This window comes from Pseudomonas sp. SIMBA_068, from assembly GCF_046534705.1.
In the GTDB taxonomy this organism is placed as follows: domain Bacteria; phylum Pseudomonadota; class Gammaproteobacteria; order Pseudomonadales; family Pseudomonadaceae; genus Aquipseudomonas; species Aquipseudomonas putida.
The window spans coordinates 1-55907 of record NZ_JAWRYI010000017.1 but is presented as its reverse complement, the minus strand read 5'-3'; the positions used below and the strand labels follow the sequence as shown (position 1 = coordinate 55907).

The following is a 55907-nucleotide window of genomic DNA, read 5'->3' as shown; positions in this document are numbered from 1 at the left end:
GCGGGTCGCGCAGACGGGCCATGAGGTGCAGCAGGTCTTGGAGGGTGTAGGTCATCTAGGCAGGTCCTTCGGCGGTGGCTTCTTCGCGGGCTTGCCCGCTCCCACAGGATGGCTACAGGACCGAGCACCTGTAACGTACCTGTGGGAGCGGGTTTACCCGCGAAGCAGGCGCCCCGGTCTCAAGGGGTTCTATTACGCCGCGTCTCGATGATGTTCGGCAACTGCGAAATTCGTCCCAGCAGGCGCCCCAGCGCGTCCAGGCCCGGAATCTCGATGGTCAGCGACATCAGCGCCGTGTTGTCTTCCTTGTTCGAGCGGGTGTTCACCGCCAGCACGTTGATCTTCTCGTTCAGCAGCACCTGCGACACATCGCGCAGCAGCCCTGGGCGGTCGTAGGCGCGGATGACGATGTCGACCGGGTAGGTCTGCACCGGGATCGGCCCCCAGCTCACCTGGATCATGCGCTCCGGCTCCTTGCCCGCCAGTTGCAGCACCGAGGCGCAGTCCTGGCGGTGGATGCTCACGCCTCGGCCCTGGGTGATGTAACCGACAATGGCATCGCCCGGCAGTGGCTGGCAGCACCCGGCCATCTGCGTCAGCAGGTTGCCGACCCCCTGAATCTGGATGTCACCACGCTTGCCGGTACGCGGCCCGGTAGGTTTGCGTGGCACCAGCTCGATCTGCTCGATACGCTCGGGCTCCAGCAACTGCTGAGCGGCGTTGACCAGGTGGGCCAGGCGCAGGTCGCCCGCGCCGAGCGAGGCGAACATGTCCTCGGCGGTCTTGACGTTGGTCTTCTCGGCCAGCCGTTCGAAGTCCACCTGCGGCAAGCCCAGGCGGCTGAGCTCGCGCTCGAGCAAGGTCTTGCCGGCGGCGACGTTCTGGTCACGCGCCTGCAGTTTGAACCAGTGCACGATCTTGGCCCGCGCCCGCGAGGTGGTGACGTAGCCCAGGTTGGAGTTCAACCAGTCACGGCTGGGGTTGCCGTGCTTGCTGGTGATGATCTCCACCTGCTCACCGGTCTGCAGGCTGTAGTTCAGCGGCACGATACGGCCGTTGATCTTGGCCCCCCGGCAGTTGTGGCCGATCTCGGTGTGCACACGGTAGGCGAAGTCCAGCGGGGTCGCCCCTTTGGGCAGGTCGATGGCGTGGCCGTCAGGAGTGAACACGTAGACCCGGTCCGGCTCAATGTCGACCCGCAACTGCTCGACCAGGCCACCGATGTCGCCCAGCTCTTCGTGCCATTCCAGCACCTGGCGCAGCCAGGAGATCTTCTCTTCGTAATGGTTGGAGCTGGGCTTGACGTCGGTGCCCTTGTATCGCCAGTGGGCACAAACCCCCAGCTCGGCCTCTTCATGCATGCCGTGGGTGCGGATCTGCACTTCCAGCACCTTGCCCTCGGGGCCGATCACTGCGGTGTGCAGCGAGCGGTAGCCGTTTTCCTTGGGGTTGGCGATGTAGTCGTCGAACTCTTTGGGGATGTGCCGCCACAGCGTGTGCACGATACCCAGCGCGGTGTAGCAGTCGCGAATTTCCGGCACCAGCACGCGCACTGCACGCACGTCGTAGATCTGGCTGAATTCCAGGCCTTTGCGCTGCATCTTGCGCCAGATCGAATAGATATGTTTCGCCCGGCCGCTGATGTCGGCATTGACGCCCGTGGCCAGCAGCTCGTTCTGCAGCTGGTTCATCACGTCGCTGATGAAGCGTTCGCGGTCCAGCCGGCGCTCGTGCAGCAGTTTGGCGATCTGCTTGTACTGGTCGGGTTCGAGGTAGCGGAAGGACAGGTCTTCCAGCTCCCACTTGATGTGGCCGATACCCAGGCGGTGCGCCAGCGGCGCATAGATGTCGAATACCTCACGCGCGACACGCAGGCGTTTCTCGTCGTCGGCGGCCTTGACCGCACGGATCGCGCAGGTACGCTCGGCCAGCTTGATCAGTGCCACACGCACATCATCGACCATGGCCACAAGCATCTTGCGCAGGTTCTCGACCTGCGCCTGCGAGCCCAGCACCAGCGACTGCCGCGGGCTGAGGCTGGCGCTGATGGCGGCCATGCGCAACACGCCGTCGATCAGCTTGGACACCACCGGACCGAACCGCTGGCTGACCTCGGCCAGGGTCACCTTGCCCTCGCGTACCGAACGGTAGATGACCGCGGCCACCAGGGAATCCTGGTCCAGCTTGAGGTCAGCCAGGATTTCGGCAATTTCCAGGCCCGCCTGGAAGCTGGACGTACCGTCCGCCCAGGAATGCTTGGCCGGGTTGCCCTTTTTCTCGATCTCATGGGCAAACTCGCAGGCTTCTTTGAGCGCTGCGCGATCCAGTGCCGAATCGACGCTTACCACATGGTCCAACCATCCTTCGAGATTGATACTGCCGTCGGTGTTGACCGGCTGGTGCACTCTCACCTGTACCATCTTTGTTTTACCTTTCCATACAGCGCACCACGCGGGTGCGCTGGCGATCACCGTGTGGCTGCCATTCCATGGAAGCCACACCAAGGGGCCAGTCTGCTAGCCCGCTTCGAATAACGCCATGGCCTCGACATGCGCCGTTTGAGGAAACATGTCGAGAATCCCGGCCCTTTTTAACCGGTACCCCTGGCCGACCAGCACCTGCGCGTCTCGCGCCAGCGTGGCCGGGTTGCACGATACGTAAACCAGCCGTTTGGCCTGGAGGCGTGCGATGCCTTGCACCACCTCGAACGCACCGTCGCGCGGTGGATCCAAGAGTACCGCAGAAAAGCCCTCGGCGGCCCATCCGGTGCCTGCCAAAGGCTGCGATAAATCGGCCTGAAAAAACCGTGCGTTATGCACATTGTTGTTCCGGGCATTGGCCGCGGCCCGATCGACCATGGCCTGTACACCTTCGACTGCCACTACCTCGCGGGCCTTGCCGGCCAGCGGCAGGGCAAAGTTGCCCAGGCCGCAGAACAGGTCCAGCACCCGCTCGTCGGCCCCCGGTGCGAGCCAAGCCAGGGCCTGCTCGACCATCGCCGTGTTGACCTGGGCATTCACCTGCACGAAGTCACCCGGGCGCCAGGCCAGCTCAAGCTGCCACGGCGCCAGGGCAAAGCCCAGTTGCGCGGCAGGGTCCACCGGCGCCGGCTCATCTTCACCTTGCAGCCACAGCTGGGCATTGGCCTGGTCGCAGAACGCCTGCAGCTTTGCCAGGTCTTCTGCCGGCAGCGGCGCAACGTGGCGCACCAACACCGCCTCGGCGGTGCCACTGAACAGTTCCACGTGGCCCAGCGCCTGCGGTTTGCTCAACGAGCGCAGCACCGTCGGCAAGTGGCGCAGAATCGACTGCAAGGGCTGTACCAGCACTGCGCAATCGTCGATGGCAATGATGTCCTGGCTGGCTTCGGCACGGAAGCCCACCTCCAGCTGACGCGCCTTGACGTCCCAGCGCACGGCCACACGGGCCCTGCGCCGGTAGCCGAATTCCGGCCCGCTCAGGGGTGCGGCCCATTCCTCGGGTTGCACGCCGGCCACCCGCTGCAGTTGCTCGGCCAGGGTGCGCTGCTTGAGCGCCAGCTGCGCGTCATGCGGCAGATGCTGCAGGTTGCAGCCACCACAGCGCGCATAATGGCGGCACGGTGCCTCACGGCGCTCAGGGCTGGCCTGCAGCAGCCGCTCCATGCGGGCCTCGACCACTTTGCCACGGGCGTTGAGCACCCGCGCCTCCACGGCCTCACCGGCCAGGGCACCACTGACGAACCAGGTGCGCCCGTCGAGGAAGGCGATGCCACGGCCGTCACCGGCCAGGCGCTCGATGTCCAGGCGCTGCTTCTTGCCCACGGGGACCTGGGGAGTGCGGTTGCCGCCGGCCGGCTGGAAGCGCAGGCCACTGTTGCTTTTTTTCTTGGACATTTAGCTCGGATCAAACAGGCCGGTGGACAGGTAACGGTCGCCGCGGTCGCAGATGATGGCGACCATCACGGCATTTTCCACTTCGCGGGAGAGGCGCAGCATGGCTGCAACCGCACCACCTGAGGACACGCCGCAAAAAATGCCCTCTTCACGGGCAAGGCGGCGGGTGGTGTCTTCGGCTTCCTGCTGCGACATGTCGACCACGCGGTCGACGCGCGTGGCGTCGAAGATTTTCGGCAGGTATTCCTCGGGCCAGCGGCGAATGCCCGGAATGGCCGAGCCTTCCATAGGTTGCAGCCCGATGATCTGTACCGCCGGGTTCTGCTCCTTGAGGTATTGCGAGCAGCCCATGATGGTGCCGGTGGTACCCATGGAGCTGACGAAATGGGTAATGTTGCCCTGGGTCTGCTGCCAGATCTCAGGGCCGGTGCTGTTGTAGTGGGCAATCGGATTGTCGCCGTTGGCGAACTGGTCGAGCACCAGGCCACGGCCTTCGGCCTGCAGCTTCTCGGCCAGGTCGCGGGCGCCTTCCATGCCCTCCTCCTTGGTCACCAGGATCAGCTCGGCGCCATAGGCGGTCATGGCGGCCTTGCGCTCGGCGGTGGAGTTGTCGGGCATGATCAGGATCATCTTGTAGCCCTTGATCGCCGCCGCCATTGCCAGGGCGATACCGGTGTTGCCGGACGTGGCTTCGATCAGGGTGTCGCCGGGCTTGATCTGGCCACGCAATTCGGCGCGGGTGATCATCGACAGCGCCGGGCGATCCTTCACCGAGCCGGCAGGATTGTTCCCTTCAAGCTTGAGCAGGAGGGTGTTGCTGGTTTCACCAGCAATGCGCTGCAGGCGAACCAGGGGCGTATTGCCGACGCAATCGGCGATGGTTGGGTACTGCAAGGTCATGGCGTATTTCACAATCCGGACGGCAGGGGCGCCTATCATACCGGCAAACCCTTCGCGGCCATATCACGCAATCTGTGGTGCATATAGCTACAAGCTATATCGATGGTCTGCATCGCCCTCTTCGCGGGCACGCCCGCTCCCACAGGTACTCCACTGGCCTCAAGAGTAGTGGTGACCCTGTGGGAGCGGGTTTACCCGCGAAGGGGCCGCCACATGTAACGGCAATCGCATCCACAGCCGCAGCCCATGCTTGCCATTCTGCGCCCACAAGGTGCCGCCCTGGCGCTGGATGGCACTGCGGGCGATGCTCAAGCCCAGGCCAAAACCACCATCCCCCGGCCGAGAACCGTCCAGCCGCGAGAAGGGCGCGAAGATCCGCTCCAGGTCCTCTTCAGCCACACCGCCACCCTCGTCCTCCAGCCACAGCCACCAATAACTGCCTTCGCGTTGCCCACCCAGGCGCACCACACCCTCGGGCGGCGAGTGACGAATGGCATTGCGCAAGATGTTTTCCAGCGCCTGGGCCAGATGATTGAGGTTGCCCTGCACCCAGCAGTCGGCCGGTACTTCGCAGCGCAGGCGCTCGGGCGACCAGCCACTCTCGTAGCTGGCATTTTCGGCCAGCAGTTCCCAAAGCGCGTGGACTTCGATGGGTTCCAGGTTCATCGGCGCACGCTCGGCGTCCTGCCAGGCCAGCTGCAGGGTGTCCTCCACCAACTGCTGCATGCAGTCCACTTCACGGGTCAGGCGTTCGCGCAGGCGCGTCAGGTCGGTTTCGCCGTCACAGGCCACCCGTAACCGGCTCAATGGCGTGCGCATTTCGTGCGACAGGTCGCGCAGCAACTGCTGCTGCATGGCCACCGTGCCCTGCAGCCGCTCGGCCATCTGGTCGAAAGCGCGGGCCAGCTCGCCCAGTTCGTCATGCCGGGCAATGGTGCGCGAGTCGAGGCGCGCCGATAGCTGATCGGCGCGCCAGGCATTGGCCTGCTCACGCAGCTGGTTCAGCGGCACGATCAACATACGGTACAGGCCCACGCACAACAGCAAGGTGAACAGGCCAGGGATGATGCCGTTGGTGACGATGCGCCACAGCAACCGGTACTGGTCCGGGTTGAACCGCTGCGGCAGTTCGATCACCAGCATGCCCTGCTCCGGTGCCCCCGGGAACGGTATGCGTACCCACGGCTGGTCGACGCTGCGCCGGCTCATCGGCCAGTCGACACCGCGCAGACGCGTCAGTCGCTGCATGATCTGCGGATCGAGAGTAGCGCTGTCGAGCGGTCGCAGGTTGATATCGAGCACGCCAACCCAGCCCCGTTCGCGCTGGTGCATCGCCGTCACCCACTTGTCCAGCCCTTCCCGCCCACCACTGCGCCACGCCTGCTCAGCCTCACTGGCGTAGCCTCGCAGCGTCTGCCGCGCCGGTTCCGAGAGGAAGGCATTCTGGATTTCCATGTGCCGGCCCCACGTGTAACTGAGGCCGATCATCAGCAGGCAAAAGCCCACCAGCAGGATCGCCAGCTTCCAGAACAGCGAATGGCGGTCAAGCATGGCTCACTCTGCCTCGCCGGTGCTGAGTACGTACCCCTTGCCCCACACGGTACGGATCTGCCGCTCGTGATAGTCGATGCCCTTGAGCTTGCGGCGGATCTGGCTGACGTGCATGTCCAGGCTGCGGTCGTGCCGCGAATAGCCGCGCTGCAACACCTGCTGGTAAAGGAACGGCTTGCTCAGCACATCATCGAAGTTGCGGTTGAGGATGTCGAACAACCGGTACTCGCTGGGGGTCAGGCCTGCCAGGCGGCCATTCAGGCGTACATCGCACAGCCCCTCGTCGAACTGCAGCTCGCCGCAGGCAGCCTGCTCCTGCGGGGCTTGATGACGGCGTTCGAGGGCCACGCGGCGCAGGATTGCCTCGATGCGCACCTGCAGCTCGGCCATGCTGAAGGGCTTGGGCAGGTAATCGTCGGCCCCGCGCTGGAAGCCACTGATGCGGTCGGCCTCGGCCCCCAGCGCCGACATCAGGATCACCGGCGTAGCGCTGCGCTTGCGCAGCTGCGCCAGGGCGTCCAGGCCGTTCAGCCCGGGCAGCAGAATATCCATGAGCACCACATCGAAAATCTCGCGACCAGCCGTTTCCAGGCCTTCCAGCCCATTACGGCACCAGGTGACCTGGAAGCCGCCACGTTGCAGCTCTTCGTGCAGGTAGGCACCCAGGACCGGGTCATCCTCGATGGCGAGGATATTGGAGTTGTAAATAGCTACAGGATTCATTGGCAACTGCCATGCATTCTCAATTGCGCAATTATTGAGTATCCACTACCGGTCAGGCAACCGCCCTGCGACCAATGCCCCGGCAACAACGCAAAACAGCGACTAAAGAGGTGCAATAGCGCTGCAGGCGGAGTAACTTCCCGGCTTGGCCGTCATCGCTTGACGGCTTCCAGGCACATCACAGGAGGCGAGTGTGCTCGATCGCTTGGGAATCCGCAGCCGGGTTCTGCTACTGGCCCTGCTGCCTGCCGGCCTGATGGCCCTGGTGCTGGGCAGTTACTTCACCTGGCTGCAACAGAACGACCTGCGCACCCAGCTGTTGCAACGCGGCAAGATGATCGCCGAGCAACTGGCGCCATTGGCTGCGCCCGCCATGGCCCGGCTTGCGCCCGCACAGCTGGAGCGCATTGCCGCGCAAACCCTGGAGCAGGCCGACGTTCGCGCCGTTGCCTTCCTGGCCCCGGACCGCACGCGCCTGGCACACGCCGGCCCGAGCATGCTCAACCAGCCTCCCAGCGGCGGTACCGGCACGCAATTGCTGCAGCGCAGCGGCAATGACGCCACCCGCTATTTGATGCCCGTATTCGGCCACCACCGCGATCTCGCCACCGATGCCGTGCCGGCCGAAGCCGAGCGCCTGCTAGGCTGGGTCGAGATCGAGTTGTCGCACGACGGCACCCTGCTGCGCGGTTACCGCAACCTGTTCACAAGCCTGCTTCTGATCCTCGCCTGCCTGGTGCTCAGCGGCCTGCTGGCGCTGCGCATGAGCCGCACCATCAACGACCCCATCGAACGCATCAAGCACGCGGTCAACCAACTCAAGGACGGTCACCTCGAAGAACGCCTGCCAACCATGGGCAGCCATGAGCTGGACGAGCTCGCCCGCGGCATCAACCGCATGGCCGAAACCCTGCAGAACGCCCACGAAGAACTGCAGCACAGCATCGACCAGGCCACCGAAGACGTGCGCCAGAACCTGGAAACCATCGAAATCCAGAACATCGAGCTGGACATGGCGCGCAAGGAGGCCCTTGAGGCCAGCCGCATCAAGTCGGAATTCCTGGCCAACATGAGCCACGAGATCCGCACCCCGCTCAACGGCATCCTCGGCTTTACCCATCTGCTGCAGAAAAGCGAGCTGACGCCACGCCAGCTGGACTACCTGAACACCATCGAGAAGTCCGCCGACAACCTGTTGGGGATCATCAACGAGATCCTCGACTTCTCCAAGATCGAGGCCGGCAAGCTGGTACTCGACAGCATTCCGTTCAACTTGCGCGACCTGATCCAGGACACCCTGACCATCCTCGCCCCGGCCGCCCACGCCAAGCAGCTGGAATTGCTCAGCCTGATCTACCGCGACACCCCTGCTTCGCTGATCGGCGACCCGCTGCGGCTCAAGCAGATCCTCACCAACCTGGTCAGCAACGCCATCAAGTTTACCCGCGAAGGCACCATCGTCGTGCGCGCCATGCTCGAAGACGAGCACGAAGACAGCGCGCAGCTGCGCATCAGCGTGCAGGACACCGGTATCGGCCTGTCGCCGCAAGAGGTGCGTACGCTGTTCCAGGCTTTCAGCCAGGCCGACAACTCGCTGGCCCGCCAACCTGGCGGCACAGGGCTGGGGCTGGTGATATCCAAGCGCCTGATCGAACAGATGGGCGGCGAAATCGGCGTCGACAGCACCCCGGGCGAGGGCTCGCAGTTCTGGATCAGCCTTAACCTGCCCAAAGCCCACGACGACCTCGAGGAGCAGCCGATGCAGCCGCTGCTGGGCCGTCGCGCAGCCATCGTCGATGGCCACGAGCTGGCACGCCAGGCGCTGGAGCACCAACTGGAAGACTGCGGCCTCAGCGTTAGCCTGTTTGCTTCCTACGACCAGTTGCTGCAGGCGGTTCAGGCTGCCAGCCAGGCCGGCCTGCCGTTCGAGTTCGCCGTGCTCGGGGCCAACCTGGGCAACCTTTCGCCCGAGCAACTGGGCCACTACCACCAGCAACTCGAACGTTACCACTGCCAGTGCGTGGTGCTGTGCCCGACCACCGAGCAGGCGCTGTACCATCCGCACCTGCCCAACGGCCATGGCCAGTTGCTGTCAAAGCCCACCTGCACCCGCAAACTGCGCCGCCTGCTGATGGAACTGGTGCAACCGCGCCGCCCGCAGAGCGAGGCACAGAGCCTCAACGGCCAGCGCCAGCCGAAGGTCCTCTGCGTCGACGACAATGCCGCCAACCTGCTGCTGGTGCAGACCCTGCTCGAAGACCTGGGCGCCGAGGTGCTGGCCGTCGACAACGGCTATGCAGCGGTACAGGCCGTGCAGGATGAACCGTTCGACCTGGTGCTGATGGACGTGCAGATGCCCGGCATGGACGGCCGTGTCTGCACCGAGCAGATCCGCCTCTGGGAAAACACCCAAAGTGGCAACCCGTTGCCGATCGTCGCCCTTACCGCCCATGCCATGGCCAACGAAAAACGCGCCTTGCTGCACGCCGGCATGGACGACTACCTGACCAAGCCGATCAGCGAGCGGCAACTGGCCCAGGTGGTGATGAAGTGGACCGGCCTGAGCCTGGGCGTGCCGCAACAGGCGCAGGCCGAGCAAGCGACCAGCAGTGATGACCTGAAGGTGCTCGACCCCGAAGAAGGCCTGCGCCTGGCGGCGGGCAAGGCGGACCTGGCGGCCGACATGCTGAGCATGCTGCTGTCGTCGTTGGACGCGGACCGCGATGCCATACGCGCTGCTCGCGAGGCGGACGACCGCGACCGCCTGATAGAACAGGTACACCGCCTGAACGGTGCCTCGCGCTATTGCGGCGTGCCGCAGCTGCGCGCCGCGTGCCAGCGCAGCGAGACCTTGCTCAAGCAGGAACACCCACAGGCGCAGCAAGCGCTGGATGAGCTGGACGGCGCAATCAGCCGGCTGGCGGCGCAGGCCAGACTAAGTGCCTGAACGGATAGATTCGGCGCTCGATCTCACGGCCAGCGGCCAACGCAAGGCATGTACCACAAAGGAAACCCTCACCATGCGCACCCTGTTGTTCAGCAGCCAGCATTACGATCAGGAAAGCTTTACCCAGGCCGCCCGCGGCAGCGCGCTGGAGCTGCATTTCCAGCCTGCTCGCCTGACCCTCGACACCGCCGCCCTGGCCAGTGGCCATGAAGTTGTTTGCGCCTTCATCAATGACGAACTCGACGCCCCGGTGCTCCAGCGCCTGGCCGAAGGCGGCACACGCCTGATCGCCCTGCGTTCGGCCGGCTACAACCACGTCGACCTGGCCGCTGCCAAGCGCCTGGGCCTTGCCGTGGTACGCGTGCCGGCCTACTCGCCACACGCCGTGGCCGAACACGCCGTGGCACTGATCCTGGCCCTCAACCGGCGGCTGCACCGGGCCTACAACCGCACCCGCGAAGGCGACTTCACCCTGCACGGGCTGACCGGTTTCGACCTGCATGGCAAAACCGTCGGCGTGGTCGGCACCGGCCAGATCGGCGTTGCCTTCGCCCGCATCATGGCCGGCTTCGGCTGCCAACTGCTGGCCTACGACCCTTACCCCAACCCGGAGCTGCTGGCCCTCGGCGCGCGCTACCTGACGTTGCCTGAGCTGCTGCGCGAAGCCCGTATCATCAGCCTGCACTGCCCGCTGACCGAGCACACCCGGCACCTGATCAATGCACAAAGCCTGGCCCAACTGCAGCACGGCGCCATGCTGATCAACACTGGCCGTGGCGCACTGGTCGACACCCCGGCACTGATCGACGCGCTGAAAAGCGGCCAGCTTGGCTACCTGGGCCTGGACGTCTACGAAGAAGAAGCCCAGCTGTTCTTCGAGGACCGCTCCGACCTGCCGCTGCAAGACGATGTGCTGGCCCGCCTGCTGACTTTCCCCAACGTGATCATCACTGCCCACCAGGCCTTCCTTACCCGCGAGGCGCTGGACGCCATTGCCGCGACCACGCTCGACAACATCAACTGCTGGGCGGCAGGCAATCCACAGAATCTGGTAATGGGTTAGTGCTAGGATACGCGGCATTTCTGGAGGACCCATGGTCGAGCACGATTTCCGCTACACCCTTTTCAACCCGCAACACACCCTGATCGAGTGCCGTGCACTGGTGCCGGGCCGCTATCAAGTCACCGGCAACGGTGGTTCGATGCATAAAGGCGACACCCTGCTGGTGACCCTCAAGGGCAGCAAGGATTTGTCCATGCGATTGACCGTGGACAGCGTGCGCCACCTGATCAACCCGCGCGGCCAGTGGGTCGCCGTGGCCAGCGGACCGGTGTTCAACGAACTGGAAATTCTCACCTGGCAGGTCGAGTGCGACAGCTGCGACGCCGTGCTGGATTTTGAATTTGCCGTGGACGCCAAGCTGGGCAAGAAAGCCCGTCAGCCCGCCGCCAGCGCACGCATTGCCGAACTGGGTTGGGCCAGCCGTGGCGAAAAACACCTGTGCCCGCGTTGCCAGGAGAGCGCCGAGTGAAGAATCCGCTGACCGGCGTGCTGATTGCAACCGGCTTGCTCGGCTGCGCCGCAGAACCTTCAAAGCTGCAGCAGGAGCGCAGCTACGTGCTGGAGTGGATTGGCGAGCGCCCGCTGATCGACTACAGCCACCTGACCCTGACCTTGGCCAGCGACGGCCGCGCCTACGGCAATGGCGGCTGCAACCACTGGTTTGCGCCGTATACGCTGGAGGGCGAGCGCCTGAGCTTCGGCAAGGTCGGCAAGACCCGCAAGCTGTGCGCACCGGCGTTGATGGAGCAGGAAAAGCGCTTTTTGCAGGCGCTGGAAACGGTAGAGCGCTGGGATGTGTCGCCGGTGGAGCAGATGCGCTTCTGGCCGGCCGAGGGCAAGCCGCTGCGGTTCTGGCCAGAGGAAGGCTGACATCATGGGGGCTGCTTTGCAGCCCTTCGCGGCACAAGGCCGCTCCTACAAGGGCGCGCGATTCCCTGTAGGAGCGGCCTTGTGCCGCGATGGGCCGCTAAAGCGGCCCCAACTGCATCAGGCGCCTTTCAGGGCCTTGATCCTGGCCTGCAGCCCTTCCAGGGTCTGCTCGCCCAGCAGCTGTTCGCGCACCTTGCCCTTGTCATCGATGATGTAGGTGACCGGCAGCGCCTCGCTACGCGGCAAGTCATAGCGCTCGGCCGGGTCCTGGGCCAGCACGGTAAAACCGATGCCCAAGGTTTCAGAGGCCTGTTTCAGGTCCTGCCCCTGCAAGCCATCGAAGTTCACCCCCACCACCTTGATGCCATCGGCCGCCCACTGCTTGGCCGCCGTGTTCAGCTCCGGGATTTCGGTACGGCACGGCCCGCACCATTCGGCCCAATAGTTGAGCACCAGCCAGTGCCCTTCTATCTGTTCGGCCTTAACCGTATTACCGTGCTGGTCCACGCCATAATCGGCACCGCAACCACCGAGCAACAGGCTCGCGGTGATGGCCAGTACTGCTGCCAGACGCCTTGCCATGGGTCAATCCTTCTCGAGTTTTAAAGCAAATGGGTCAGTCGCTGCGGTTAGAATAGCCGCCACACCCAGCTGGATGCGACCCGACATGACTGACCTGACGCTCTATCATAACCCGCGCTGCTCGAAATCCCGCGGCGCGCTGGAACTGCTCGAAGCCCGTGGCCTCGCCCCGACCATCGTGCGTTATCTGGAAACCCCGCCCGACGCCGCCACCCTCAAGGCCCTGCTCGCCAAGCTGGGCATCGCCCCGCGCGAGCTGTTGCGTACCGGCGAGGACGAATACAAAACGCTGAACCTCGCCGACCCGGCGCTGACCGACGCACAACTGATCGAGGCCATGGCCCAGCACCCTAAACTGATCGAACGGCCGATTCTAGTCGCTGATGACAAGGCCGTGGTCGGCCGCCCGCCGGAAAAAGTGCTGGAGATCCTGCCGTGAGCGCGCCCTACATCCTGGTGCTGTACTACAGCCGCCATGGCTCGACCAGCGAAATGGCCCGGCACATCGCCCGCGGCATCGAACTGGCCGGTATGGAGGCGCGCCTGCGCACAGTGCCTGCTATCTCTACCGAATGTGAAGCGGTGGCACCGGACATTCCGGCCAGTGGTGCGCTGTACGCCACCCTGGACGACCTTCGCCACTGCGCAGGCCTGGTACTGGGCAGCCCGACCCGCTTCGGCAACATGGCAGCGCCGCTGAAGTACTTCCTGGATGGCACCAGCAGCCTGTGGCTGGGCGGTGAACTGGTCGGCAAGCCGGCGGGGGTGTTCACCTCTACCGCCAGTTTGCACGGTGGCCAGGAAACCACCCTGCTGTCGATGATGTTGCCGTTGATGCACCACGGCATGCTGGTGATGGGCCTGCCGTACAGTGAGTCGGCCTTGCTGGAAACCCGCGGCGGCGGCACCCCTTACGGCGCCAGCCACCATGCGGGGGCCGATGGCAAGCGTGAGCTTGATCAGCACGAAATTGCCCTGTGCCGCGCTCTGGGCCAACGCCTGGCGACCACGGCCAAGGCCCTGGAGGCCGCGCGTGGCTAAAAAGCCCAAGGTGTTGCCGCCTCTGGAATGGCTGGCACCGCGCCTGCGCCTGACACGGGCGTTGAGCCTGGCGTTTTTCTTCGGCCTGATCGGCCTGCTGCTGGTGAACAACCTGTGGTTCGCCAACCTGCATGGGGCGCGAGTCGGGGTGATTCTGGCAATCGAGCTGGTGCCACTGCTGCTGCTGTTGCCGGGCATGCTGACAGGCAGCGCCCGGGCACATGCCTGGGCCTGTTTCGTGGTGAATATCTATTTCATCAAGGGCGTGCTGGCGGCGTTCGACCCGGCGCGGGCGGTGTTTGGCTGGGCTGAAGTGCTGGTGAGCCTGGGGTTGTTCATTGCCGGGCTGCTGTATGTGCGCTGGAAGTTCCAGCATGAGCGGCGCATGGCGGGCGAAGGGAGTTGAATTCGGGGGCTGTCCTGCAGCCCCGACGATCTCAATGGTTGACGGTATGCGCCAGCATCACCGACAACTGGCACAGCGGCCGCCCACTTTCTTCATGCCACTGGTTGAACGCCTGTTGCACCAAGGCCAGGTCGCGTTGACTGGTCGGCTGCTTGTCGATCACCTTCTGTGCAATCAACGCCGCCGCCATGTCATCGGTAGGGATGAAGGTATCCTTGCCAACCATACGCAAAAAGCGCGGCGCCGACAGCCCACCCAGCTGGTTGCCGTGCTTGGCCAGGTACTTCCACAAGCCGACAATGTCGGTCACCGGCCAGTCGGCGATGAAGGCGCCAAAGCTGCCCTTCTCCTTCGTCACGTCGAGGATCATCTGCGCATTGCGCGGTACGCTCTTGAGCTTGCCCAGGTGGCGGATGATGCGCTCGTCCTGCATCAGCCGCTCCAGGTGCTCGGCGCCCATCAGCACGACCTTCTCCGGGTCGAAGCCGAAAAACACCTGCTCGAACGCTGGCCACTTGGCATCCACCAGGCTGTGCTTGAGCCCCGCGCGGAACACGCGCAGGGCCAGGGTCGACAGGTAGCGGTCGTCGCTGATACCGCGCAGTTGCACAGCTGTGCGCGGCTGCGGCAGGAAGGCCTCCAGCGCCTGGGCCGAGCCAAAACGGTTCAGGCAGTACTCATGCAGCCACTGGTAATCGCGCATGGGCTCAGATATTCAGCACGTCGAGGAAACGCGGCGTGGCGTTTTCGTCGATCTTCAGGCCGATGAAGTCGAACAGGTTGCGGTCGGCCAGTTGCGACGGCGCCACGTTCTGCAGGGCACGGAAGATGCTCTCGGTACGGCCCGGGTGCTTGCGCTCCCACTCCACCAGCATGTCCTTGACCACCTGACGCTGCAGGTTTTCCTGCGAGCCACACAAGTTGCACGGGATGATCGGGAATTCCTTCATGTCCGAGTAGGCCTGGATGTCCTTCTCGCTGCAGTAGGCCAGCGGGCGGATCACCACATTGCGGCCGTCGTCGGCGCGCAGCTTCGGCGGCATGCCCTTGAGCGCACCGTTGAAGAACATGTTGAGGAAGAAGGTTTCGACGATGTCGTCGCGGTGGTGCCCCAGCGCCATCTTGGTCGCGCCGATTTCGTCGGCGAAGGTGTACAGGGTGCCACGGCGCAGGCGCGAGCACAGCGAACACGTGGTCTTGCCCTCGGGTACCAGCTCCTTGACCACCGAGTAGGTGTCTTTCTCGACAATGTGGTACTCGACGCCCAGCTCTTTGAGGTAGGCCGGCAGCACGTGCTCAGGGAAGCCTGGCTGCTTCTGGTCCATGTTCACCGCGACGATCTCGAACTTGATCGGTGCCACCTTCTGCAGGTGCAACAGAACGTCGAGCATGGTGTAGCTGTCCTTGCCGCCAGACAGGCAGACCATGACCTTGTCGCCATCCTCGATCATGTTGAAGTCGGTGATGGCTTCGCCGGCGAGACGACGCAGGCGTTTTTGCAGTTTGTTCTGGTTGACCGAGAGGGTGCCCATAGCGCTTGGATCCGCGAGGTGTGACAAAAGCCGGCTATTTTACGCACAAACGCAGCATCGCTGTAGGCATTCCGATAAAGACTTCGATGTAATCAACAGCCCCCCTTACAGCGCAATTTGCTCTAAAAAGCACGGTTCGTGCCGGCAACCGCTTCCTATACTGCGACATAAGGCCACATTACCGCTTGCATCGGTGTTCGGGCCTCGGGCCGCTTGCGCTCCATCTGGGGGGCGTTTGGCAACATTGAGAGGAGTGATCGGCATGATTCATCACGTTGTGGGGCTGTTTACCCATCCCGATCAGGAATGGCGGGAAATTCGTGGCGAAGAAGAAACCATCAGCCACATGTACCTGACGCATACCTTGATCCTGGCGGCGATCCCTGCCGTTTCCGCATTCATCGGCACCACCCAGGTGGGCTGGGTAATCGGTGACCGGCCAGCCGTGATGCTCACCATGGAAAGCGCCATCTGGATGAGCATCATGTCGTACTTGGCCATGCTCGGCGGGGTGGCGGTAATGGGCGCGTTCATCCACTGGATGGCTCGCACCTACGATGCCAATCCGTCCATGGCGCAGTGCATCGCCTTTGCCACCTACACCGCCACACCGTTGTTCATCGGCGGCTTGGCGGCGCTGTACCCGCACCTTTGGCTGGGCATGCTGATCGGCACTGCTGCTATCTGCTACACGGTGTACCTGCTGTATGTCGGCTTGCCGACGTTCATGAACATACCGTCCGACGAAGGCTTCCTGTTCTCCAGCTCGGTGCTGGCAGTGGGCCTTGTGGTACTCGTGGCGATCATGGCTGCCACGGTAATTATCTGGGGACTGGGCGTGGGGCCCGTCTACACCAACTAGAACAGACTCAACCAACACTGGGGCATCAACCAGGGGCCGCCGCAAGGCGGCCTCTGGCTGTGCGCAGACCGGTGGCACGGCAGGCCGCCGATGCTTGCGGCATAATGCCCGGTCAGGAGAACCGCCCCACCATGCCCGAGCTGCTCAAACAACGCGTCGAAACCTGTTACCAGCAAGCCGAAACCTTTTTCAAACGCCCCTTCCCGCGCCCGGAAGTCAGCTTCAAGCTGCGCGGGCAAAAAGCCGGCGTCGCCCACCTGCACGAGAACCTGCTGCGCTTCAACCTGCAGCTTTACCGGGAAAACCAGGAAGACTTCCTGCGCCAGACCGTTGCCCACGAAGTGGCGCACCTGGTGGCCCACCAGTTGTTTGGCGACCGCATCCAGGCCCATGGAGAAGAGTGGCAATTGATCATGCGCGGGGTGTATGAGCTGCCACCCAACCGTTGCCACAACTATGAAGTGCAACGGCGCGTGGTAACCCGCTACATCTACCGCTGCCCGTGCCCGCAGGGTGATTTCCCGTTTACCGCACAGCGGCACAAGCTGGTGCGCCAGGGGCGGCGGTACCTGTGCAAACGCTGCCGGGAGATTCTGGTGTACAGCGGCGAGACCCGCGTCGAATAGGGGCCGGCCTCATCGCGGGCAAGCCCGCGAAAAAGCCGACACAAGCAATGCAAAAATCACCGGCATAAGAAAGGCGACCCGGGGGTCGCCTTCTTTTACCAGCCTGCGCCTTACTTCTCGACGAAGGCACGCTCGATCAGGTAGTCACCCGGCTCGCGCATGCGGGCGGAGACTTTCAGGCCGAAGCTGTCCAGCACTTCGCTGGTCTCGTCGAGCATGCTCGGGCTGCCGCAGATCATCGCACGGTCGTCCTGCGGGTTGATCGGTGGTAGGCCAATGTCGCTGAACAGCTTGCCGCTGCGCATCAGGTCGGTCAGGCGGCCTTGGTTTTCGAAAGGCTCGCGGGTCACTGTCGGGTAGTAGATCAGCTTGTCGCGGACCGACTCACCGAAGAACTCGTTCTGCGGCAGGTGCTCGGTGATGAACTCGCGATAAGCCACTTCGTTCACGTAACGCACGCCGTGTACCAGGATCACTTTTTCGAAGCGCTCGTAGGTTTCCGGGTCCTGGATGACGCTCATGAACGGCGCCAGGCCAGTGCCGGTGCTCAGCAGATACAGGTGCTTGCCCGGGTTCAGGTCGTCGAGCACCAAGGTACCGGTAGGCTTCTTGCTGATGATGATCTCATCGCCTTCCTTCAGGTGCTGCAGCTGCGAGGTCAGCGGGCCGTCAGGTACCTTGATGCTGAAGAACTCCAGGTGCTCTTCCCAGTTCGGCGAGGCGATGGAATAGGCACGCATGAGCGGACGGCCGCTTTCCTGCTGCAGGCCGATCATCACGAACTGACCGTTCTCGAAGCGCAGCCCCGGGTCGCGGGTGCACTTGAAGCTGAACAGGGTGTCGTTCCAGTGGTGCACACTGAGGACACGTTCGTGGTTCATGTTGCTCATCGATGGGGCTCCTGAAGAAAAACGCGGCGCGCAAAACGCGCAGTTGCGCGATAGTTTAGGGGCAGCGACAATATCTGTTAACTGGATTATCAAGATATGTGTTATCGGTTATATCGATATGCGATTCACACTCCGTCAACTGCAAGTCTTCGTCGCCGTCGCACAGCACCAAAGCGTCTCCCGGGCCGCTAGCCTGCTGGCGTTGTCGCAGTCGGCCGCCAGCACTTCCATCACCGAACTGGAGCGGCAATCGAGCTGCCAGCTGTTCGACCGTGCCGGCAAGCGCCTGGCGCTCAACGCCTTGGGCCATCAACTGTTGCCACAGGCAGTGGCCCTGCTCGACCAGGCCAAGGAAATTGAAGACCTGCTTAACGGCAAGTCCGGTTTCGGTTCGCTGGCGGTCGGCGCCACATTGACCATCGGCAACTACCTGGCCACCCTGCTGATCGGCAGCTTCATGCAGACCCACCCGGAAAGCCAGGTCAAGCTGCATGTACAGAACACAGTGCATATCGTGCAACAGGTCGCGCACTACGAAATTGATCTGGGTCTAATCGAAGGTGACTGCAACCACCCCGACCTGGAAGTGCAGCCGTGGGTCGAGGACGAACTGGTGGTGTTCTGCGCGCCGCAGCATCCACTGGCCAAGCCGGGCCGGGCTGATATCGAAAGCCTGTCGCAAGAGGCGTGGATATTACGCGAGCAAGGCTCAGGCACCCGCCTCACCTTCGACCAGGCCATGCGCCATCACCGCGCCAACCTCAACATCCGCCTGGAGCTGGAACACACCGAAGCGATCAAGCGCGCGGTGGAGTCGGGCCTGGGCATTGGCTGCATTTCGCGGCTGGCGCTGCGTGACGCTTTCCGCCGGGGCAGCCTGGTACCGGTGGAAACGCCGGAACTGGACCTGATGCGCCAGTTCTATTTCATCTGGCACAAACAGAAGTACCAGACCTCGGCCATGCGCGAGTTTCTGGAACTGTGCCGCAACTTCACTGCGGGCTATACCCGCAGTGATGAAATCGTGCTGCCGCCGATCGCTTAGAGCAGGATCACGCCCCACACCAGCGCCACCATGGTCAGTGCCACCAGTTGCGCGGCGCTGCCCATGTCCTTGGCGTTTTTCGACAGCGGGTGGCGCTCCAGCGAGATGCGGTCGATGGCCGCCTCCACCGCCGAGTTGAACAGCTCGACGATCAGCCCCAATAGGCACACCGCAATCATGATCGCCCGCTCGGCACGGCTGACCGGCAGCCAGAAGGCAATCGGGATCAGCAGCACGTTAAGCAGCACCAGCTGGCGGAATGCGGCCTCACCCTTGAAGGCGGCACGCAGGCCATCCAGCGAGTAGCCGGCGGCGTTGAAGATGCGTTTCAGGCCGGTCTGGCCCTTGAATGGCGATGTCATGTGGGTCACTTAACAACAGAAAGGCCAGCAGACTAGACCGGCTCGGGTCAAAAAAGCGTGAAGCCACGCGCAGTCAGTTGCTGGCAACCGATTCAAGTTGTTGCAGCAGCAGCGCGGCCTGGGTGCGGGTACGCACGCCCAGCTTGCGGAATATTGCAGTGACGTGGGCCTTGATCGTGGCCTCGGAGACACTCAGCTCATACGCAATCTGCTTGTTCAGCAGGCCTTCGCAGACCATGGTCAGCACGCGGAACTGCTGCGGCGTGAGGCTGGCCAGTCCCTCGCTTGCGGCCTTGGCCTCGGCCGAGACATCGACCTTTTCGAACGCCTGCGGCGGCCACCAGACTTCGCCATCGAGCACCTTGCGCACGGCATCCTGGATCACTTCGAGGGTGCTGGACTTGGGAATGAAGCCACTGGCGCCAAACTCGCGGGACTTGACCACCACCGCGGCCTCCTCCTGTGCCGACACCATCACCACCGGGATCTGCGGGTATTGCCCGCGCAGCAGCACCAGCCCGGAAAAACCATAAGCACCCGGCATGTTCAAGTCCAGCAGCACCAGGTCCCAGTCGGCTTTTTCGCTCAGGCGGGTTTCCAGTTCGGCAATGCTTGCGACTTCGACCAGGCGCACATCCGGGCCCAGGCCAAGGGTAACGGCCTGGCGCAGGGCGCCACGGAACAGCGGGTGGTCATCGGCAATCAGGATTTCGTAAGTGGCCATCGATCTAAGGATCCTGTTCTATGCCAGGCGCTCGGGGGATTGAGAAGCGCCCGGCGGGGAATCGGCGCCAAGGATGCCGAGCACGGTCAAGGGTGGTCAAGCCATTGCCCTGCCGTCTCGCCCACCTTGGCTGCCAGCCCCGTCATTATGAACCAAAGCAGGGGTTGTGCCCCTTGGACTATAGGAAGGTATGCAAACGCTGGTGGGTGTCGTCCTGATCATCCAGCGGCAGACGCCGCTTGCCGCTCAGATAGTGCAGGCTGAATACATCCAGGTAGGCATCCAGCGCCTGCGAAGCCTGGCTGTCGCCGGCCAGGTCCAGGCACATGGCTGCGACCTCTGCCGTGCAGAAATGGTCGTCGCGCTTGGAGCGCCGCAGGCGGTAGCGCGACATCTGCTCGGCCTGCAGGCTCAACACCGGGAAGCGGTCAAGGTACGGGCTTTTGCGGAACATCTTGCGGGCTTCGGTCCAGGTGGCATCCAGCAGGATGAACAGCGGGCGCTTGCCCGGCTCACGCGCCACCTCGCTGACCACCCGCTGCTCGGCCACGAACTCACCGGGGAAGACGATATAGGGCTGCCAGTGCGGGTCGTCCAGCAACGCCAACAAGCGCTCGTCGACCGAGGTGCGCAGCCAGCCGAAGGCCCAGGTGTCCTGGATCAGGTCGGCAATCAGCCAGCCGGTGTTGGTGGGCTTCAACGGCTCGGTGTCATGCATCAGCAGGCATACGCCCGACTCGGCCTGCACCCGAGGCTTCCAGGCACACAGGCAATGGGTGGCGATGACCCGGCAATCCGCGCAGCGCTCGGCACGCGAGCCACGGGCGATGAAAGGCTTGTTGCTGCGGGCCAGGCGTTCGGCGCGCAGCCGCGCTACCGCGTGGCTCATGCCGGCAGGCCTCTGGACAGGTAGGAAATGGGCACAAGGATGACTCGGAAAAAACAAGGCGCCCAGTTTAGCAGAACAGGGGCCATTTACTGTGCAGCTGGCGAGGTGCCCCTTATAATCGACGCTTACCGTGCCCGAACCTCGCGCTCGCGCGACTTTCACGGAACGCCGTCGACCTGCGCATGTCAAAGCGCCAGTCATCGAACCAGGAGAGATTCATGCTGCGCCTTATCGTCCCCGCCCTGAGCCTGCTACTCGCTCTGCCCCTGGCAGCCCAGGCAGCCTCCAAGCAGGATTACGACCTGAACAGGACATTGCAGAAGGTTGCCAAAGAAAGCAGCGTCGGTACCCCGCGCGCGATCAACGAGGACATCCTCGACCAAGGCTACACCGTGGAAGGCAAGGCACTGGTCAACCACCTGAGCGTACGCCAGAGCCACGCCGAGCGCATGCAGGCCAATCCCGCCCAGGTACGCAGCCAGCTGGGCGACAGCGTGTGCCGCAACAGCGGCTTTCGCAACCTGATGTCCAAGGGCGCGGTCATGGTCTATCGCTTCACGGTGTACAAGACCAACCAGCCGATCATGGACCAGGCATTCGACAGTGCCAGCTGCGTGGCCGGCAACAAGAAGAAGTAACAGCAGCTGTTCAAGCTATACCTTCTCATCCTCACGGGCGCGCCAGCACCCTTCGGCCGCATCGGCGCGCATCTCGGCCAATAACGCCTGCAAGTAGCGCGACTGGCACTCCAGCCCCGCCAACCTGCGGCAGCACTCGTCCTCAAGGCTCAAGTGATGCACCTGAGCCGCACTCTCCAGCTGCTGGTAGAGCTGCCGGTCAATCTCGATGATCAAGCGATGCATACCGCCACCTCCTGCATCGATACGTTTCGCTTTACCAGTTAACCAAACCCCTGCTGCCGGTGGCCACATACCGACGGGCGGCTGCGCCAAACAGCCCGGCACGATCCTGCGCGAGGGTCTAGATTGAGGTCAGAGGTATTGGTGCAGAAGGAGACGTTGCATGCCTTACCAAGCGAATGAACTGCTGTTCAGCCACTTCCGTGACAACAATATCGACCTGAGCAACATCGACGCACAACTTCAACTGGTAGCCCCCGACAGCCCCAACCTGCCGCTATACCGCGACATGATGCTGACCATCCTGCGCATGGCCCATGACGACAGCGACCGCTGGAGCGCCAAGATCACCCTGCAGGCGCTGCGCGAACTGGACCAATCGTTCCGCACTCTGCAGCGCTACAAGGGCCGGCGCAAGGTGACCGTGTTCGGCTCGGCACGCACCCCGCTGGAGCACCCGATGTACGCCCTGGCCCGCGAGTTGGGCGCTACCCTGGCGCGCTCCGATCTGATGGTCATCACCGGTGCCGGCGGCGGCATCATGGCTGCCGCCCACGAAGGCGCTGGCAGCGACCACAGCCTGGGTTTCAACATCACCCTGCCCTTCGAGCAACACGCCAACCCCACCGTGGGCGGCACCGACAAGCTGCTGCCCTTCCATTTTTTCTTTATCCGCAAGCTGTTCTTCGTCAAGGAAGCTGATGGCCTGGTGCTGTGCCCGGGCGGCTTCGGCACCCTGGATGAAGCGCTCGAAGTGCTGACGCTGATCCAGACCGGCAAGAGCCCCTTGGTGCCGGTGGTGCTGCTGGACTCGCCCGGCGGCAGCTTCTGGCGCGACTGCCTGGACTTCATCAGCCGCCAGCTGGAAGAAAACCGCTACATCCTGCCCAGCGACCTGAAGCTGGTGCGCCTGGTGCACAGTGCCGATGAGGCCGTGGAGGAAATCAACCAGTTCTACAGCAACTATCACTCCAGCCGCTGGCTGAAGAACCAGTTCGTGATCCGCATGCACCACCCGCTCAGCGAAGCAGCGCTGTTTGATATTCAGGAAGGCTTTGCCGACTTGCGCCTGAGTGGCAAGTACCACCAGCAAGCGGATAGCAGTGCCGAACATGAAGTGGGCAACTTCAACCACCTGACCCGGCTGTCATTCGCCTTCAATGGCCGCGACCAGGGCCGGCTGCGCGAGCTGGTGGATTTCATCAACTTGCCGGAGAACTGGGCCAAGCCTCAGCCAATGCATACCACGCAGCGGGCCAGGGAGGCGTTGAAGGTGAGCTGATGCCGCTTGAGATTCGCTTCCTGCACTGTACCTGTGGGAGCGGGCGTGCCCGCGAAGAATCCAGCGCGGTGGATGGCACCGGCGCTGCCGGTGTTCGCGGGCTCGCCCACTCCCACATGGATTGCGTCAGCTTTCGGATTTTAAGTCAGACCTTAACCATGCGAGACCGCCTACAACTGCAGATCTGGTGGTCAGTAATCGTCGAGATCACGCCCACTGAGCAGGCGGCCGATCATGTCCATGGGGAAACCCCGGTAAGCCAGAAAACGGGTTTGCCGGGCACGGCTGCGCGGATCCTGCGGGTGCTGCCCGGCAAACTTGCGCTGCCACACATCACGCATGCGCTCGCGCCAGTCCACCTCGCTCTCGCGCAATGCCTGCTCGATATCAGCACGCGCCAGACCACGCTGGCCCAGCTCCTCACGAATACGCGAAGGGCCATAGCCAGCGCTGGAACGGTACCTGATGAAGCTTTCGAGGTAGCGGGCTTCACAAAGCAGCCCTTCTTCGGCGAGCCGGTCGAGCTCAGGCTCGATCAGCTCGTCCGAAGCGCCGCGCTGACGCAACTTGCGCGTCAGCTCGACGCGACCGTGCTCACGTCGCGCGAGCAGGTCCATGGCTGTCCGCCGAATGGCGACGGGGGTGTCGAGTACGGCGGACATATTGGCTATCTACCGCGCAATCAATAACCGGCTTCGGCATCAGCCACATCGTCGGCGCTGGCATCAACGGCGGCAGCTTTGTTGGCTTCAGCGGCAGCACCGGCTTTCAGCAGCTTCTCACGAATCTGCTTCTCGATCTCGGTACCAATAGCCGGGTTCTCGGCCAGGTATTTGGCAGCGTTGGCTTTGCCCTGACCGATCTTGTTGCCCTGGTAGGCGTACCAGGCACCCGACTTCTCAATCAGGCCTTGGGACACACCCAGGTCAATGATCTCGCCGTTACGGTAAATACCTTTGCCGTACAGAATCTGGAACTCGGCCTGACGGAACGGCGGCGAAACCTTGTTCTTGACGATCTTGACGCGGGTTTCGCTACCGACCACCTCGTCGCCTTCCTTGACCGCACCGGTACGGCGGATGTCCAGACGCACCGAGGCGTAGAACTTCAGGGCGTTACCACCGGTGGTGGTTTCCGGGCTGCCGAACATCACGCCGATCTTCATACGGATCTGGTTGATGAAGATGACCAGGCAGTTGGCGTTCTTGATGTTACCGGTGATCTTGCGCAGGGCCTGGGACATCAGGCGAGCCTGCAGGCCCACGTGCATGTCACCCATTTCACCTTCGATCTCGGCCTTGGGTACCAGCGCGGCCACGGAGTCGACGATGATCACGTCAACGGCGTTGGAGCGCACCAGCATGTCGGTGATTTCCAGGGCCTGTTCGCCGGTGTCCGGCTGCGAGACCAGCAGGTCGTCGACATTGACGCCCAGCTTGCCGGCGTACTCAGGGTCGAGGGCGTGTTCGGCATCGACGAAGGCGCAGGTGGCACCGCTTTTCTGGGCTTCGGCGATGACCGACAGGGTCAGCGTGGTCTTACCCGACGATTCCGGGCCATAGATCTCGACGATACGGCCTTTTGGCAGGCCGCCGATGCCGAGGGCAATATCCAGGCCCAGGGAGCCGGTGGAGATGGCCGGAATGCCTTGGCGCTCCTGGTCACCCATGCGCATGACTGCGCCTTTGCCGAATTGGCGTTCGATCTGACCCAGGGCCGCAGCCAAGGCGCGCTTCTTGTTGTCGTCCATTGAAATCCTCACGTGTTCGACTTGGCCCTGATGGCCGGAATACCTGTATAAGTAGCCAGTATTATTCCACAGGCAGGCGCCCGCGCAAACCCCTGTCGTCGATTTACTCGGCACCAAGCTGTAACAAGCCGTCTAACGCGGCGCTCACCGTCTGTCGGCGTACCGCTTCGCGGTCACCCTCGAACTGGCGGCGCTCGCTGAACACCCGGTTGCCGTCACCCCAGGCGAGCCATACGGTACCTACCGGTTTGGCTGGCGAACCACCGTCCGGCCCGGCCACGCCGCTCACCGCCACGGCGAAGCGCGCGCCGCTGGCGGCCTGGGCACCGCGTACCATGGCTTCGACCACTTCCTGGCTGACTGCGCCCACCTGGCCGAACAAGGCCTCGGGCACGCCCAACAGGCGGGTTTTCTGGGCGTTGGAATAAGTCACGTAGCCAACCTCGAACCAGGCCGAGCTGCCAGGTATACGGGTGATGGCTTCGGCAATGCCACCGCCAGTGCAGGATTCGGCGGTAGCCACCTGTGCATTGAAACGGCGCAGGTGTTCACCCAGGCGGGTGGCAAGTGTGGTGATCGGGTCCATGTCGGGCTCCTGAAGGCTGCACCTACCCTACCAGCTTGTGTGTTTCACTGATATTCGGCCAGCTCGCGAAGCCTGAGACCACAACGGCAGCAGGCCTGCCGTGAAATGACGATTTCGCCGACAAACACGCGCTCGACTTCGACAGGCTTGTGCCTGTACAGCCGGCACAGCACAAGCCTGAGCCATTCGGTCATATCAGAAGTTCAACCGAAGCACGGTGCGCCAGATGTTCTTCGCCGGTGAACGACGATGCTTGGCCCAGTTGCGCTCCCACCATTCATCTTCATTGCGTACCACCTGCTCCAGATCACTGCCGGTAACAGCGGCAGCATGCTGGCGGAACATCATGGGGAATACACAATGCTGGCGGATCCTGTGTTTGACAACCACATCCACCGGCGTGCCATCGTAGGGCGTGTCGGCCAGGATCCGGCAGCCTTGGCGCGACAACACATAGGCGTGCAACGCGACCACCCGCCCCCGGGCGATAAACGGAAACCAGGTCAGCCACGTCCGCCCCATGGAGTAGCCCAGGTGCAGAGCCTCGAAAGGCCGCTTCTGCATGAAGCGGTTTACCCAGCGAACCCGCGTAGCCGTAAATTCATAGGCCTTGGCATCGTCCTCGAAAATCAAAATTCTATCCAGGCCGTTTTCCAGTGCATGGCGAGCCAGTTGCTGATGCGACTCGTAGCAACCACGCGCGGGATCGCTGTGTTTCTGGACGACATGAAAAACCACCTCATTGTCCAGCTGCTGACCGATAGTTTCTGTGAATAGTTTACGCCGGTCACCCCGGGTATCGAGAGAGATGCAAAAAACTGCATCGACATCAAAACGAATTCCGCTCACTGCTTTAATCAACCCGATTGCAATAACTGTTTATTGGGTCACACGCCACCGCAGTTGATTCCGGCAGGTCTTCCCTGATGTGAAAAAGCCGCCAATTCTCCATGGGGGCGCCGTGCTGTCAATATGCCCTCACTTCAACCCTGATCGCTGCCAGGACGTGCAGGTACTGCCCGTGCGGTTGCCGTGGTACGCTATGCGGCTTGAAAAATCAGGTGGGTCTCGGCGCCGCGCACGCAACACGGAACGCCCCAATTTGCCCCACAATGTTGAGACCTACTTTCTAAGCCTTTGATGAATAAAGCAATCTCCGATCTTTCCGCACACACCCCGATGATGCAGCAGTACTGGAAGCTGAAGAACCAGCACCCGGACCAGCTGATGTTCTACCGCATGGGCGACTTCTACGAAATCTTCTACGAAGATGCGAAGAAGGCCGCGAAACTGCTGGACATCACCCTGACCGCGCGCGGTCAGTCGGCCGGGCAGTCCATCCCCATGTGCGGGATTCCGTTCCATTCGCTGGAAGGTTACCTGGCCAAGCTGGTCAAGCTGGGCGAATCGGTGGTGATCTGCGAACAGATTGGCGACCCGGCCACCAGCAAGGGCCCGGTGGAGCGTCAGGTGGTGCGCATCATCACCCCAGGCACGGTCAGCGACGAGGCGCTGCTGGACGAGCGTCGCGACAACCTGATTGCTGCGCTGCTCGGTGACGAACGCCTGTTCGGCCTGGCCGTACTGGACATCACCAGCGGCAATTTCAGCGTGCAGGAAATCAAAGGCTGGGAGAACCTGCTGGCCGAGCTTGAGCGCCTGAACCCGGTCGAGCTGCTGATCCCTGACGACTGGCCACGCGACCTGCCCGCCGAAAAACGCCCGGGCGCCCGCCGCCGTGCGCCGTGGGACTTTGACCGCGATTCGGCACGCAAGGCCCTGTGCCAGCAGTTCGCGACCAAGGACCTCAAGGGCTTTGGCTGCGACAAGCTGACGCTGGCCATCGGCGCCGCCGGCTGCCTGCTGACCTACGCCAAGGAAACCCAGCGCACCGCCCTGCCGCACCTGCGCAGCCTGCGCCACGAGCGCCTGGACGACACGGTCATCCTCGATGGCGCCAGCCGTCGCAACCTGGAGCTGGACGTCAACCTGGCGGGCGGGCGTGACAACACCCTGCAATCGGTGGTCGACCGCTGCCAGACTGCCATGGCCAGCCGCCTGCTGAGCCGGTGGCTGAACCGCCCGTTGCGCGACCTCAAGGTACTGCAAGCACGCCAGGACTCGATTCGCTGCCTGCTCGACAGCTACCGTTTCGAGAAGCTGCAGCCGCAGCTGAAAGAAATTGGCGACATCGAGCGGATCCTCGCCCGAATCGGCCTGCGCAATGCCCGCCCACGCGACCTGGCGCGCCTGCGCGATGCATTGGGCGCCTTGCCTGAACTGCAAAACGCCATGACCGAGCTGGAGGCGCCGCATCTGGCGCGCCTGGCAGCCATCACCGGCACCTACCCGGAGCTGGCCAGCCTGCTGGAGCGGGCGATCATCGACAACCCACCGGCGGTGATCCGCGACGGCGGCGTGCTAAAGACCGGCTATGACAACGAGCTGGACGAGCTGCTGGCGATCAGCGAAAACGCCGGCCAGTTCCTGATCGACCTGGAAGCCCGAGAAAAAGCCCGCACCGGCCTTGCCAACCTCAAGGTCGGCTACAACCGTGTGCACGGCTACTTCATCGAGCTGCCCACCAAGCAGGCCGAGCAGGCACCGGGCGACTACATTCGCCGTCAGACCCTCAAGGGCGCCGAGCGCTTCATCACCCCCGAGCTGAAAGTGTTCGAGGACAAGGCGCTGTCGGCCAAGAGCCGCGCCTTGGCCCGTGAGAAGATGCTCTACGACGCCCTGCTGGAAACCCTGATCAGCCACCTGGCGCCGCTGCAAGACAGCGCCGCCGCCCTGGCCGAACTGGATGTGCTCAGCAACCTGGCCGAACGTGCGCTGAACCTCGACCTGAACTGCCCCCGCTTCGTCGACGAGCCGTGCCTGCGTATCGAGCAAGGCCGCCACCCGGTCGTGGAGCAGGTACTGACCACGCCGTTCGTGGCCAACGACCTGGGCCTGGACAACAGCACGCGCATGCTGATCATCACCGGCCCGAACATGGGCGGTAAATCCACCTACATGCGCCAGACCGCCCTGATCGTGCTGCTGGCGCACATCGGCAGCTTCGTGCCGGCGGCCAGCTGCGAACTGTCGCTGGTCGACCGCATCTTCACCCGCATCGGCTCCAGTGACGACCTGGCCGGCGGGCGCTCGACCTTCATGGTCGAGATGAGCGAAACCGCCAACATCCTGCACAACGCGACCGACCGCAGCCTGGTGCTGATGGACGAAGTGGGCCGCGGCACCAGCACCTTCGACGGCCTGTCGCTGGCGTGGGCTGCCGCCGAGCGTTTGGCCCAGCTGCGCGCCTATACACTGTTCGCCACTCACTATTTCGAGCTCACCGTGCTGCCAGAAAGTGAGCCGCTGGTGGCCAACGTGCACCTGAATGCCACCGAGCACAACGAGCGCATCGTGTTCCTGCACCATGTGCTGCCTGGCCCTGCCAGCCAGAGCTACGGCCTGGCCGTGGCACAACTGGCCGGCGTGCCGGGTGTGGTGATCCAGCGTGCTCGCGAACACCTGGCGCGCCTGGAAACCACCAGCCTGCCGCATGAGCAAGTCCCGAGCGAGAAGGCCAGGGATGTGCCACAGGTGCCGCACCAGAGCGATCTGTTCGCCAGCCTGCCACACCCGGCCATCGAGAAGCTGGGCAAGCTGCAACTGGACGACATGACCCCGCGCCAAGCTATCGAAATGCTATATCAACTAAAGAACCTGTTATAACGGCGCCCACTACAAGCTGGTAGAATCCGCCGCGGTTTGCTGGTGCTGCAGGTTATTAGCCTGGCCTGCAGCCACATACCTGTAAACCGCGCGGCCCTGAGAGGAAGGGCCGCCGCCGTCGCCTGAGGAGAGAACTAGAAATGACCTTCGTCGTCACCGACAACTGCATCAAATGCAAATACACCGACTGCGTGGAAGTCTGTCCGGTGGACTGCTTCTACGAAGGCCCGAACTTCCTGGTCATTCACCCGGACGAGTGCATCGATTGCGCGCTCTGCGAACCGGAATGCCCGGCGCAAGCCATCTTCTCGGAAGACGAAATCCCTGCCGGGATGGAGAACTTCATCGAGCTGAACGCCGAACTGGCGGAAGTCTGGCCAAACATCACCGAGCGCAAGGATGCCCTGCCTGACGCTGAAGAGTGGGACGGCAAGACTGGCAAGATTGCAGACCTGGAGCGCTGATAGCGACCGGACACGAAAAAGGCCCCTCGGGGCCTTTTTTGTTTTTCTGCGGGCAAAAAAAAGGGGCGGTTTGACCCGCCCACATTTTTTCCGTAGTCCCTGCTTGTCCCGAACATCTTCCTGATGAAATCGCTTCTTGCGATGTCCTTGGCCTTCGTCCTGAATGCCTGTGCATGTCCCTGTGCACAGTTCGAATACTAGCGGGTTCAGCCGGGCGGGCAAGCGCGAGACCTCACAAGGTATTACAGGGGACACATTTCCTCACAACCGAATAAGCCATGCTTTTCAATGGGTTGTAAAAATACAGGGGCTGAAAACGACAATGATTTACTGCGACTTGCATAGATAGCTTACAAAACAAGTAAGAAAAGGCTTACACGCAATGTTACTGGGGTAGCGCAGTACACATTAGATATCTGTTTTACCTGGCGGATTTTGGGGCTGCCTTGCAGCCCATTCGCAGCACAAGGCTGCTCCTACAGATATACGCGATCATGCAGGCAATCACGGTCTCTTGTAGGAGCAGCCTTGTGCTGCGAATGGGGCGCGCAGCGCCCCCGTTCTCAAATGACACACACAAAAACGCCCCGAGGTCATCGGGGCGTTTTGTGTCACAGGCCTTCGCTACTGGAACAACGACTCGCTGGACAGGCCGTTCTTTTCAAGGATCTCGCGCAGACGCTTGAGCCCCTCTACCTGGATCTGCCGTACCCGTTCCCGGGTCAAGCCAATCTCCAGGCCAACATCCTCCAGGGTGCTGCTTTCATGCCCACGCAGGCCAAAGCGGCGCACCACCACTTCCCGCTGCTTGTCAGTCAGCTCGCCCAGCCACTGGTCGATGCTCTGTGACAGGTCGTCATCCTGCAGCAGTTCGCACGGGTCGGTGGGGCGGTCGTCGGTCAAGGTGTCGAGCAGGGTCTTGTCCGAGTCCGGGCCAAGCGACACGTCCACGGAGGACACCCGCTCGTTCAGGCCCAGCATGCGCTTGACCTCGGCGACCGGTTTCTCCAGCAGCGTGGCGATTTCTTCCGGGGAGGGTTCGTGGTCGAGTTTCTGGGTCAGCTCGCGTGCGGCGCGCAAGTAGACGTTGAGTTCCTTGACCACGTGGATCGGCAGGCGGATGGTGCGGGTCTGGTTCATGATCGCCCGTTCGATGGTCTGGCGAATCCACCAGGTCGCATAGGTCGAGAAACGGAAACCACGCTCCGGGTCGAATTTCTCGACCGCACGGATCAACCCCAGGTTGCCCTCCTCGATCAGGTCGAGCAGCGACAGGCCGCGGTTCACGTAACGACGGGCAATTTTTACAACCAGGCGCAGGTTGCTTTCGATCATGCGCTTGCGGCCAGCGGGGTCGCCCTTCTGCGACAGGCGCGCAAAGTGCACTTCTTCTTCCGGCGAAAGCAGCGGCGAGAAGCCGATCTCGTTGAGATACAACTGGGTGGCATCTAGCGCCCGGGTGTAATCGATGTACTTGTGTTGCTTGAGCGAAGAGCCCGACTTGGCCCTCGTCCGAACCGAAGATACAGCAGGTTCGTCTGACACCACATCCGTTTCCAAAACGATGCCCGTCTCCATGAGGAGGACGTCATCGTCGATGTCAAACTCCGGCACTTCTTTACTGAGAGCCATTGTTATAGTCCTTTGCTGAGTTCGAACTCAGACTCGAGCGGCACCTTGATCCCTGGCAGCGCTGGAGCCTGTCCCCTCTACATCACAGGAACAGGCCGGGTACAACAATCAACGGCGTGGCAGGAACTGGAGTGGATCGACGGGTTTGCCCTGGCGGCGAATCTCAAAATGCAGCTTCACCCGATCTGTGCCCGTGGACCCCATTTCAGCAATCGACTGCCCTGCCTTGACCTGCTGCCCCTCCCGAACCAACAGCCTGCGGTTATGACCGTAGGCACTGACGTAGGTATCGCTGTGTTTGATGATGATCAGCTCGCCGTAGCCCCTCAAACCACTCCCGGCGTAAACCACCGCACCATCAGACGCAGCAAAAACAGGCTGTCCCAAATCACCGGCGATATCAATGCCTTTATTCAAACTACCGTTTGAAGCAAATTTTCCAATCAGCACGCCGTTGGCAGGCCAGGTCCAGCCGCCTACTGCGCGCTCCGCAGCGGGCACGGTGGCAACCACCGGCGAGCTGGCGGAAGGTGCCGGCGTGGCCGGTTTGCCGGTGCTGGCAGGCACCGTGGCAGTGCTGCCCACAGGCCGCCGCGTGACCGTGGTGCGGCTCGACGAGGACGGGTTGGTCACGACCGTGGTACTGCTGCTCGAACCACTGCTGAAACGAATCGCCTGGCCCGGCCGGATGGTATAAGGCGCCGGGATGCCGTTGCGCGCAGCCAGCTCCTTGTAGTCCCAGCCGTAGCGGAAGGCGATGGAGAACAGCGTGTCACCCGGCTTGACGACGTACTGCCCGGACGTAACCGCCGGGCGCTTGGGCACGCTGTTGTTGCGGTCGACCACCCGCGCGCTGGTGTTACTGGTGCTCGAACAACCCACCAGTAGCGTGCCCATGGCCAGTGCAATCACCAGAAGCTTGAAACCCGACCCATCCTTGCGCTGCCGAATGACTGTGTGACCCACCCGCGCTCCCCTCATGGTGCCGAAATACGATATGAAGACAAGAAATGCAATATTGTTGCAATTATAACCAAGCCGGCCGGTAATGGCAGGCTGATGCAAAAGGCTGTTGCAAAGCCATGGTGCGCGCTGCGTACTAGCGCTTCGCTCCGCCAGATAGACAGGGCGAAGCTGCAAGAATTCGCCGCCGGCGCAAAAATACCGCGCAGCTTACACCGCCAGCGCCCGGCTCGACGCAGTGCTCAGGCCAGCGGGCCATTGAGCAGCGGTACGAAGCGCACTGCCCCCAGCACTCGGCGGGAGAAGCCATGCTCCTCGCGCACGATCAGCATCAGTTGCTGGGTTTCGCCGGCCGGCCCCACCGGGATAACCATGCGGCCACCAGGTGCCAGTTGGTCAAGCAGTGCCTGCGGCACTTCCGGCGCCACTGCCGTGACGATGATGCCGTTGTACGGCGCCAGCGCCGGCCAGCCTTCGCAACCATCGCCCCAGCGGAATACCACATTGCGCAGGTTCAGCTCCACCAGGCGCTCTTTGGCCCGGTCCTGCAGCACCTTGATACGCTCAACCGAGAATACCCGCTCCACCAGTTGGGCAAGGATCGCCGTCTGGTAACCCGAGCCAGTGCCAATCTCCAGCACCTTGTCCAACGGACCGGCTTCGAGCAGAAGCTCGCTCATGTGGGCAACCATGAAGGGCTGGGAGATGGTCTGGTTGTGGCCGATCGGCAACGCGGTGTCTTCGTATGCACGATGCGCGAGTGCCTCGTCGACGAACAGATGACGCGGGGTACGCCGGATCACGTCGAGCACCTTGGTGTTCGACACACCCTCTTCGCACAGGCGCTGGATCAGACGCTCCCGGGTACGCTGGGAGGTCATGCCGATGCCACGCCGCAGCATATCGTCCTCGCGCATCAGAGCACGCCCTCCAGCCAACCGTCGAGCTGCTCGAAGGCATCATTGAAGGTACGGTCGAGCTGCAGCGGCGTGATCGAGACGAAGCCTTGCATCACCGCATGGAAGTCGGTGCCAGGGCCGCCATCTTCGGCATCACCGGCCACGGCGATCCAGTAGCCTTCCTTACCGCGCGGGTTGACCACCTTGGTCGGTGCCGCCGCCCGCGCCCGGTGACCGAGGCGGGTGAGCTGGATGCCACGGATGTGCTCCAGCGGCAGGTTGGGGATATTGACGTTGAGGACGGTGCGTGGCGGCAGCACCAGACGCGACTGTGCCTCGACCAGGCGACGGGCGATGTAGGCCGCCGTCGGCAGGTTGTCCGGCTGACGCGACAACAGCGAAAACGCCAGCGATGTGGTGCCCAGGAAACGGCCCTCCAACGCAGCGGCGACCGTACCGGAGTACAACACGTCATCACCCAGGTTGGCGCCGAGGTTGATCCCCGACACGACCATGTCCGGCACCTGCGGCAACAGCCCATTGAGCCCCAGGTGCACACAGTCGGTCGGTGTGCCGTTGAGGCTGATGAAGCCGTTGGCCAGGGTCTGCGGGTGCAGTGGCCGGTCCAGCGTCAGTGAACTGCTGGCGCCGCTCTTGTCTTGATCCGGGGCGATCACCGCGCACTCGGCGTAATCCGCCAGCGCAGCGTGCAGCGCGGCGAGGCCGGGTGCGGTAACACCGTCGTCGTTCGAAATCAGAATACGCATGGGCTGTCCGTCTGCCCTGCCGACACCAGATCCAAGACTTCGCGCACCACTACGGTGGCGAAGCATCCGGCCGGCAGGACGAATTCCAGTTGCAGGATATCAGGCTCGGGATAATGCCATGTCAGGCCGCCAATAGGGAGCCGCAAAATACGCCGTTCGTGATCCATGCCCGCCTGGGCCAACCACTGGCAAAGTGCCGGCTGCCGTGCGCCGACGGCATTTTCCAGCTGCGCGGTGGTGGCGCCTGCAGGCGAGTCGCCCTCGCCCCACATCGGGCCGGTCGGGTGCAGGTCGAGAATCGCCAGGCGTGGATCGGCGCATTCCGCCTCGCCAGCCGGGAAGAAGCTACGGCTGTCGGTGAACGCCAGCAGGTCGCCGACCTGGGCCCGCGCCCAGCTACCTTCGGCGACACGTGCCGCCAGCACCTGGTTGAACAGGTAGCTGCGCCCGGCCGAAAGCAGCCGCGAACGCAGGTTGCGCTGCTCGGGTAATGCTTTGCGCGCGGCCCAGTCGAGGGCGTCATGGACGTTGCCCCCGCCATGACCGAAGCGCTGGGTACCGAAATAGTTGGGCACGCCGTGCTGCTTGAGCTTTGCCAGGCGTGCATCCACAGCCTGGTGGTCGGCAGCCAGGGCCGTCAGGCGCAGGGTGAAGCCGTTGGCCGAATGCGCGCCACGCTGCAGCTTGCGCTGGTGGCGCACCTGCTTGAGCACGCGCAGGCTGGCATCTTCAGCGCGCGACAGGTCCGGGTCGGCCTTGCCCGGCAGGTGCAGGCTGAACCACTGGCGGGTCAGGGCCTGACGGTCCTTGAGCCCGGCGTAGCTGATCGAACGCACCGGCACGCCTGCGGCGCGCGCCAGGCGGCGGGCAGCCTCTTCGGTGTTCAGGTCACGCTTTTCGACCCACAGCCACAGGTGCTCGCCTTGGCCGGACAGCGGAATGTCCAGCACTTCATCGACCTGGAAGTCTTCAGCCACCGCCTTGAGGACGGCAGTGCCCAAGGGTTCGCCCGATGCGCGCGGGCCCAGCAGTTCCGGTTCGGTCATGCAGGCAGCAGCAGGGCGACCGAATGCACGGCAATCCCCTCCTCACGGCCGGTGAAGCCCAGCTTTTCAGTGGTGGTGGCCTTGACGTTGACCTGGTCGAGTTCGACCTGCAGGTCTTCGGCGATCAGCTGGCGCATGGTCTCGATGTGCGGGGCCATCTTCGGCGCTTGGGCGACGATGGTGGCGTCGACATTGCCGACCTTCCAGCCCTTGGCCTTGACGATGCCGACTACATGGCGCAGCAGCACGCGGCTGTCGGCACCCTTGAATTGTGGGTCGGTGTCGGGGAAGTGCTTGCCGATGTCGCCCAGCGCCGCGGCGCCCAGCAAGGCATCGCTCAGGGCATGCAGCAGCACGTCGCCGTCGGAATGGGCCAGCAGGCCGTACTTGTAGGGGATACGCACCCCGCCCAGGGTAATGAAATCACCGTCGCAGAAACGGTGCACATCGTAGCCATGGCCAATACGCATAGAAAAACGCCCTGAATGAGTCAGGGCGTGATTCTACCTGCTTTTGAAGCATTGGGGCTGCTTCGCAGCCCATCGCCGGCAAGCCAGCTCCCACCTGGACCACATGGCCCTCGAGCCATGCACAGTACCTGTGGGAGCTGGCTTGCCGGCGATGAGGCAAACACCCCAGCTACGCCTTACACCCGCCCCAATGCCACCGCATGATGGCGCAGGTGATCCTCGATGAAGCTGGCAATGAAGTAGTAGCTATGGTCGTAGCCCGGCTGCAAACGCAGGGTCATTTCATGCCCCCCTTTGCGTGCCGCCTGCTCCAGCGCTTCAGGCTTGAGCTGCTTTTCGAGGAAGTCGTCACGGTCGCCCTGATCGACCAGCAACGGCGGGCATTGGCCAGCAGGGGTTTCGGCCAGCAGCACGCTGGCATCCCACTCGCGCCAGCGCGCCCGGTCTTCACCCAGGTAGCGGCTGAAGGCCTTCTCGCCCCACGGGCAATCCATCGGGTTGCTGATCGGCGAGAACGCCGACACCGAGCGGTAGCGCCCCGGGTTGCGCAAGGCGCACACCAGCGCGCCGTGCCCACCCATGGAGTGGCCGCTGATGCTGCGCTCGCCCGACGCCGGGAAGTGCGCCTCGATCAGCGCCGGCAACTCCTCCACCACATAGTCGTGCATGCGGTAGTGCTGGGCCCAGGGTTGCTGGGTGGCGTTGAGGTAGAAGCCGGCCCCCAGGCCGAAGTCCCAGGCGCCGTCCGGGTCGCCCGGCACCTGCTCGCCACGCGGGCTGGTGTCGGGGGCCACGATGATCAGCCCAAGCTCCGCAGCCATGCGCTGGGCGCCGGCCTTCTGCATGAAGTTCTCGTCGGTGCAGGTGAGGCCGCTAAGCCAGTACAGCACCGGCAGCTTCTCGCCCTGCTCGGCCTGCGGTGGCAGGTACACGGCAAACACCATGTCGCAGCCCAGCACCTTGGAGTGATGCCGGTAACGCTTGTGCCAGCCGCCGAAGCTCTTCTGGCAGGAGATGTTATCCAGGCTCATGGCACACCTCTCAGAAGTGGATCACGCTGCGGATGCTCTTGCCTTCATGCATCAGGTCAAAGGCTTTGTTGATGTCCTCCAGGCCCATGGTATGGGTGATGAAGGTATCCAGCGGAATCTCGCCTTTTTCAGACATTTCCACGTAGCTTGGCAGCTCGCTGCGGCCACGCACGCCGCCAAACGCCGAACCACGCCAGACGCGCCCGGTGACCAGCTGGAACGGACGGGTGGCGATTTCCTGCCCGGCACCGGCTACGCCGATGATGACCGACTCGCCCCAGCCCTTGTGGCAGCATTCCAGGGCAGCGCGCATCAGTTGCACGTTACCAATGCACTCGAAGGAGAAGTCCACGCCGCCGTCGGTGAGGTCGACGATCACTTCCTGGATCGGGCGGTCGTATTCTTTCGGGTTGATGCAGTCGGTGGCACCCAGTTGGCGGGCGATCTCGAACTTGGCCGGGTTGATGTCGACGGCAATGATGCGCGAGGCCTTGGCCTTGACCGCACCGATCACTGCCGACAGGCCGATGCCGCCCAGGCCGAAGATGGCCACGGTATCACCGGGTTTGACCTTGGCGGTGTTGAGCACCGCGCCGATACCGGTGGTGACGCCACAGCCCAGCAGGCAGACCTTTTCCAGGGGTGCTTCTTTCTGGATCTTGGCCACGGAGATTTCCGGCAGTACGGTGTACTCGGAGAAGGTCGAGGTACCCATGTAGTGGAACAGCTGCTGGCCCTTGTACGAGAACCGCGTGGTGCCGTCCGGCATCAGGCCCTTGCCCTGGGTAGCGCGGATGGCCTGGCACAGGTTGGTCTTGCCCGAGAGGCAGAACTTGCACTTGCCGCATTCCGGGGTGTACAGCGGGATCACATGGTCGCCCACGGCCACCGAGGTCACGCCCTCGCCTACCGCTTCGACGATCGCGCCGCCTTCATGGCCGAGGATCGACGGGAAGATGCCTTCCGGGTCGGCACCGGACAGGGTGTAGGCATCGGTGTGACAGACACCACTGGCGACCACACGCAGCAGCACTTCACCGGCCTTGGGCATGGCCACGTCGACTTCGACGATTTCCAGGGGTTTCTTGGCTTCGAAGGCTACGGCAGCACGGGACTTGATCATCAAAGGTCTCCAGACAGAGGGTCGATTCAGACTAACAGTGTAATTCACCGCCTTTTGATGAATAATCCGGCCAAAGACAAAACATTATTGCCACACAGGGACAATCCATGAGCAGCCGCTGGGAAGGCATCGACGAATTCGTCGCCGTGGCCGAATCGGGCCAGTTCACGGCAGCAGCCGAACGCCTGGGGGTTTCGTCATCGCACATCAGTCGCCAGATCGCGCGGCTGGAGGAGCGCCTGCAGACGCGCCTGCTTTACCGCAGCACCCGTCGGGTCACCCTGAGCGAGGCCGGGCAGACTTTTCTGCAGCATTGCCAGCGCCTGCAGGATGGCCGCGAGGAAGCCCTGCGCGCGATGGGTGACCTGGCCAGCGAACCCAAAGGGTTGCTGCGCATGACCTGCGCGGTCGCCTACGGCGAGCGCTTCATCGTGCCGCTGGTAACACGGTTCATGGCGCTATACCCACAGTTGCGGGTGGATGTGGAACTGAGCAACCACACCCTCGACTTGCTGCATGAGGGCATGGACCTGGCCATCCGCCTGGGCCGCCTGGCCGATTCCCGGCTGGTGGCCACGCGCCTGGCGCCGCGGCGCATGTACCTGTGCGCCTCGCCGGCCTACCTGGAACGTTATGGCCGGCCGCACAGCCTGTCGGAACTGGCGCGGCACAATTGCCTGGTGGGCAGTTCGGACTTGTGGGCATTGCAACAGGACGGCCGCGAGCTCAGCCAGCGGATACAGGGCAACTGGCGCTGCAACAGTGGCCAGGCAGTGCTGGACGCGGCGCTGCAGGGGATAGGGTTGTGCCAGTTGCCGGATTACTACGTGCTGGAGCACCTGAACAGTGGTGCGCTGGTGTCCTTGCTGGAGGCGCACCAGCCGCCAAATACGGCAGTGTGGGCGCTGTATCCGCAGCAGCGGCACCTGTCGCCGAAGGTGCGGCGGCTGGTGGATTACCTGAAGGAAGGGTTGGCGGGGTTGCCGGAATATAAGCTTGGCTGAAGGGATACATTTGCGGTACCGGTCCATTCGCGGGTGAACCCGCTCCCACAGGTATTCCACAAGTTGCTGATCCGGTGGAGATCCTGTGGGAGCGGGTTCACCCGCGAAGAGGCCGGTACAGAAGAGCGACGTTCAGCGCCTACCGGCCCAGCGCTGGCGCAACCATTCCAGGTCTTCGGGTCGGGTCACCTTGATGTTGTCACTGCGCCCTTCCACCAGCCGCGGCGCCTGGCCGGACCATTCGATGGCAGAGGCCTCATCGGTCACCACCACATCCGATACCAGGCACTCGGCCAGCGCCCGATGCAACGCCCCCAGGCGGAACATCTGCGGCGTATACGCCTGCCAGATAGTACTGCGGTCCACGGTAGCGCTGACCCGGCCATCGCTGTCGGCACGCTTGAGGGTGTCGCGCGCCGGCACGGCCAGCAGGCCACCCACCGGGTCGTTTGCCAGCTCCGACAACAACTTGTCCAGGTCGCTGCGCGCAAGGTTCGGCCGCGCGGCATCGTGCACCAGCACCCAGTCGCTGTCCGAGGCCCCTTGGGCATGCAGCAACAGCAACGCATTAAGCACCGAGTCGGCGCGCTCACGCCCGCCCGCTGCGCGCTGGATGCGCGAGTCGCTGGCGCAACGCAGGGTGGGCCAGAACGGGTCATCTTCAGCAATGCTGACCACCACGCCGTTAAGCCCCGGATGGCCAAGAAAACAGTCGAGGCTGTGCTCGAGAAGGGTCTGCCCGGCCAGCTCCAGGTATTGCTTGGGGCGGTCGGCAGCCATGCGGGCACCAACGCCCGCAGCAGGAATCACGGCCCAGAAGGCCGGCAAGGTATCGATCATTTCTGTGGCAACTGGAAGAGGGTTTCGCCCTCTTTGACCATTCCCAATTCGTGGCGAGCCCGCTCTTCAACGGTCTCCATGCCTTTTTTCAGCTCCAGCACTTCGGCATCGAGCACACGATTACGCTCGAGCAGGCGCTCGTTCTCGGCATGCTGCTCGGCAATCTGCTGCTTCAGCTCGGCCACTTGCGCCAGGCTGCCATTACCCACCCACAGGCGGTACTGCAGGCCACCCAGCAGCAGGAGCAGGACGAGGAACAACCAATAAGGACTGCGCATCTAGGTATCCAGGTTAAAAAGACCGCCGCACACTATGCATTTCGGGGTCTCAAATAGCACGAAGCCTGGCCGAGGCCAGGCTTCGTAGACAGAAACCCGTTGGAACGCAGTAACGTTCAGCACGAACGTCCTACAGCTCCGGCTGCTGTCTTTTTACCATCTCTTGCTTAGCCGCGAAACTCGGCACGACCACGGTAAACCGCTTTGGCACCCAGTTGCTCTTCGATGCGCAGCAGTTGGTTGTACTTGGAAACGCGGTCGGAACGGCACAGCGAACCGGTCTTGATCTGGCCGGCAGCAGTACCCACGGCCAGGTCGGCAATGGTCGAGTCTTCGGTTTCACCGGAACGGTGCGAAATCACCGCGGTGTAGCCGGCAGCCTTGGCCATCTGGATGGCTTCCAGGGTTTCGGTCAGCGAGCCGATCTGGTTGAACTTGATCAGGATCGAGTTACCGATGCCCTTCTCGATGCCTTCCTTGAGGATCTTGGTGTTGGTCACGAACAGGTCGTCGCCAACCAGCTGTACCTTCTCGCCGATCTTGTCGGTGAGGATCTTCCAGCCAGCCCAGTCGGACTCGTCCAGGCCGTCTTCGATCGAGATGATCGGGAAGCGCTCGGTCAGGCCTTTCAGGTACTCGGCGAAGCCTTCGGCGTCGAACGATTTGCCTTCGCCGGACAGGTTGTACTTGCCGTCTTCGTAGAATTCGGAAGCCGCGCAGTCCAGTGCCAGGGTCACGTCGGTGCCCAGCTTGTAGCCGGCTTTTTCGACCGCTTCGGCGATGGCAGCCAGGGCGTCTTCGTTGGAAGCCAGGTTAGGCGCGAAGCCACCTTCGTCACCCACGGCGGTGTTCAGGCCACGGGCCTTCAGCACGGCTTTGAGGTGGTGGAAGATTTCGGTGCCCATGCGCAGGCCGTCGGAGAAGGTCTTGGCGCCAACCGGCTGAACCATGAACTCCTGGATGTCGACGTTGTTGTCGGCGTGCTCGCCACCGTTGATGATGTTCATCATCGGTACCGGCATCGAGTACTGGCCCGGGGTACCGTTCAGGTTGGCGATGTGCGCGTACAGCGGCAGGTCCTGGTCCTGGGCAGCGGCCTTGGCGGCAGCCAGGGAAACAGCCAGGATGGCGTTGGCGCCCAGCTTGGCCTTGTTCTCGGTACCGTCCAGTTCGATCATGGCGCGGTCCAGGGCCTTCTGGTCGGAAGGGTCCTTGCCCAGCAGCAGCTCACGGATCGGGCCGTTGATGTTGCCGACGGCTTTCAGCACGCCCTTGCCCAGGTAACGGCTCTTGTCGCCATCACGCAGCTCCAGCGCTTCGCGCGAGCCGGTGGAAGCACCGGACGGCGCGCAAGCGCTGCCGATGATGCCGTTGTCGAGCAGTACATCGGCTTCCACGGTGGGGTTGCCACGCGAATCGAGAACTTCACGACCTTTGATGTCGACGATTTTTGCCATTGTTGTAAGCACTCCAGAATTGACGAAAACAACCTAGCTTAAGAAATTCTTGCCGTTCACCAGGCGGACTTTGCAGTGGGCAGGCCGGGTGAAGGGAGCCCCTGACCGATTGGTCAGGGGTGGATCGGGCGGTACTTTACCCGAGAAATGAGCTTTACGCGGTTTCTACCGTCGGAAAACTTTTCACCAGGTCGTCCAGTTGCTTGAGCTGGGCCAGGAATGGCTCCAGTTTGTCCAGGCGCAGGGCGCATGGGCCATCGCACTTGGCGTTGTCCGGGTCGGGGTGGGCTTCGAGGAACAGGCCGGCCAGGCCCTGGCTCATGCCGGCCTTGGCCAGGTCGGTGACCTGGGCGCGGCGGCCACCGGCGGAATCGCTGCGACCACCCGGCATCTGCAGGGCGTGGGTCACGTCGAAGAACACCGGGTACTCGAACTGCTTCATGATGCCGAAGCCGAGCATGTCCACTACAAGGTTGTTGTAGCCGAAGCTCGAACCACGCTCGCAGAGGATCAACTGGTCGTTACCGGCCTCAGCGCACTTGGCCAGGATGTGTTTCATTTCCTGGGGTGCGAGGAACTGGGCCTTCTTGATGTTGATCACCGCGCCGGTCTTGGCCATGGCCACCACCAGGTCGGTCTGCCGCGACAGGAAGGCCGGCAGCTGGATGATGTCGCACACCTTGGCGACGGGCTCGGCCTGGTAAGGCTCGTGCACGTCGGTGATCACCGGCACGTTGAAGGTGCGCTTGATCTCTTCGAAGATCTTCAGCCCTTCTTCCATGCCCGGACCACGGTAGGACGTCACCGACGAACGGTTGGCCTTGTCGAAGCTGGCCTTGAACACGTACGGGATACCGAGCTTCTCGGTCACCCGCACGTACTCTTCGCAGACCTTCATTGCCAGGTCACGGGACTCCAGGACGTTCATCCCGCCGAACAGGACGAACGGCTTGTCGTTGGCGATCTCGATGTTACCGACGCGAATGATCTTCTGGGTCATTGATCAGGCCTTGTTCTTCTGAGCCAGGGCTGCCTTGACGAAACCACTGAACAGCGGGTGGCCGTCACGCGGGGTGGAGGTGAATTCCGGGTGGAACTGGCAGGCAACGAACCATGGGTGGTCCTTGGACTCGACCACTTCCACCAGCGCGCCGTCTTCGGAACGGCCGGAAACCACCAGGCCGGCATCGACCAGTTGCGGCAGCAGGTTGTTGTTCACTTCGTAGCGGTGACGGTGACGCTCGGTGATCACGTCCTTGTTGTAGCAGTCGTGCACCTTGGAACCGGCAGCCAGCTGGCAGTCCTGTGCGCCCAGGCGCATGGTGCCGCCAAGGTCGGAAGCCTCGGTACGGGTCTCGACGGCACCGGTGGCATCAGCCCACTCGGTGATCAGGCCGACGACCGGGTGGCCGCTGTTGCGGTCGAACTCGGTGGAATTGGCGTCTTTCCAGCCCATCACGTTACGGGCGAACTCGATCACGGCCACCTGCATGCCCAGGCAGATGCCCAGGTACGGTACCTTGTTCTCACGGGCGTATTGCACCGCGGTGATCTTGCCTTCCACGCCGCGCAGGCCGAAACCGCCCGGCACCAGAATGGCGTCGGCGCCTTCGAGCAGGCTGGTGCCCTGGTTCTCGATGTCTTCCGAGTCGATGTAGCGCAGGTTGACCTTGGTGCGGTTGGTGATGCCGGCGTGGCTCATCGCTTCGATCAGCGACTTGTACGCATCCAGCAGCTCCATGTACTTGCCGACCATGGCGATGGTCACTTCGTGCTCAGGGTTGAGCTTGGCATCGACCACTTTGTCCCACTCGGACAGGTCGGCGCCATTGCACTGCAGGCCGAAACGCTCGACGACGAAGTCGTCCAGGCCCTGTGCATGCAGCACGCCCGGGATCTTGTAGATGGTGTCGACGTCTTCCAGCGAAATCACCGCACGCTCTTCAACGTTGGTGAACAGCGCGATCTTGCGACGCGACGAAGCATCGACCGGGTGGTCGGAGCGGCAGATCAGCACGTCAGGCTGCAGGCCGATGGAGCGCAGCTCCTTGACCGAGTGCTGGGTCGGCTTGGTCTTGGTTTCGCCAGCGGTGGCGATGTACGGGACCAGGGTCAGGTGCATCAGCATGGCGCGCTTGGAGCCCACCTCGACGCGCAGCTGGCGAATGGCCTCGAGGAACGGCTGCGACTCGATGTCACCCACGGTACCGCCGATTTCCACCAGGGCCACGTCGGCATCGCCGGCGCCCTTGATGATGCGACGCTTGATCTCGTCGGTGATGTGCGGGATGACCTGGATGGTCGCGCCCAGGTAGTCACCACGACGCTCTTTACGCAGCACATGCTCGTAAATTCGACCCGTGGTGAAGTTGTTGTTCTGGGTCATGGTGGTGCGGATGAACCGCTCGTAGTGGCCCAGATCGAGGTCAGTCTCGGCGCCATCGTGGGTGACGAACACTTCACCGTGCTGGAACGGGCTCATGGTGCCCGGATCGACGTTGATGTACGGATCCAGCTTGAGCATGGTGACCTTCAGGCCCCGCGCTTCCAGGATGGCCGCCAGGGAAGCCGAGGCAATGCCTTTCCCCAATGAAGAAACAACACCGCCCGTGACGAATATGTAGCGCGTCATGAAAAACCCTAGAAGTCTGCGTTAAGGCGGCCAGCGCCGCCGGAGAAAGCGAAGGAAGGCCGAAGCCCCCGATCACCTGCGTCAGTCACAGTGCATCTCGAAAAACTGTCGCGTCTGTACAGACCAGGGGTATCCCCGGCATGGAGCTCGCTCGTCATTTTCAGAATCAGCCCAGCAAAAAACTGCTTGGTAACCGGCAACCCCTGTGTTTTCGCGGAAGCCACAGAAGTTGTATCAAGAAGGGAGGGTAGTCTACCGGAATGTACCCTTCATCTCAAACCTTGCGCGCTCGTCGGCAACTGCCAATGCAGCTGGCAATCCGCCTGCACCAGCCCAGGCAGGTTGGCCACCGCCAGCAGGCGCTCACCCCGGTACAGCAACGGCAGGCGCGGACGCAGGAAATACGGCACCCGCTGCTCATTGAGCAGACGCTTGAGATCGCGCCGGCCGCGGCCGGGAACCTCCAGCATTTCGCCGCCCTGCCGGTAGGCAATGCGCAGACCAGCCATTGGCACGGCGACATCAAGACGCACCCTGCCGTTACCTGGCAGTACCAAGGGCAACGTTGAATTCGGCCAGGCCATTTCTCCGACAGGCTGTTGCAGCCAGTCGCCGCTCAGCCACCAGATGCGGCCATCGCTGCGCAGCAGCTGCCCATCGGCAAGCCGCCAGACCGGCCGGGCATCGGCGGCAGCATCGCGCAGGTCTGCCCAGCCGGCCCAATGCCGAGTGTCGGGCAGACGGGTGCGCCGGCTCAGCCAGTATTGCAAGGCATTGCGCTGACGGGCTGGCGACAGCGCCGTGAGCGTGGCCAGGTCAAGGGAGTCCAGGCCCGACCAGGCGACGGACGACCCCTCCTGCGCAGGCGCCAGGTCGCCCTGGGCCAGTTCATCCAGCAGGCCCAGGGCTTCACCCAGGTGCTCTGCGGCGCGTGCGAGATTCTGGCTGGCCTGTGGCCAACGTTGTTGCAACTGCGGAAACACTTCGCCGCGCAGGTAGTTGCGGGCAAATTGTGTGTCGGTGTTTGACGGGTCTTCGATCCATGCAAGCCCATTCACCTTGGCATAGTCATGCAGTTGCTGGCGTGAACAACCCAGCAACGGCCTGACCAGGGTGCCCTGCCCTAGCGCCCGCTGCCCGGGCATCGCCGCCAGGCCACGCAACCCGGCGCCGCGCAACAGGCGGAACAACAGGGTTTCGGCCTGGTCGTCGCGGTGCTGCCCGGTGAACAGAATGTCGCCAGGGCCGAGGGACTGCTTGAAAGCGGCATAGCGAGCGTCGCGGGCAGCCTGTTCCAGGCTCGCGCCGGGGCTGACCTGGACGTGGATGACCTGGAGTTCGATGCCGAGATTGTCACAGACGGCTTTGCAATGGGCGGGCCAGGCGTCGGCAGCGGCTTGCAGGCCGTGGTGGATATGGAGGGCGCGCAGTGGGGGGGATGCGTGGTTGCGGACGTGGTTGGCCAGCAGGTGCAGGAGGACGGTGGAGTCGAGGCCGCCGGAGAAGGCTATGCACCAGGTGGGGGCTTGCAGCCAGGGGGTGAGGTTGATCATGAGGGCCTCACATGGCTTGAGATTGCCGGGGGTGCTTTGCACCTCTTTCGCCGGCAAGCCAGGCTCCCACAGTGAGCCTTGTGGGAGCCTGGCTTTCCGGCGAATGGGCCGCAGAGCGGCCCCGGTGGTATGTCAGAGGCCGTAGCTCATCAGGCGCTCGTAGCGGCGAGCCAGCAGCGCGTCGTTATCGAACTTGTCGAGCATGTCCAGCTGTTCGATCAGGTCAGCACGGATGCTTTCCGACACTTTCACCGGATCACGATGGGCGCCGCCCAACGGCTCCTGGATGACCTTGTCGACGATGTTCAGGCTCTTCAGGCGTTCGGCAGTGATGCCCATGGCCTCAGCGGCGTCGGCCGCCTTGTCGGCAGTCTTCCACAGGATCGACGCGCAGCCTTCCGGCGAGATCACCGAGTAGGTGGAGTATTGCAGCATGTTCAGCTGGTCGCACACGCCGATGGCCAGTGCACCGCCAGAACCACCCTCACCGATCACGGTGGCAATGATCGGGGTTTTCAGGCGCGCCATCACGCGCAGGTTCCAGGCGATTGCCTCGCTCTGGTTGCGCTCTTCGGCATCGATACCCGGATAGGCACCCGGGGTGTCGATGAAGGTCAGGATCGGCATCTTGAAGCGCTCGGCCATTTCCATCAGGCGGCAAGCCTTGCGGTAGCCTTCAGGGCGCGGCATACCGAAATTGCGGCGTACCTTCTCGCGCACTTCACGGCCCTTCTGGTGGCCGATGACCATGACCGGCTTGCCATCCAGGCGCGCGGTACCACCGACGATGGCGGCGTCGTCGGAGAAGTGGCGGTCACCGTGCAGCTCTTCGAACTCGGTGAAGATGTGCTCCAGGTAGTCCAGTGTGTAAGGACGACGCGGGTGACGTGCCAGGCGGGCGATCTGCCAGCTGGTCAGGTTGCCGAAGATGCTTTCGGTCAGTGTGTTGCTCTTGTCTTGCAGACGGGCAATTTCATCGCTGATGTTCAGCGAGTTGTCGTTACCTACCAGGCGCAGGCCTTCGATCTTGGCTTGCAGGTCGGCAATCGGCTGTTCGAAATCGAGAAAATTCGGGTTCATAGTCATCCGTCTTGGGTCTACGGCCAGGCGGCCGGCCGGTTGATCCGTTTGGCGCCCTACCTTAAGGGATCAGGCGCATTCAGGTCGAGATTAAATTTTTTGTCGATTCAACGATATTGCAGGAAGACGTTCTCACGCCCGAACTGGTCACGCAGCGCCTGAATCAGCCCATCGGCCGGGTCGATAGACCACTGCTCACCGAACTGCAGCATGGCCTTGGCGTCGCTGCCGGTGTACTCCAAGGTGATCGGGCAAGCACCGCGATGGCGGGTGATCAGTTCGCCCAGCCACTTCAGCCGGTCGCCCTTGAGCGCCTCGTGTGCCACCTTCAGGCGCAGGCTCTCGGCCAGCTTGGTGCGCGCGTCTTCCATTGTCATCACCTGCTTTACCCGCAGGCGCAGGCCGCCGGAGAAGTCGTCGTTGCTGACCTCGCCTTCGACGACCACCATCGCATCGGCCTGCAGCAAGGACTGTGCCGCCATGAAGGAATCGGCGAACAGCGAAGCCTCGATGCGCCCGGAGCGGTCATCCAGGGTGACGAAGCCCATCTTGTCGCCCTTCTTGTTCTTCATTACGCGCAGGGCAATGATCATGCCGGCGACAGTCTGGGTTTCGCGCGACGGCTTGAGGTCGATGATGCGCTGGCGGGCGAAGCGGCGGATCTCGGCCTCGTACTCATCGATCGGGTGGCCGGTGAGGTACAGGCCAAGGGTGTCCTTCTCGCCCTTCAGGCGCTCTTTGAGGGTCAGCTCGCGCACCTTGCGGTGGTTGGCATAGACGTCGACTTCCACCTCGTCGAACATGCTGCCGAACAGGTCGACATGGCCGCTGTCAGCGGTGTGAGCCGCCTGCTCTGCAGCCTTGATGGCCTCACCCAGGGCCGAGAGCAAGGTTGCACGGTTGATGTCGATGTTGGCCTGGTAGGCCTTGATCTCATCATGGAAGTGCGGGCCAAGACGGTCCAGTGCGCCACTGCGCACCAGCGCATCCAGGGTGCGCTTGTTGACCCGCTTGAGGTCGATGCGCTCGCAGAAGTCGAACAGGTCCTTGAACGGCCCGCCTTGGGCACGCGCCTCGACGATCGCTTCCACCGGGCCTTCGCCGACACCCTTGATGGCGCCCAGGCCATAGACGATACGACCATCGTTGTTGACGGTGAACTTGAAGTCGGAAAAGTTCACATCCGGCGCGTCGAGGCGCAGCTTCATGCTGCGCACCTCCTCGACCAGCACCACCACCTTGTCGGTGTTGTGCATGTCCGCGGACAGCACGGCAGCCATGAACGGCGCCGGGAAGTGGGTTTTCAGCCAGGCCGTCTGGTAGGACACCAGGCCATAGGCGGCGGAGTGGGATTTGTTGAAGCCATAACCCGCAAACTTTTCCACCAGGTCAAAGATGTTACCGGCCAGGTCGGCATCGATGCCGTTGTTGGCGCAACCTTCGATGAAGCCACCACGCTGCTTGGCCATTTCCTCGGGTTTTTTCTTACCCATAGCCCGACGCAGCATATCTGCACCACCGAGGGTGTAGCCTGCCATCACCTGGGCGATCTGCATCACCTGTTCCTGGTACAGGATGATGCCGTAGGTAGGCGCCAGCACCGGTTGCAGGCCTTCATACTGGTAATCGGGGTGCGGGTAGGCCAGCTCGGCGCGGCCGTGTTTGCGGTTGATGAAGTCGTCCACCATGCCCGACTGCAGCGGGCCCGGGCGGAACAGCGCCACCAGTGCGATAAGGTCTTCGAGGCAGTCGGGCTTGAGTTTCTTGATCAGCTCCTTCATGCCACGGGATTCAAGCTGGAACACCGCAGTGGTTTCGGCTTTTTGCAGCAGCTCGTAAGTCTTGCGGTCATCCAGCGGGATGAAGTCGATGTTGAGATCTGGCAGGTTTTTCTTGGCCTGCTCGCGGTTGATGATCTCCATCGCCCACTTGATGATGGTCAGGGTCCGCAGGCCGAGGAAGTCGAACTTGACCAGGCCGGCGGCCTCGACGTCGTCCTTGTCGAACTGGGTTACCAGGCCGCCGCCCTCTTCGTCACAGGCGATCGGCGAAAAGTCGGTGAGCTTGGTCGGCGCGATAACCACACCACCGGCGTGCTTGCCGGTACCCCGGGTGACGCCTTCCAGCTTCAGCGCCATATCCCAGATTTCGCGGGCATCCTCGTCGCCCTTGAGGAAGTCGCGCAGGATTTCTTCCTGCTCGTAGGCCTTCTCCAGGGTCATACCCACTTCGAACGGGATCATCTTCGACAGGCGGTCGGCCAGGCCGTAGGACTTGCCCTGCACCCGCGCCACGTCTCGCACTACCGCCTTGGCGGCCATGGTACCAAAGGTGATGATCTGGCTGACCGCATTGCGCCCGTAGGCATCGGCCACGTATTCGATCACCCGATCCCGGCCATCCATGCAGAAGTCGACGTCGAAGTCGGGCATGGAAACCCGTTCAGGGTTGAGGAAGCGCTCGAACAGCAAGTCGTAGGCCAGCGGGTCGAGGTCGGTGATCTTCAGCACGTAGGCCACCAGCGAGCCTGCGCCCGAACCACGGCCAGGTCCGACCGGCACGCCGTTGTTCTTGGCCCACTTGATGAAGTCCATCACGATCAGGAAGTAACCGGGGAAGCCCATCTGGATGATGATATCCAGCTCGAACTTCAGGCGGTCCAGGTAGACCTGGCGCTTCTCTTCGTAATTGGGTGTGGTGTCTTTCGGCCACAACACCGCCAGGCGCTCTTCCAGGCCTTCGTGGGACACAAGCCGCAGGTAGTCGTCAATGCCCATACCGTTCGGCGTGGGGAAGTCGGGCAGGAAGTGCTTGCCCAGCTGAACCTGGATGTTGCAGCGCTTGGCGATCTCGACGGTGTTGGCGATGGCGTCGGGCAGGTCGCTGAACAGCTCGGCCATTTCCTCGGACGATTTCAGGTACTGCTGGTCACTGTAGCCACGCGGGCGGCGCGGGTCGTCAAGGGTCCAGCCCTCGCCAATGCAAACGCGGGTTTCGTGGGCGTCGAAGTCCGCCTGCTTGATGAAACGCACGTCGTTGGTGGCCACCAGCGGGGCGCCAAGCTTGTCGGCCAGGGCCACCGCCGCGTGCACGTATTCTTCATCGCGGGCGCGGTTGGTGCGCTGCACTTCAACGTAGAAGCGCTCGGGGAACATGCCCATCCAGTCTTGCAGCAGGGCCTGGGCTTCTTCATCCCGGCCGGACAACAAGGCCATGCCGATATCGCCTTCCTTGCCCGCTGACAGGGCAATCAGGCCCTCGCTGGCGGGGGCGATCCATTCACGCTGGAGGATGACCAAGCCGTTGCGCTGGCCATCGGTCCAGCCGCGCGAGATCAGCTCGGTGAGGTTGCGATAGCCCTTGGCATCCATGGCCAGGAAGCAGATGCGCGACAGCGGCGCCTCCGGATCGGCACCGGCCAGCCACAGGTCGGCACCACAGATCGGCTTGATGCCCGCGCCCATGGCAGCCTTGTAGAACTTCACCAGCGAGCACATGTTGCTCTGGTCGGTGATCGCCACCGCCGGCATGTTCATCCCGGCCAGCGCCTTGGCCAGCGGTTTGATCCGCACCAGGCCGTCGACCAGCGAGAATTCGGAGTGGACGCGCAGGTGAACGAAGGGAACCGACATGGAAGATCCTGTAGCAGTGCTTAACGACAAGGGCGGGATTGTAGCTTAAATGGGGAAGAGATTTGGGGCTGCTTGCACCCTCCCTGTAGGAGCAGCCTTGTGCTGCGAAAGGGCCAGTACAGGCACAGCAACTTCATTTACCTGACTGGCGCTTTCGCAGCACAAGGCTGCTCCTACAAGAGCGAAAGGGCCGCGAAGTGCCCTGGCAGGTCAGATAAGGGAATCGGTGACGCCTTCGCGTGCTTCCAAGGCCGCACGCACCGGGGCAAAGGAACGCCGATGGATGGGCGTAGGGCCCAGGCGTGCGAGCGCCTCAAGGTGCACCGGGGTCGGGTAACCTTTGTGCCCACCCATGCCATACCCTGGGTAGATCAGCTCGAACGCGCTCATCTCACGGTCACGGGTTACCTTGGCCAGGATCGAGGCAGCTGCAATAGCCGGCACCTGGCTATCGCCTTTGATCACCGGCGACGCCGGCACGGCCAGCTTCGGGCAGCGGTTGCCATCGATCAGGGCCAGCTTCGGCGTAATGTGCAGGCCCTGCACCGCACGCTGCATGGCCAGCATCGTGGCCTGCAGGATGTTCAGGCGGTCGATTTCCTCGACCTCGGCGCGGGCGATGCAGAAGCTCAAGGCCTTTTCACAGATCTCGTCGAACAACGCCTCGCGCTTGGCTTCGGTGAGTTTCTTCGAATCGTTCAGGCCGAGGATCGGGCGCGCCGGATCAAGGATCACCGCCGCCGTCACCACCGCCCCGCACAGCGGCCCGCGGCCCACTTCGTCGACGCCGGCGACCAGGTCCTCGACCAGGTTGAAGTCCAGTCCAATTTGCATGTCAGCGGTCCTTGAGCAAGGCCAGTACCGCCTCGGCCGCCTGGTTGGAGGCGTCACGGCGCAGGGTGCGGTGAATTTCGTCGAAACGTTCGGTCTGCTGGCTGCCATCGCGCACCAGCGGTGCAAGGGTGTTGGCCAAGGCTTCGCTGGTGGCGGCGTCCTGCAACAGTTCGGGCACCAGTTCACGCTGGGCGAGCAGGTTTGGCAGGGACACGTAAGGGCTCTTCACCAGGCGCTTGAGGATCCAGTAGGTCAAGGGCGCAAGGCGGTAGGCCACCACCATTGGCCGCTTGTACAGCAGCGCTTCGAGGGTGGCTGTGCCCGAGGCGATCAGTACTGCATCACAGGCCGCCAGGGCCTGGTGCGACCGGCCATCGAGCAGGGTCAGTGGCAGTTGGCGCCCTTCGAGCATCTGTTCGACCTGGGCACGCCGCGCGGCGTTGGCGCAGGGCAGCACGAAGTGCACGCCTGGCACCTGCTGCTGCAGGCGCTCGGCGGCGTCGAGGAACAACGCCCCCAGGCGCCCTACCTCGCCACCCCGGCTGCCAGGCATCAGTGCAACCACCGGCCCGTCGCCCAGGCCCAGTGCAGCACGTGCTGCCGGGCGGTCGGTTTCAAGCGGTATGGTGTCGGCCAGCGGGTGACCGACAAAGCGCACCGGCACTCCCTGCTCTTCATAGAACCGCGCCTCGAACGGCAGCAGCGTCAGCATCAGGTCGCAGCCTTCGCGAATCTTCAGTACGCGCTTCTGCCGCCAGGCCCAGACCGACGGGCTGACGTAGTGCACGGTCTTGATTCCGACCTGGCGCAGTTTCAGTTCAATGTTGAGGGTGAAGTCGGGGGCGTCGATGCCGATGAAAACATCCGGCTTTTCGTCGATCAGTGTCTGGATCAGCAGCTTGCGGCGTTTGAGCAGCTCGCGCAGGCGCCCCAGCACTTCGACCAGGCCCATGACCGCCAGGCGCTCCATGGGGAAGTACGATTGCAGGCCTTCGGCTTCCATCAACGGGCCGCCAACGCCAATGAAACGTACATCGGGGTGGCGTGCCTTGAGGGCACGCATCAAGCCTGAACCAAGAATATCGCCGCTGGCCTCACCTGCGACCAAGGCTACGCAAAGCGGGGCCATGTCAGCGGGTGATGCCGCGGGCGGAATTCACGATCGACTGACGGAACAGGTCGACCTCAGGGTGCTTCGCCGCCATTTCGGCCAGTTCCTTGAGCGCGTCTTCGACGGTCAGGCCCTGACGATAGACAATCTTGTAGCAACGGCGCAGCACGTGGATCACCTCGTCGCTGAAACCGCGGCGGCGCATGCCCTCGAAGTTCATGCTGCGGGCTTCGGCCGGGCTGCCGAACACGGTGACGAAGGCCGGGACGTCCTTGCCGATCGCCGTGCCCATGCCGGAAAACGCGTGGGCACCGATATGGCAGTACTGATGCACCAGGGTATAGCCGGACAGAATCGCCCAGTCGCCTACGTGCACGTGGCCGGCCAAGGCCGTGTTGTTGACCAGGATGCAGTGGTTGCCAATGACGCTGTCGTGGCCGATGTGGGCATAGGCCATGATCAGGTTGTGGTCGCCCACGGTGGTTTCCGCACGGTCCTGAACGGTGCCGCGGTGAATGGTCACCCCTTCGCGGAACACATTGTGATCGCCGATCACCAGGCGCGTCGGCTCACCCTTGTACTTGAGGTCCGGGGTATCTTCGCCAATGGAGGAAAACTGAAAGATACGGTTGTGCTTGCCGATGCGGGTCGGCCCTTTGAGCACAACATGCGGGCCGATAACGGTACCCTCCCCGATTTCCACATCGGGGCCAACGATCGACCAAGGGCCGACCTCGACACCATCGGCCAGCTTGGCCGACGGGTCGATAATGGCCCGAGGATCAATCGAATTCATAGGGAGCGTTCCGCGCATGTGATCTGTGCCGAGCAAACCGGTTTGCCGTCGACCAGGGCGCGGCATTCAAACTTCCAGATCATGCTCTTGCGGCTGAGGAACTTGGCTTCCAGCACCAACTGGTCACCCGGCAGTACCGGCTGACGGAAACGCAGCTTGTCAGAACCAACGAAGTAGTACAGGGTGCCATCAGCGGGCTTGGCATCGAGCATCTTGAAACCGAGGATGCCGGCCGCCTGGGCCATGGCTTCAATGATCAAAACGCCCGGCATGATCGGGTGCGCCGGGAAATGGCCGTTGAAGAACGGCTCGTTGATGCTGACATTCTTGTAGGCACGAATGCTCTGGGCCTCGAAGTCCAGATCCGTCACCCGGTCCACCAGCAGGAACGGGTAACGGTGAGGCAGGTATTCGCGAATCTCGTTGATGTCCATCATTTCGGGGGGGAAGCCTGTAATAAGAATAGGGAGCGCAGGTGCTGACCACACGCTCCTTTAGCAATCCAAAGAGGAGCCAGCTAGCGACTGTTCACTCTTGCTCAGGGAATGGTATCAGCCTTCTGATGTCGGCAGGCCACCTGAGGTCACGGTATCGACGCGTTTTTCCAGCTGCTGAAGACGCTTGGCCATGTCATCCAGCTGGCGGATCCGCGCAGCGCTCTTGCGCCAGTCAGCCAAAGGCTGCATGGCTGTGCCGGATGAATAGGAACCGGGTTCAGTGATCGAACGGGTTACCATTGTCATCCCTGAAACAAATACGTTATCGCAAATATCAATGTGCCCTACCAGGCCCACGCCCCCGGCCAGCATGCAATGCTTGCCGATGCGCGTACTGCCGGAAATGCCCACACAAGCGGCCATGGCCGTGTGGTCACCGATCTGCACGTTGTGGGCGATCTGGATCTGGTTGTCGAGCTTGACCCCGTCGCCGATCCGCGTGTCGGACAGCGCACCACGGTCGACGGCAGTATTGACGCCGATTTCCACGTCATCACCAATGGTGACGCCGCCGATCTGGGCGATCTTGCGCCAGATACCCTTCTCATTGGCAAAGCCGAAGCCTTCGCCGCCGATCACAGCACCCGACTGGATGACCACGCGCTTGCCGATCACGACGTCGTGATACAACGTCACCCGCGGCGCCAGCCAGCCGCCTTCACCTACAACGCAACGCGCACCGATGAAGCAATGGGCGCCGATGCAGACATCAGCCTCGATGCGCGCACCGCTTTCGATCACCGCGAACGGCCCGATGCTGGCGCTGGCGTCCACCTGCGCGTCCCCAGCCACCACGGCGCTGGGATGGATTCCCGCCACAGCCTTGGGTTTGGGGTCGAACAGGTGGGAAATACGCGCATACGCCTGGTACGGGTCGGCCACGATCAGGGCATTGCCAGCGAAACTTTCGGCATCCGCAGCCTTGAGCAATACCGCACCTGCCTGGCAGTTATCCAGGTACTTGCGGTACTGCGGGTTGGCGAGGAAGCTCAATTGACCGGGGCCTGCCTCCTGCAAGGTGGCCAGCCCGGTAATCTGCAACGCCTCGGGCCCCTTGAGGGTGGCACCGAGGGCCTCGGCCAGTTGGCCTAGCGTCATGGTCACACTCATATCAACGGGCTTGGTTCATGCGCTCGATGACCTGGCGGGTGATGTCGTACTGAGGTTTGACATCGATGACCGCACCACGCTCGAGGACCAGGTCAAAACCGCCCTTCTTGATCACTTCCTCGACAGCACCATCCAGCTTCGGCTTCAGTTGCTTGAGCATGTCGCGGTCAGCAACGGCTTTGGCTTCGTTCAGTTCTTTGGACTGGAACTGGAAGTCACGGGCCTTTTGCTTGAACTCGAGCTCCAGGCGCTCACGCTCCTGCTGCTGCATCTTGTCGCCGCCCTTGATCAGACGGTCCTGGATGCCCTTGGCGCTGCTTTCCAGGCTTTTCAGCTTGGTCAGTTGCGGACCGAACTTCTTCTCGGCATCGACCGCGTATTTCTTGGCGGCATCCGATTCGAGCAGGGCCATCTGATAGTTCAGCACGGCAACCTTCATTTCGGCGAATGCCGGGGTGGCGACCAGCGCCGCGGCCACTACGGCCAGTTGAGCCAATTTACGCACGATGCACTCCTGGATAAACCGTTGTCGTTAAGCAAGGGCCGACCTTAGAAGGTCTGGCCCAGAGAGAATTGGAACACCTGGGTATCGGCATCGTCCGGCTTTTTGACCGGCATTGCCAGGCTGAAGCTCAACGGGCCCAGTGCGGTAATCCAGGTCACACCCAAGCCGACCGAACTGGCCATGCCCGAGAAGCCGACTTTCTCGCAATCAGGCTTGTTGCCGCAATTGGTGTCGAACACGTTACCCACGTCCCAGAACACGGAGGTGCGCAGCGAACGCTGGTCCTTGACGAACGGCAGCGGGAACAGCAACTCGACGCCACCTTGCACCAGCACGTTACCGCCGAACGGCAACGGATCCTGATCCGGGTCGGCGATGGTGCCCTCTCGCGTACCGTCACTTGGCGTACTGCGCGGGCCCAGGCTGCTGTCCTTGAAGCCACGGACAGAGTTGAACCCCCCTGCGAAGTAGTTCTCGTAGAACGGCAGGCCGGAAGTGCTGCCATAACCATCACCATAGCCCAGCTCGGTGTGCAGGCGCAGGGTGTAGTCGTTGTTGATCGGCTGGAACAGCTGGCCACGATAATCGAGCTTGAAGAACGACAGGTCGCTGCCCGGAATGGTGGATTCCAGGGTCAGGCTTTGCGAGTGACCACGGGTGGCCAGCACGCCTTTGTTCAGGGTCGACTCGGACCAGCCGATCGAGGCCTTGAAGTTCAGGAAGTTCTCGCCCTCCTGTTCGAGGAAGTCGAAGATCTCGTCAACGGTGTACTTACCGGTCTTGATCTTGTCCTGCTGCACGCTCAGGCCGTAGGTCAGGCGCGAGGTTTCGCTGATCGGGTAGCCAAGGCTGACGCCGGCACCCAGGCTGTCCACCGCATAGCTGGCCACATCGACGTCGAGGTCGTCGTAGTCGGTGCTGCGGTAGAAGGCGTTGTAACCCAGGCTGACACCGTCGGCGGTGAAGTAGGGGTCCACGAAGCCGAAGTTGTAGCGGGTCTGGTATTCCGAACGGGTCAGGCCGATGGACACCTTGTTACCGGTACCCAGGAAGTTGCTCTGGCTGATCGAACCACCGAGGATCAGGCCGGC

57 protein-coding genes (1 of these 57 running past the window's edge) are annotated in these 55907 nt (G+C 62.7%); 15 read left to right on the top strand and 42 right to left on the bottom strand.

The window, feature by feature from the left end; genetic code table 11:
• The 6 genes from mazG to SB756_RS27200 all read right to left on the bottom strand — a co-directional run.
• Positions 1–55 carry the start of a nucleoside triphosphate pyrophosphohydrolase gene (gene mazG / locus SB756_RS27225; RefSeq protein WP_410912630.1) on the bottom strand. Its footprint begins 779 nt before the window's first position, so the window shows 55 of its 834 coding nt (coding positions 1–55); the start codon lies at positions 53–55; its stop codon lies beyond the left edge, outside the window.
• 124 nt (positions 56–179) lie between these two features.
• A complete protein-coding gene (gene relA / locus SB756_RS27220; RefSeq protein WP_019473071.1) occupies positions 180–2420 on the bottom strand; it encodes a GTP diphosphokinase in 2241 nt (746 codons plus the stop codon).
• Between the two features lie 96 nt (positions 2421–2516).
• A complete protein-coding gene (gene rlmD / locus SB756_RS27215) occupies positions 2517–3875 on the bottom strand; it encodes a 23S rRNA (uracil(1939)-C(5))-methyltransferase RlmD (protein WP_410912628.1) in 1359 nt (452 codons plus the stop codon).
• Positions 3876–4775 (bottom strand): cysteine synthase CysM, encoded by a 900-nt coding sequence (gene cysM / locus SB756_RS27210; protein ID WP_041167848.1) that lies wholly within the window; start codon positions 4773–4775, stop codon positions 3876–3878.
• A gap of 159 nt (positions 4776–4934) precedes the next feature.
• The gene (locus SB756_RS27205; RefSeq protein WP_341797788.1) at positions 4935–6326 is read right to left on the bottom strand and encodes a sensor histidine kinase; all 1392 of its coding nucleotides are present in this window, start codon (positions 6324–6326) and stop codon (positions 4935–4937) included.
• Between the two features lie 3 nt (positions 6327–6329).
• The gene (locus tag SB756_RS27200) at positions 6330–7049 is read right to left on the bottom strand and encodes a response regulator transcription factor (RefSeq protein WP_341797787.1); all 720 of its coding nucleotides are present in this window, start codon (positions 7047–7049) and stop codon (positions 6330–6332) included.
• Positions 7050–7242: 193 nt separating this feature from the next.
• Between SB756_RS27200 and SB756_RS27195 the strand changes: the two genes are divergently transcribed.
• The 4 genes from SB756_RS27195 to SB756_RS27180 all read left to right on the top strand — a co-directional run bounded on the left by SB756_RS27195 (position 7243) and on the right by SB756_RS27180 (position 11929).
• Positions 7243–9996 carry a response regulator gene (locus SB756_RS27195; RefSeq protein WP_410912626.1) on the top strand — a complete coding sequence of 918 codons (2754 nt, stop codon included), beginning with the start codon at positions 7243–7245 and terminating at the stop codon, positions 9994–9996.
• Between the two features lie 73 nt (positions 9997–10069).
• Positions 10070–11059 carry a 2-hydroxyacid dehydrogenase gene (locus tag SB756_RS27190; RefSeq protein WP_410912625.1) on the top strand — a complete coding sequence of 330 codons (990 nt, stop codon included), beginning with the start codon at positions 10070–10072 and terminating at the stop codon, positions 11057–11059.
• A gap of 31 nt (positions 11060–11090) precedes the next feature.
• Positions 11091–11528: a hypothetical protein gene (locus tag SB756_RS27185; RefSeq protein ID WP_016501120.1), complete on the top strand. Its 438-nt coding sequence runs from the start codon at positions 11091–11093 to the stop codon at positions 11526–11528.
• Complete coding sequence (locus tag SB756_RS27180) at positions 11525–11929, top strand: META domain-containing protein (protein WP_410912623.1); 405 nt, start codon at positions 11525–11527, stop codon at positions 11927–11929. Before SB756_RS27185 ends, SB756_RS27180 begins: the two co-directional genes overlap by 4 nt.
• 117 nt (positions 11930–12046) lie before the next feature.
• Here SB756_RS27180 and SB756_RS27175 read toward each other — a convergent pair whose 3' ends face one another.
• Complete coding sequence (locus SB756_RS27175; RefSeq protein WP_410912622.1) at positions 12047–12511, bottom strand: TlpA disulfide reductase family protein; 465 nt, start codon at positions 12509–12511, stop codon at positions 12047–12049.
• Between the two features lie 85 nt (positions 12512–12596).
• Between SB756_RS27175 and arsC the strand changes: the two genes are divergently transcribed.
• From arsC to SB756_RS27160, 3 genes are read left to right on the top strand one after another with little or no spacing between them, the layout of a single operon-like run.
• Complete coding sequence (gene arsC, locus SB756_RS27170) at positions 12597–12950, top strand: arsenate reductase (glutaredoxin) (protein ID WP_410912620.1); 354 nt, start codon at positions 12597–12599, stop codon at positions 12948–12950.
• Complete coding sequence (gene wrbA, locus SB756_RS27165; RefSeq protein WP_016501124.1) at positions 12947–13552, top strand: NAD(P)H:quinone oxidoreductase; 606 nt, start codon at positions 12947–12949, stop codon at positions 13550–13552. The genes arsC and wrbA overlap by 4 nt, the downstream gene beginning before the upstream one ends.
• Positions 13545–13958 (top strand): DUF2069 domain-containing protein, encoded by a 414-nt coding sequence (locus SB756_RS27160; RefSeq protein WP_410912618.1) that lies wholly within the window; start codon positions 13545–13547, stop codon positions 13956–13958. The genes wrbA and SB756_RS27160 overlap by 8 nt, the downstream gene beginning before the upstream one ends.
• Before the next feature lie 31 nt (positions 13959–13989).
• On the opposite strand, the gene SB756_RS27155 is transcribed toward SB756_RS27160, so the two are convergent.
• A complete protein-coding gene (locus SB756_RS27155) occupies positions 13990–14661 on the bottom strand; it encodes a DNA-3-methyladenine glycosylase I (protein ID WP_341797781.1) in 672 nt (223 codons plus the stop codon).
• A gap of 4 nt (positions 14662–14665) precedes the next feature.
• Positions 14666–15490 (bottom strand): tRNA 2-thiocytidine(32) synthetase TtcA, encoded by an 825-nt coding sequence (ttcA, locus tag SB756_RS27150; protein ID WP_016501127.1) that lies wholly within the window; start codon positions 15488–15490, stop codon positions 14666–14668.
• Between the two features lie 262 nt (positions 15491–15752).
• On the opposite strand from ttcA, the gene SB756_RS27145 reads away from it, so the two are divergent.
• Positions 15753–16352 carry a Yip1 family protein gene (locus SB756_RS27145; RefSeq protein ID WP_016501128.1) on the top strand — a complete coding sequence of 200 codons (600 nt, stop codon included), beginning with the start codon at positions 15753–15755 and terminating at the stop codon, positions 16350–16352.
• A gap of 131 nt (positions 16353–16483) precedes the next feature.
• Entirely contained in the window at positions 16484–16978 is a 495-nt protein-coding gene (locus SB756_RS27140) for a SprT family zinc-dependent metalloprotease (RefSeq protein WP_016501129.1), read from the top strand.
• Positions 16979–17088: 110 nt separating this feature from the next.
• On the opposite strand, the gene fpr is transcribed toward SB756_RS27140, so the two are convergent.
• Positions 17089–17868, bottom strand: coding sequence for a ferredoxin-NADP reductase (gene fpr / locus SB756_RS27135; RefSeq protein WP_016501130.1), 780 nt, complete (start codon positions 17866–17868; stop codon positions 17089–17091).
• Positions 17869–17986: 118 nt separating this feature from the next.
• Here fpr and finR point away from each other — a divergent pair, with 118 nt between their 5' ends.
• Positions 17987–18913: a LysR family transcriptional regulator FinR gene (finR, locus tag SB756_RS27130; protein WP_016501131.1), complete on the top strand. Its 927-nt coding sequence runs from the start codon at positions 17987–17989 to the stop codon at positions 18911–18913.
• Here the strand turns inward: finR and SB756_RS27125 are convergent.
• From SB756_RS27125 to SB756_RS27115, 3 genes are all read right to left on the bottom strand, one after another.
• Complete coding sequence (locus tag SB756_RS27125; protein ID WP_010952700.1) at positions 18910–19275, bottom strand: diacylglycerol kinase; 366 nt, start codon at positions 19273–19275, stop codon at positions 18910–18912. The two genes, finR and SB756_RS27125, sit on opposite strands and share 4 nt — an antisense overlap.
• A 73-nt stretch (positions 19276–19348) precedes the next feature.
• Positions 19349–19999 (bottom strand): response regulator transcription factor ErdR, encoded by a 651-nt coding sequence (erdR, locus tag SB756_RS27120; protein ID WP_003252375.1) that lies wholly within the window; start codon positions 19997–19999, stop codon positions 19349–19351.
• Positions 20000–20177: 178 nt separating this feature from the next.
• Positions 20178–20888 carry a tRNA-uridine aminocarboxypropyltransferase gene (locus tag SB756_RS27115; protein WP_341797780.1) on the bottom strand — a complete coding sequence of 237 codons (711 nt, stop codon included), beginning with the start codon at positions 20886–20888 and terminating at the stop codon, positions 20178–20180.
• Between the two features lie 218 nt (positions 20889–21106).
• Between SB756_RS27115 and SB756_RS27110 the strand changes: the two genes are divergently transcribed.
• Positions 21107–21526: a quorum-sensing-regulated virulence factor family protein gene (locus tag SB756_RS27110; protein WP_016501135.1), complete on the top strand. Its 420-nt coding sequence runs from the start codon at positions 21107–21109 to the stop codon at positions 21524–21526.
• A 15-nt stretch (positions 21527–21541) separates the two neighbouring features.
• Here the strand turns inward: SB756_RS27110 and SB756_RS27105 are convergent, their stop codons facing one another.
• The gene (locus SB756_RS27105; protein ID WP_410912616.1) at positions 21542–21751 is read right to left on the bottom strand and encodes a hypothetical protein; all 210 of its coding nucleotides are present in this window, start codon (positions 21749–21751) and stop codon (positions 21542–21544) included.
• 160 nt (positions 21752–21911) lie between these two features.
• On the opposite strand from SB756_RS27105, the gene SB756_RS27100 reads away from it, so the two are divergent.
• Positions 21912–23030, top strand: coding sequence for an LOG family protein (locus SB756_RS27100; RefSeq protein ID WP_174370640.1), 1119 nt, complete (start codon positions 21912–21914; stop codon positions 23028–23030).
• Positions 23031–23221: 191 nt separating this feature from the next.
• Here the strand turns inward: SB756_RS27100 and recX are convergent, their stop codons facing one another.
• The 5 genes from recX to SB756_RS27075 all read right to left on the bottom strand — a co-directional run bounded on the left by recX (position 23222) and on the right by SB756_RS27075 (position 26215).
• Positions 23222–23692 (bottom strand): recombination regulator RecX, encoded by a 471-nt coding sequence (gene recX, locus SB756_RS27095; RefSeq protein ID WP_410912614.1) that lies wholly within the window; start codon positions 23690–23692, stop codon positions 23222–23224.
• A 20-nt stretch (positions 23693–23712) separates the two neighbouring features.
• Positions 23713–24780, bottom strand: a complete 1068-nt coding sequence (gene recA / locus SB756_RS27090) for a recombinase RecA (protein ID WP_016501139.1) — start codon at positions 24778–24780, stop codon at positions 23713–23715.
• A gap of 103 nt (positions 24781–24883) precedes the next feature.
• Positions 24884–25366 carry a CinA family protein gene (locus tag SB756_RS27085; protein WP_016501140.1) on the bottom strand — a complete coding sequence of 161 codons (483 nt, stop codon included), beginning with the start codon at positions 25364–25366 and terminating at the stop codon, positions 24884–24886.
• Between the two features lie 44 nt (positions 25367–25410).
• The gene (locus SB756_RS27080; protein WP_410912612.1) at positions 25411–25560 is read right to left on the bottom strand and encodes a hypothetical protein; all 150 of its coding nucleotides are present in this window, start codon (positions 25558–25560) and stop codon (positions 25411–25413) included.
• Position 25561: 1 nt separating this feature from the next.
• The gene (locus SB756_RS27075) at positions 25562–26215 is read right to left on the bottom strand and encodes a hypothetical protein (RefSeq protein ID WP_341797776.1); all 654 of its coding nucleotides are present in this window, start codon (positions 26213–26215) and stop codon (positions 25562–25564) included.
• A gap of 303 nt (positions 26216–26518) precedes the next feature.
• Between SB756_RS27075 and mutS the strand changes: the two genes are divergently transcribed.
• Both mutS and fdxA read left to right on the top strand, forming a co-directional pair.
• Complete coding sequence (gene mutS, locus SB756_RS27070) at positions 26519–29092, top strand: DNA mismatch repair protein MutS (RefSeq protein WP_410912650.1); 2574 nt, start codon at positions 26519–26521, stop codon at positions 29090–29092.
• 140 nt (positions 29093–29232) lie between these two features.
• Complete coding sequence (gene fdxA, locus SB756_RS27065) at positions 29233–29556, top strand: ferredoxin FdxA (RefSeq protein ID WP_012270863.1); 324 nt, start codon at positions 29233–29235, stop codon at positions 29554–29556.
• 624 nt (positions 29557–30180) lie between these two features.
• On the opposite strand, the gene rpoS is transcribed toward fdxA, so the two are convergent.
• From rpoS to SB756_RS27025, 8 genes are all read right to left on the bottom strand, one after another.
• Positions 30181–31188, bottom strand: coding sequence for an RNA polymerase sigma factor RpoS (rpoS, locus tag SB756_RS27060; protein ID WP_009686059.1), 1008 nt, complete (start codon positions 31186–31188; stop codon positions 30181–30183).
• Positions 31189–31296: 108 nt separating this feature from the next.
• The gene (locus SB756_RS27055; RefSeq protein WP_341798857.1) at positions 31297–32154 is read right to left on the bottom strand and encodes a peptidoglycan DD-metalloendopeptidase family protein; all 858 of its coding nucleotides are present in this window, start codon (positions 32152–32154) and stop codon (positions 31297–31299) included.
• A gap of 239 nt (positions 32155–32393) precedes the next feature.
• Positions 32394–33032 carry a protein-L-isoaspartate(D-aspartate) O-methyltransferase gene (locus SB756_RS27050; protein WP_015269209.1) on the bottom strand — a complete coding sequence of 213 codons (639 nt, stop codon included), beginning with the start codon at positions 33030–33032 and terminating at the stop codon, positions 32394–32396.
• 35 nt (positions 33033–33067) lie between these two features.
• A complete protein-coding gene (gene surE, locus SB756_RS27045) occupies positions 33068–33817 on the bottom strand; it encodes a 5'/3'-nucleotidase SurE (RefSeq protein WP_016501144.1) in 750 nt (249 codons plus the stop codon).
• Positions 33805–34863: a tRNA pseudouridine(13) synthase TruD gene (truD, locus tag SB756_RS27040; RefSeq protein ID WP_410912610.1), complete on the bottom strand. Its 1059-nt coding sequence runs from the start codon at positions 34861–34863 to the stop codon at positions 33805–33807. Before truD ends, surE begins: the two co-directional genes overlap by 13 nt.
• Positions 34860–35333 (bottom strand): 2-C-methyl-D-erythritol 2,4-cyclodiphosphate synthase, encoded by a 474-nt coding sequence (gene ispF / locus SB756_RS27035; protein WP_341797774.1) that lies wholly within the window; start codon positions 35331–35333, stop codon positions 34860–34862. Before ispF ends, truD begins: the two co-directional genes overlap by 4 nt.
• A 176-nt stretch (positions 35334–35509) precedes the next feature.
• Positions 35510–36364 (bottom strand): S-formylglutathione hydrolase, encoded by an 855-nt coding sequence (fghA, locus tag SB756_RS27030; protein ID WP_016501147.1) that lies wholly within the window; start codon positions 36362–36364, stop codon positions 35510–35512.
• 10 nt (positions 36365–36374) lie between these two features.
• On the bottom strand, positions 36375–37487 hold the full coding sequence (locus tag SB756_RS27025) for an S-(hydroxymethyl)glutathione dehydrogenase/class III alcohol dehydrogenase (RefSeq protein WP_016501148.1): 1113 nt from the start codon (positions 37485–37487) through the stop codon (positions 36375–36377).
• A gap of 107 nt (positions 37488–37594) precedes the next feature.
• On the opposite strand from SB756_RS27025, the gene SB756_RS27020 reads away from it, so the two are divergent.
• On the top strand, positions 37595–38491 hold the full coding sequence (locus SB756_RS27020; RefSeq protein ID WP_341797772.1) for a LysR substrate-binding domain-containing protein: 897 nt from the start codon (positions 37595–37597) through the stop codon (positions 38489–38491).
• Positions 38492–38623: 132 nt separating this feature from the next.
• Here SB756_RS27020 and ispD read toward each other — a convergent pair whose 3' ends face one another.
• The 15 genes from ispD to bamA all read right to left on the bottom strand — a co-directional run.
• Positions 38624–39331: a 2-C-methyl-D-erythritol 4-phosphate cytidylyltransferase gene (gene ispD, locus SB756_RS27015; protein ID WP_341797771.1), complete on the bottom strand. Its 708-nt coding sequence runs from the start codon at positions 39329–39331 to the stop codon at positions 38624–38626.
• Positions 39328–39609 carry a cell division protein FtsB gene (gene ftsB / locus SB756_RS27010; protein WP_023381955.1) on the bottom strand — a complete coding sequence of 94 codons (282 nt, stop codon included), beginning with the start codon at positions 39607–39609 and terminating at the stop codon, positions 39328–39330. Before ftsB ends, ispD begins: the two co-directional genes overlap by 4 nt.
• Before the next feature lie 167 nt (positions 39610–39776).
• Positions 39777–41066: a phosphopyruvate hydratase gene (gene eno, locus SB756_RS27005; protein WP_016501151.1), complete on the bottom strand. Its 1290-nt coding sequence runs from the start codon at positions 41064–41066 to the stop codon at positions 39777–39779.
• Between the two features lie 154 nt (positions 41067–41220).
• Positions 41221–42066, bottom strand: a complete 846-nt coding sequence (kdsA, locus tag SB756_RS27000) for a 3-deoxy-8-phosphooctulonate synthase (RefSeq protein WP_016501152.1) — start codon at positions 42064–42066, stop codon at positions 41221–41223.
• 3 nt (positions 42067–42069) lie between these two features.
• Complete coding sequence (locus tag SB756_RS26995) at positions 42070–43698, bottom strand: CTP synthase (protein ID WP_016501153.1); 1629 nt, start codon at positions 43696–43698, stop codon at positions 42070–42072.
• Between the two features lie 269 nt (positions 43699–43967).
• A complete protein-coding gene (tilS, locus tag SB756_RS26990) occupies positions 43968–45251 on the bottom strand; it encodes a tRNA lysidine(34) synthetase TilS (RefSeq protein WP_410912607.1) in 1284 nt (427 codons plus the stop codon).
• Between the two features lie 132 nt (positions 45252–45383).
• Positions 45384–46331 carry an acetyl-CoA carboxylase carboxyl transferase subunit alpha gene (accA, locus tag SB756_RS26985; RefSeq protein ID WP_410912605.1) on the bottom strand — a complete coding sequence of 316 codons (948 nt, stop codon included), beginning with the start codon at positions 46329–46331 and terminating at the stop codon, positions 45384–45386.
• A gap of 107 nt (positions 46332–46438) precedes the next feature.
• A complete protein-coding gene (gene dnaE / locus SB756_RS26980) occupies positions 46439–49963 on the bottom strand; it encodes a DNA polymerase III subunit alpha (protein WP_341797769.1) in 3525 nt (1174 codons plus the stop codon).
• 210 nt (positions 49964–50173) lie between these two features.
• Entirely contained in the window at positions 50174–50797 is a 624-nt protein-coding gene (rnhB, locus tag SB756_RS26975; RefSeq protein ID WP_341797768.1) for a ribonuclease HII, read from the bottom strand.
• Position 50798: 1 nt separating this feature from the next.
• On the bottom strand, positions 50799–51926 hold the full coding sequence (gene lpxB / locus SB756_RS26970) for a lipid-A-disaccharide synthase (RefSeq protein WP_341797767.1): 1128 nt from the start codon (positions 51924–51926) through the stop codon (positions 50799–50801).
• 1 nt (position 51927) lies between these two features.
• Positions 51928–52704, bottom strand: coding sequence for an acyl-ACP--UDP-N-acetylglucosamine O-acyltransferase (gene lpxA / locus SB756_RS26965; RefSeq protein ID WP_019473001.1), 777 nt, complete (start codon positions 52702–52704; stop codon positions 51928–51930).
• Positions 52701–53141, bottom strand: a complete 441-nt coding sequence (gene fabZ, locus SB756_RS26960) for a 3-hydroxyacyl-ACP dehydratase FabZ (RefSeq protein WP_008094893.1) — start codon at positions 53139–53141, stop codon at positions 52701–52703. Before fabZ ends, lpxA begins: the two co-directional genes overlap by 4 nt.
• Positions 53142–53255: 114 nt before the next feature.
• Positions 53256–54311 carry a UDP-3-O-(3-hydroxymyristoyl)glucosamine N-acyltransferase gene (lpxD, locus tag SB756_RS26955; protein ID WP_341797766.1) on the bottom strand — a complete coding sequence of 352 codons (1056 nt, stop codon included), beginning with the start codon at positions 54309–54311 and terminating at the stop codon, positions 53256–53258.
• A 1-nt stretch (position 54312) separates the two neighbouring features.
• On the bottom strand, positions 54313–54816 hold the full coding sequence (locus SB756_RS26950; protein ID WP_012270843.1) for an OmpH family outer membrane protein: 504 nt from the start codon (positions 54814–54816) through the stop codon (positions 54313–54315).
• 44 nt (positions 54817–54860) lie between these two features.
• Positions 54861–55907 (bottom strand): outer membrane protein assembly factor BamA (gene bamA, locus SB756_RS26945; RefSeq protein WP_410912602.1); only part of this gene is annotated, 1047 nt, incomplete at its 5' end.

What these genes read in the sequence shown, in the direction of transcription:
- lpxD (WP_341797766.1), bottom strand. Translation starts at nt 54,311, where the DNA reads ATGAGTGTGACCATGACGCTAGGCCAACTGGCCGAGGCCCTCGGTGCC.
- fghA (WP_016501147.1), bottom strand. Translation starts at nt 36,364, where the DNA reads ATGAGCCTGGATAACATCTCCTGCCAGAAGAGCTTCGGCGGCTGGCAC.
- finR (WP_016501131.1), top strand. Translation starts at nt 17,987, where the DNA reads ATGCGATTCACACTCCGTCAACTGCAAGTCTTCGTCGCCGTCGCACAG.
- SB756_RS27185 (WP_016501120.1), top strand. Translation starts at nt 11,091, where the DNA reads ATGGTCGAGCACGATTTCCGCTACACCCTTTTCAACCCGCAACACACC.
- ttcA (WP_016501127.1), bottom strand. Translation starts at nt 15,490, where the DNA reads ATGGGCACCCTCTCGGTCAACCAGAACAAACTGCAAAAACGCCTGCGT.
- rlmD (WP_410912628.1), bottom strand. Translation starts at nt 3,875, where the DNA reads ATGTCCAAGAAAAAAAGCAACAGTGGCCTGCGCTTCCAGCCGGCCGGC.
- lpxB (WP_341797767.1), bottom strand. Translation starts at nt 51,926, where the DNA reads ATGGCCCCGCTTTGCGTAGCCTTGGTCGCAGGTGAGGCCAGCGGCGAT.
- SB756_RS27105 (WP_410912616.1), bottom strand. Translation starts at nt 21,751, where the DNA reads ATGCATCGCTTGATCATCGAGATTGACCGGCAGCTCTACCAGCAGCTG.
- SB756_RS26995 (WP_016501153.1), bottom strand. Translation starts at nt 43,698, where the DNA reads ATGACGCGCTACATATTCGTCACGGGCGGTGTTGTTTCTTCATTGGGG.
- dnaE (WP_341797769.1), bottom strand. Translation starts at nt 49,963, where the DNA reads ATGTCGGTTCCCTTCGTTCACCTGCGCGTCCACTCCGAATTCTCGCTG.
- fpr (WP_016501130.1), bottom strand. Translation starts at nt 17,868, where the DNA reads ATGAGCAACATGAACCACGAACGTGTCCTCAGTGTGCACCACTGGAAC.
- SB756_RS27175 (WP_410912622.1), bottom strand. Translation starts at nt 12,511, where the DNA reads ATGGCAAGGCGTCTGGCAGCAGTACTGGCCATCACCGCGAGCCTGTTG.
- tilS (WP_410912607.1), bottom strand. Translation starts at nt 45,251, where the DNA reads ATGATCAACCTCACCCCCTGGCTGCAAGCCCCCACCTGGTGCATAGCC.
- truD (WP_410912610.1), bottom strand. Translation starts at nt 34,863, where the DNA reads ATGACCGAACCGGAACTGCTGGGCCCGCGCGCATCGGGCGAACCCTTG.
- eno (WP_016501151.1), bottom strand. Translation starts at nt 41,066, where the DNA reads ATGGCAAAAATCGTCGACATCAAAGGTCGTGAAGTTCTCGATTCGCGT.
- rpoS (WP_009686059.1), bottom strand. Translation starts at nt 31,188, where the DNA reads ATGGCTCTCAGTAAAGAAGTGCCGGAGTTTGACATCGACGATGACGTC.
- fabZ (WP_008094893.1), bottom strand. Translation starts at nt 53,141, where the DNA reads ATGATGGACATCAACGAGATTCGCGAATACCTGCCTCACCGTTACCCG.
- SB756_RS27020 (WP_341797772.1), top strand. Translation starts at nt 37,595, where the DNA reads ATGAGCAGCCGCTGGGAAGGCATCGACGAATTCGTCGCCGTGGCCGAA.
- SB756_RS27145 (WP_016501128.1), top strand. Translation starts at nt 15,753, where the DNA reads ATGATTCATCACGTTGTGGGGCTGTTTACCCATCCCGATCAGGAATGG.
- kdsA (WP_016501152.1), bottom strand. Translation starts at nt 42,066, where the DNA reads ATGACCCAGAAGATCATTCGCGTCGGTAACATCGAGATCGCCAACGAC.
- SB756_RS27155 (WP_341797781.1), bottom strand. Translation starts at nt 14,661, where the DNA reads ATGCGCGATTACCAGTGGCTGCATGAGTACTGCCTGAACCGTTTTGGC.
- surE (WP_016501144.1), bottom strand. Translation starts at nt 33,817, where the DNA reads ATGCGTATTCTGATTTCGAACGACGACGGTGTTACCGCACCCGGCCTC.
- ispF (WP_341797774.1), bottom strand. Translation starts at nt 35,333, where the DNA reads ATGCGTATTGGCCATGGCTACGATGTGCACCGTTTCTGCGACGGTGAT.
- SB756_RS27140 (WP_016501129.1), top strand. Translation starts at nt 16,484, where the DNA reads ATGCCCGAGCTGCTCAAACAACGCGTCGAAACCTGTTACCAGCAAGCC.
- ftsB (WP_023381955.1), bottom strand. Translation starts at nt 39,609, where the DNA reads ATGCGCAGTCCTTATTGGTTGTTCCTCGTCCTGCTCCTGCTGCTGGGT.
- erdR (WP_003252375.1), bottom strand. Translation starts at nt 19,999, where the DNA reads ATGGCCACTTACGAAATCCTGATTGCCGATGACCACCCGCTGTTCCGT.
- SB756_RS27085 (WP_016501140.1), bottom strand. Translation starts at nt 25,366, where the DNA reads ATGGACCCGATCACCACACTTGCCACCCGCCTGGGTGAACACCTGCGC.
- fdxA (WP_012270863.1), top strand. Translation starts at nt 29,233, where the DNA reads ATGACCTTCGTCGTCACCGACAACTGCATCAAATGCAAATACACCGAC.
- SB756_RS27025 (WP_016501148.1), bottom strand. Translation starts at nt 37,487, where the DNA reads ATGATCAAGTCCCGTGCTGCCGTAGCCTTCGAAGCCAAGAAACCCCTG.
- ispD (WP_341797771.1), bottom strand. Translation starts at nt 39,331, where the DNA reads ATGATCGATACCTTGCCGGCCTTCTGGGCCGTGATTCCTGCTGCGGGC.
- SB756_RS27205 (WP_341797788.1), bottom strand. Translation starts at nt 6,326, where the DNA reads ATGCTTGACCGCCATTCGCTGTTCTGGAAGCTGGCGATCCTGCTGGTG.
- arsC (WP_410912620.1), top strand. Translation starts at nt 12,597, where the DNA reads ATGACTGACCTGACGCTCTATCATAACCCGCGCTGCTCGAAATCCCGC.
- cysM (WP_041167848.1), bottom strand. Translation starts at nt 4,775, where the DNA reads ATGACCTTGCAGTACCCAACCATCGCCGATTGCGTCGGCAATACGCCC.
- rnhB (WP_341797768.1), bottom strand. Translation starts at nt 50,797, where the DNA reads ATGCAAATTGGACTGGACTTCAACCTGGTCGAGGACCTGGTCGCCGGC.
- lpxA (WP_019473001.1), bottom strand. Translation starts at nt 52,704, where the DNA reads ATGAATTCGATTGATCCTCGGGCCATTATCGACCCGTCGGCCAAGCTG.
- SB756_RS27125 (WP_010952700.1), bottom strand. Translation starts at nt 19,275, where the DNA reads ATGACATCGCCATTCAAGGGCCAGACCGGCCTGAAACGCATCTTCAAC.
- SB756_RS27190 (WP_410912625.1), top strand. Translation starts at nt 10,070, where the DNA reads ATGCGCACCCTGTTGTTCAGCAGCCAGCATTACGATCAGGAAAGCTTT.
- SB756_RS27100 (WP_174370640.1), top strand. Translation starts at nt 21,912, where the DNA reads ATGCCTTACCAAGCGAATGAACTGCTGTTCAGCCACTTCCGTGACAAC.
- SB756_RS27115 (WP_341797780.1), bottom strand. Translation starts at nt 20,888, where the DNA reads ATGAGCCACGCGGTAGCGCGGCTGCGCGCCGAACGCCTGGCCCGCAGC.
- SB756_RS27050 (WP_015269209.1), bottom strand. Translation starts at nt 33,032, where the DNA reads ATGACCTCCCAGCGTACCCGGGAGCGTCTGATCCAGCGCCTGTGCGAA.
- SB756_RS27110 (WP_016501135.1), top strand. Translation starts at nt 21,107, where the DNA reads ATGCTGCGCCTTATCGTCCCCGCCCTGAGCCTGCTACTCGCTCTGCCC.
- recX (WP_410912614.1), bottom strand. Translation starts at nt 23,692, where the DNA reads ATGTCCGCCGTACTCGACACCCCCGTCGCCATTCGGCGGACAGCCATG.
- relA (WP_019473071.1), bottom strand. Translation starts at nt 2,420, where the DNA reads ATGGTACAGGTGAGAGTGCACCAGCCGGTCAACACCGACGGCAGTATC.
- SB756_RS27080 (WP_410912612.1), bottom strand. Translation starts at nt 25,560, where the DNA reads ATGACCGAATGGCTCAGGCTTGTGCTGTGCCGGCTGTACAGGCACAAG.
- SB756_RS27200 (WP_341797787.1), bottom strand. Translation starts at nt 7,049, where the DNA reads ATGAATCCTGTAGCTATTTACAACTCCAATATCCTCGCCATCGAGGAT.
- recA (WP_016501139.1), bottom strand. Translation starts at nt 24,780, where the DNA reads ATGGACGACAACAAGAAGCGCGCCTTGGCTGCGGCCCTGGGTCAGATC.
- accA (WP_410912605.1), bottom strand. Translation starts at nt 46,331, where the DNA reads ATGAACCCGAATTTTCTCGATTTCGAACAGCCGATTGCCGACCTGCAA.